Raw genomic sequence first — 57,671 nt, forward strand, 5'->3', positions numbered from 1 at the left:
GGATTATGGGGTGGGGGTGTGGAGGGAGTGTGTGGGAGCGCAGAGGAGGCTGCAATCGACCTGTTGGTGCTGCTGATCTGCGGCATGCGGCCGGCGGCTATCTGCCGCTGCGCACAGCCAGGTGCGATTCATGCAGATCCCGCATTGGGTGGTCGGGTTCGGACGGCAATGCAGATTTCCTCCCACAGATTCTTGAGCTCGGCATCTGGCAACAGTTCGGGCTTTTTTTGTAGGCCAGTGCCTGTGCATCGGTTCGGAAATCCACCGCTAAGCCCGTGCAATACTCGCCTTCGTAGGGTTGAAACCCCAAGCCCTCGTTCGTAACACATGACCCAAGAAACCAACAACCTCGCCGCCGACCTGTGGGCGCTGGCCGACCTGCTGCGCGGCGACTTCAAGCAGAGCCAATATGGCCGCGTCATCCTGCCTTTTGCGCTGCTGCGCCGCCTGGAGTGCGTGCTGGAGGGCAGCAAGCCCGCTGTGCTGGCTGAAAGCACCAAGGTCGAGAAAATGGCCATTGCCGAAGAGGCCAAAGAAAAGCTGATCCTGCGCGCAGCCGGTGGCCTGAGCTTCTTCAACACCTCGCCCATGGACCTCAGCACCCTGGGCGAGTCGGGCATCAAGGCCAATCTGGAGCGCTACATCCAGTGCTTCTCCAAAGACGCCCGCGAGATTTTTGACCACTTCAAGTTCGCTGAATTCATTGGTTTGCTCAACGATGCCAACCTGCTCTACAAGGTGGTGCAAAAGGTCCGCACCATGGACCTGCACCCCAAGGTCGTTTCCAACCACGACATGGGTCTGGTGTTTGAAGAGCTGATCCGCAAGTTTGCGGAAAGCTCCAACGAGACGGCAGGCGAACACTTCACCCCGCGTGACATCGTGCGCCTCACCACCTCGCTGGTATTCATGGAAGACGATGAAGCCCTCACCAAGCCCGGCATCATCCGCACCATTTACGACCCCACAGCGGGCACGGGCGGCTTTCTCTCGGCGGGCATGGAATATGTGCACGAGCTGAACCCCCAGGCCGTGATGCGCGCCTTTGGCCAGGAGCTCAACCCAGAGAGCTACGCCATCTGCAAGGCCGACATGCTCATCAAGGGGCAAGAGGTCGGCAACATCAAGCTCGGCAACACGCTGTCCAACGACCACCTCTACGCCAGCAAGTTTGACTACATGCTCTCCAACCCACCCTTTGGCGTGGACTGGAAAAAGATCGAAGGCGACATTACCGACGAACACACCCTCAAAGGCTTTGACGGCCGCTTTGGCCCCGGCCTGCCGCGTGTGTCGGATGGCTCGCTGCTGTTTTTGCTGCATCTCATCAGCAAGCTCCGCGATGTGAAAGACGGCGGCTCACGCATCGGCATCATCCTCAATGGCTCGCCGCTGTTCACTGGTGGCGCAGGCTCGGGCGAATCGGAAATCCGCCGCCATATTCTGGAAAGCGACCTGCTCGAAGCCATCGTCGCCCTGCCCACCGACATGTTCTACAACACCGGCATTGCCACCTATGTGTGGGTGCTGTCGAACAAAAAGCGTGCTGAGCGCAAAAGCAAGGTGCAGCTCATCAATGGCACCAACCTCTGCGGCAAGATGCGCAAATCGCTGGGCAGCAAGCGCAATGTGATGGACGAGGCCGACATTGCCACCATCACCCGTTGCTTTGGCCAATTTGAGGTGGTCGAAGCGCAGGCGCTCAACAAACCGGCGGAAGCCAAAAGCAACCGGGGGCGCCCAGCCGCCAACCCCAAGCCCGAAGCCGTCAAAACCTTTGCCAGCAAAATTTTTTCCACGCACGAGTTTGGCTACCGCCGCATCACCATCGAGCGCCCCCTGCGCCTGTCGTGGCAGTTCAGCGATGAACGCATTTCCAGCCTGCGCTTTGAGTCAGGCAACCTGAATGCGGCCATGCAGTGGGTCTACGCCGAGTACGGCCAGCCCTACTGGCAAGACGCTGCCGACTGTGACCTCTATGGCCAGCTGGACGACTACACCGACGAGATACGCGCCCACCTCAAGCGCCACTTTGCCGACCTCAAGGAAAAGCAGATCAAAGACCTGCTCGACACCAAAACCTGGCTGGCGCAAAAGGCTGTGCTGCTCAAAGCCCGCGCCTTGCAAAGTGAAATCGGCAGCGCCCAGCACGACGACTTCAATGCCTATGACGAAGCCATCAAGGCGGCGAGCAAGCGGGCCGGCATCACGCTCGATGCCAAAGAGAAAAAGCAGATCGCCGATGCCGTGAGCTGGAAGAACCCCGCCGCTGAAAAGGTGGTCAAGAAGGTGCACAAAGGCAAAGCCCATCCGCTCTACGGCCTGTTCGCTGTGAACCAGGAGGTCATCGAATACCAGGCCGATGGCGAGCTGCGCGACTTTGAAAACATCGCCCTGGACCCCAGCCGCACGGTGAGTGAAGTCAACGAAGCCTACTTCATCGCCGAAGTGCAGCCCCATGTGACCGATGCGTGGATAGACGCCAGCAAACGCGACGCCAAAGATGGCGAGATCGGCATTGTTGGCTTTGAGATTCCGTTCAACCGCCACTTCTACCAGTACCAGCCGCCACGGCCATTGGAGGAAATTGATGCCGATCTGGATGCCGTGAGCGCCGAGATCATGGCGCTGCTGCGTGAGGTGCATTCGTGAGTCGGTATCAGGCTTATCCAGAGTACAAGGAGTCTGGGGTGAAGTGGCTTGGAGATATACCCGCTCACTGGGATTGCATTCGCCTCAAATTTGTCGCTGATCTGGTTGGTAGGAAGGTGGAGTCGCAGACTACGGAAAAGTATGTTGGCCTTGAGAATGTTCAATCAAACAACGGCAAGTTCATCGCCAAAGAAGACGTAACTCCTGAAGGACTTTCGAGTTCGTTCTCTTGTGGCGATGTCTTATTTGGGAAATTGAGGCCTTATCTTGCCAAATCATGGTTAGCCGATATTTCTGGAATTTGTTCGTCTGAGTTTTTGGTTCTCAAAAGCAAAAAAGTAGATGCTCGATTTTTGAATTACTTCACGCTAACCGAAGAGTTCATCACGCAAGTTGATTCATCGACCTATGGCTCAAAAATGCCGAGAGCGAGTTGGGATTTTATTGGCCTTTTGAGGGTTCCCGTTCCTCAAACAGAGTCGAAAAAAATCGCTGCCTTCCTCGACCACGAAACGGCGAAGATTGATGCCTTGATCGAAAAGCAGCAGCGGCTGATTGAGTTGCTCAAGGAAAAGCGCCAAGCCGTCATCAGCCACGCCGTCACCAAAGGTCTCAACCCCAATGCCCCGATGAAAGACTCCGGCGTGGAGTGGCTAGGCGACGTACCTGCGCATTGGGTCGTTGCAAAACTTTCTTTTAGATATGAAGTGCTTCTTGGGAAGATGCTTGATGACAAGAAAATAACTGGAAACTTCCTTGGCTCTTACTTAAGAAATACGGATGTTCAATGGGACCAAATCAATACTGAAGACCTCCCCCAAATGGATTTCTATCCAAATGAGCAGGATAGGTATTCCGTGAAAAAGCTAGATCTGATTGTTTGTGAAGGCGGTGAGATTGGTCGGTGTGCAATTTGGGGAAATGATGATCCTTGTTTTTATCAAAAGGCCTTACATAGACTTCGCCCACTGAACACTAATTGCGATATGACGAGGTTTATGTTTTATCACCTCTTCAATGCTGTTCACCAAGAGCGATTCATTAGCGGCGCGGGAAAATCAACAATCGCGCACCTTCCCGCAGAATCTTTTAGGCAATTTAGGTTTGCATATCCACCCCTCACTGAGCAAGTCGAGATATCAAACTTTCTCGATGAGCAAAAACTGAAATTTGATGCTTTGGAAATAAAGGCACTGTCCCAAATTTCTTTACTCAAAGAACGCCGCACCGCTCTGATCTCCGCAGCCGTCACCGGCAAGATCGACGTGTGCGACTGGCAAGCTGCCGCCTCACTGATTTAACCCACACAGCCCAATCTCCACCCGACCATGAGCGACCAAGCCACTGAACGCATCTTTCAAGACGACATCATTTGCCAGTTGCTGGCAAATGGCTGGTTGCTAGGCTCACCGGAAAAGTACAACCGCGAACTGGCCTTGTACCCCGAGGATGCGCTGGGCTTTGTGCAAGAGACGCAAGACGCGCAGTGGCAAAGGTTTTGCGCCAACCACCCTAAGGATGCGGAGCAGAAGTTCTTGCAACTGATCGCCGCGCAACTGGGCAAGGCCGACCCCAACGCCACGCACAAAGACAGCCGCACTTTTGGCACGCTGGGGGTGCTGCGCCACGAGCTGCGCGACCGCAATGCGCGCCTGTCGCTGTGCCAGTTCAAGCCCGAGCACGGCCTGAACCCGGACACGCTGGCCCGCTACGCCAAAAACCGCCTGCGCGTGGTGCCGGAGCTGGTGTACAGCCCGTGGTGTACCGAGGCCTGCTTTGCGGAGACAGGTGCCAAGGCCAAGGCGTGGCGCATTGACCTAGTGTTGTTCGTCAACGGCCTGCCGGTGGCCACGCTGGAGCTAAAGAGCGAGTTCAAGCAGGCGGTGGACCGCGCTGTGCGGCAGTACAAAACCACGCGCCTGCCCGTGGACCCGGTGGCCAAGAAGCCGGAGCCGCTGCTAACCTTTAAGCGCGGTGCGCTGGTGCACTTTGCGGTGAGCCAGTACGAGGTGCACATGGCCACCAAGCTGGAGGGGCAGGGCACCTACTTTTTGCCCTTTAACAAAGGCACTGCAGACGGCGGCGCGGGCAACGATGTGCCGCAGGACGTGCACCGCTACGCCACCGATTACCTGTGGAACGAGGTACTGCTGCCAGACAACCTGCTCAACATCCTGGCCCGCTTTGTGCACTTGCAGATTGAAGACAAAGAAGACTGGGAAGGCCGCAAGTACAAGAAGGAAAGCCTGATCTTCCCGCGCTACCACCAGTGGGACGTGGTGGGTAAGCTGTTGGCGGCGGCGCGCACTGAGGGGCCGGGGCAGAAGTACCTGGTTCAGCACAGCGCGGGCTCGGGCAAGTCCAACTCCATCGCCTGGGTGGCGCATCAGCTTTCGTCGCTGTACAAGGCCGACGGCAAAAAGCAGTTTGACTCGGTGATTGTGGTGACCGACCGCACGGTGCTGGACGCGCAGTTGCAAGACACCATCTACCAGTTTGAGCACACCGATGGCGTGGTGGGACGCATCAACAACAAGGAGGGCGATGGTTCCAAGTCTGAAAAGCTGGCCGCAGCCCTGGAGTCTGCCCAGCCCATCATCATCGTCACCATCCAGACCTTTCCGTTTGTATTGAAGGCGATTGAAAACAGCGTGAGCCTGAAGGAGCGCTGCTACGCCATCATTGCGGACGAGGCGCATTCGTCGCAAAGCGGCTCCACGGCGCGGCAGCTCAAAGAGGTGCTGATGAAAGACGCTGGGCAAGAGGATGACGAGCTGGATAGCGACGACATCATTGCCGCCACGGTGGCGTCGCGCCGCGCATCGGGCAACCTGAGCTACTTTGCTTTTACCGCCACGCCCAAGGCCAAGACGCTGGAGCTGTTTGGCCGCGTGCCGCGCCCGGACGAGGTGCCTTCCGCCACCAACAAGCCAGCGGCGTTCCACGTGTACAGCATGCGGCAGGCGATTGAGGAGGGCTTCATCCTCGACGTGTTGAAGAACTACACCAACTACAAGGTGGCTTACAAGCTGGCCCTGAAGGTGCAGGATGCCGATGTCGAGGTGGAAAGCAAGCGCGCCAAGGTGAAGCTGAACCAATGGGTGCGCCTGCATGACCACAACATTGCCCAGAAGGTGATGGTGATCGTGGAGCACTTCAAAGACAACGTGATGGGCTTGCTGGGCGGGCAGGCCAAGGCCATGGTGGTGACCAGCTCGCGCAAGGAGGCGGTGCGCTACAAGCAGTGTTTCGATAAGTACATAACGGAGAAGGGCTACCAGAAGATTCACGCCATGGTGGCGTTTTCGGGTGAGGTGGAGTTCACCGACAAAGACCCGGCTGCGGCGGGCCAGATGGGCGAGAAGTTCACCGAGACGAATATGAACCCGAACCTCAAGGGCCGCGACATGCGCAAGGCTTTCGATTCGGACGACTACCAGGTGATGATCGTCGCCAACAAGTTCCAGACTGGGTTTGACCAGCCCAAGCTGTGCGCCATGTATGTGGACAAGAAGCTGGTCGGGGTGGAGTGCGTGCAGACGCTGTCGCGCCTGAACCGCACCTACCCCAACAAGGCCGAGACGGGCACCTATGTGTTGGACTTCTTCAATGAGTCGAATGAGATTCTGGAGGCGTTTCAGCCGTACTACCAGACGGCGGAGCTGCTGGATGTGTCGGACCCGAACCTGATCTTTGCGCTGCAGGACAAGCTGCGGGCAGGGGGCATTTTTACGTGGCAGGAAGTGGAGCAGTTCTGCGCGGCGTTTTATGTGAAGAACAAGAGCAACGCGGCCATTGCCAACATTTGCAAGCCGGCGGTGCAACGCTGGCAGCTGCGCTACAAATCAGCGGTGGAGGCGTTCAAGATCGCCAAGGACATGTTTGAACGCACCCAGAAGACGGGCGATGCCGTACTGATTGCGAACGCCGAGAAAAGCCTGAAGGAATGCCAGAAGGAAAAGGACGCGCTCGAAATCTTCAAGAAAGACCTGGGCACCTTTGTGCGGTTTTACGAGTTCATGTCGCAGATCGTGGATTACGACGATACCGACTTGGAAAAGCTGAGCCTGTACGCGCGCAGCCTGCGGCCCATGCTGCGCGAAACCTTGCTGGACGAAGACGACATTGACCTGGGCAACGTGGTGCTCAGCCACTACCGCGTGGCCAAGATCCGCCAACAGGATCTGGTGCTGAAAGAAAACAGCGCAGAGTACAAGCTGGTGCCCGGCGAAGGCCTGGGCACGGCTAAGCCGCAGGACAAGAAGGAAGAGTTCCTGTCGCAGATCATCGACCGCCTGAACGAGGTGTTTGTGACCGACCAGCTCACCGACAAGGACATGGTGAACTACGCCTATACGATCCGCGACAAGGTGGGCGAGAACATTAAGGTGATGAAGCAGATCGAGAACAACTCGCCCGAACAGGCCATGCTAGGCGACTTCTCCAAGGCGATAGACGATGCCATCATGGACAGCAGTGAAGCCCATCAGAACCAGATGATGCAGTTGCTGGCCGATCCAGGCAAAGCGGCCAACTTTGCGCGGGTTGTGTTTGATCTGCTGGTGCAGGGTAATCCCCCCAATTTCCACCGTTACGAGAAGTAGAGCGGTTACGCGTGCAGGTCCAATCGCTGATTTTGGGTAGTGCCGCCCAAGGTTATGTGGGGGCGGTCGTGATGTGTTTTCACATTGATCTAGCACGCCCGCTGCATGGCAACGACATTCGTCACGCTGCCATCAGCCATACCTTGCTGTAGCGCCAAGCGGGTGGCCGCCTAGAGCCGCTCAATAGATCGAGCCCCCACCTCGGCAGGAAACGCAGAGAAATGCCCACATCCTCCGAGCTTTTCATCAGAACCAAGCAAAGTGCCAAGTACCGTCACTCGCTTTCCGTGCCATCGCTGAAGCTGCACATCGTTGAACTGAAGGTCGCCTGGACCGGCGCTCAGCCACACACTTGACGGTTCGCGTGGGCCCCCATCTTTCGCTACGCGGCGTTCCGACAGTGGGAAGTGGTCCAGAGTCGTCCCCTCGAACTCGAATCGCAAGATGCCCACCAAGCAGATGTCTTTGCCGACCAAGTTTTCCAGTTGATCAAGCACGGCATTTACGGAAAGCACAGATTTCATACAAGTTGGAAGCTGGGTTGAAGGTCTGATGGTCGGCATGTGCTACCCCGCTCCACCTTGCCCATGTGCGAACGCTCGATATCAGCAAGGTTAGCCAGCGGTGGCTAGCTGCTGAAGCTTGCGCTGATCGATTGCGCCGCAGCCATGAGTTAAAGAAAACGTGGTCCCGTTCTCCCCGCGAATCAAGAATTGTGAGCCATGACTCACGCACACCCAGGTTCATTTGAGCAACGAACCTTCGCCACCACTCCCCAACCCAACCTCGAAGACCTGGCCATCGACGCCGTCTTGCACCTTGGCGCCGCGCTGGACGTTCTGGATCTGCACGCCCGCCACAACATCACGGCCATCAACTGCGTGTGCCGCGACCTGCTGCGCATCTACTACGCCAAGGCCGATCAGGCGCAGTCGCTGGAGCCGCAGGACAAGGAACTGCTGGGCCTGCTGCACGACACAGCGGTGGATTTAGGCTATGCCGTCGATGTGGTGGACCATCTGAATGGCGACGAGGCCGACGACCCCATCCTCTATGCCGTGAGCTATCTGCTCAAGGCGGCCAAGCGGTTTGCGGATGAGGGCGTTGCTGTGGGGCTTGCTGTGAAGGGGTAGGGCGCAGGGCTGCCGCCTGCGTTGCAGGGGCGGGGCTTCAAGGGCAGGGTTTGAGGTGCACCGCCGTGGCTTGCTCGGTGAGCGGGTCTTCGGCCAGGGCCTGCAGCAGCGCGTCCAGCAGGCCGGGAAAGCGTGCGTCCAGGTCTTCGCGGCGCAGGGAGAGCAGGTTCTCGCGACCATCGGGGCGCTGCCAGATCACGCCGCTGTCGCGCAGCACGCGCCAGTGGTGGGTCATGGTGGATTTGGACTGGCCCTGCAAGAGCGAGCCGCAGGCGCGCTCATGGCCTGCGGCCAGCGCGCGCACCACGGCCAGGCGCAGGGGGTTGCCCAGGGCGTTGAGCAGGTTTTCCAGGCGTATCTGTTCGCGGTCGGGGTGGTTGGCAAGCATGAATCGTCCAGTCGATGGGGCGCCACTGTGCCATGGAAGCAATGCCGCACGTCGCTGATGCGGCGTGGCGCGGGCAGTTATCTGGCAGACAGGGGCATGGCGTGGTGAAAACATGAATCGTTCTGCAAGAAGTTGCGGAAGATAGTACGATTGTCTTCGTACATTCCAATTGTCATCAACCCTCATTCAACCCCCGCGAGAATCCGACCCTTCGAACCGGCAGATCACGCACTTACGCTTTCGCAGCACCCAGGAGTCCTTTCATGGCCCGCCACACCCCCATAGAACGCTATCGCAACATTGGTATCTCCGCGCACATCGATGCCGGCAAGACCACCACGACCGAGCGCATCCTGTTCTACACCGGGGTGAGCCACAAGCTGGGCGAGGTGCACGAGGGCGCCGCCATCATGGACTGGATGGAGCAGGAGCAGGAGCGCGGCATCACCATCACCTCGGCGGCCACCACCTGCTTCTGGAAGGGCATGGACGGCCGCTTTGACCAGCACCGCATCAACATCATCGACACCCCGGGCCACGTGGATTTCACCATCGAGGTGGAGCGTTCCATGCGCGTGCTCGACGGCGCCGTCATGGTCTATGACGCCGTGGGCGGCGTGCAGCCGCAGTCCGAGACGGTCTGGCGCCAGGCCAACAAGTACAAGGTGCCGCGCCTGGCCTTCGTCAACAAGATGGACCGCACGGGCGCGGATTTTCTGCGCGTGCGGCAGATGATGATCGACCGCCTTAAGGCCAACCCGGTGCCCATCGTGCTGCCCATTGGCGCGGAGCAGCAGTTCACCGGAGTGGTGGACCTGCTCAAGATGAAGGCCATCATCTGGGACGAGGCCACGCAGGGCATGAAGTTCGAGTACCAGGAGATTCCCGCAGCCATGGTGGCAGACGCCAAGAAGTGGCGCGAGTCCATGGTGGAGGCGGCTGCCGAGGCCAGCGAAGACCTGATGAACCGCTACCTGGAAGAGGGCGACCTGCCCGAGGCCGACATCCTGCGCGGCCTGCGCCTGCGCACCATTGCGGGCGAGATCCAGCCCATGCTGTGCGGCTCGGCCTTCAAGAACAAGGGTGTGCAGCGCCTGCTGGACGCCGTGGTCGAACTCATGCCTTCCCCGCTGGAAGTGCCGCCCGTGGAAGGCCATGCGGAAGACGGCTCCATCATCGTGCGCCATGCCGATGACAGCGAGAAGTTCTCTGCCCTGGCCTTCAAGCTGATGACCGACCCCTTCGTGGGCCAGCTCACCTTTGTGCGCGTGTACTCGGGCGTGCTCAACAAGGGCGACAGCGTGCTCAACTCCGTCAAGGACAAGAAGGAGCGCATTGGCCGCATCGTGCAGATGCATGCCAATGAACGCCTGGAGGTCGATGAAATCCACGCCGGCGACATTGCCGCCTGCGTGGGCCTGAAGGACGTGACCACGGGCGAGACCCTGTGCGACCCGTCCGCGCCCATCGTGCTGGAGAAGATGGTCTTCCCCGAGCCCGTGATCGCCCAGGCCGTGGAGCCCAAGTCCAAGGCCGACCAGGAAAAGATGGGCATTGCCCTGTCGCGCCTGGCGGCCGAAGACCCGTCCTTCCGCGTGCGCACCGATGAGGAATCGGGCCAGACCATCATCGCCGGCATGGGCGAGCTGCACCTGGAAATCATCGTGGACCGCATGAAGCGCGAGTTCAACGTGGAAGCCAATGTGGGCAAGCCCCAGGTGGCCTACCGCGAGACCATCCGCAAGAAAGTCACCGACGTGGACGGCAAGTTCGTGCGCCAGTCCGGCGGCAAGGGTCAGTACGGCCATGTGGTCTTCACGGTGGAGCCCCAGGAACCCGGCAAGGGTTTCGAGTTCGTCGACGCCATCAAGGGCGGCGTGGTGCCGCGCGAGTACATCCCTGCGGTGGAAAAGGGCGTGGTAGAGGCATTGACCAGCGGCGTGCTGGCCGGCTACCCCGTGGTGGACGTCAAGGTCACGCTGACCTTCGGCTCGTACCACGATGTGGACTCCAACGAAATGGCCTTCAAGATGGCGGCCATCTTCGGCTTCAAGGAAGCTGCCAGGAAGGCCAGCCCCGTCATCCTGGAACCCATGATGGCCGTGGAAGTCGAGACGCCCGAAGACTACGCCGGCACCGTCATGGGCGACCTGTCCTCGCGGCGCGGCATGGTGCAGGGCATGGACGACATGGCCGGCGGCGGCAAATCCATCAAGGCCGAAGTGCCCCTGTCCGAAATGTTCGGCTACGCCACCTCCCTGCGCTCGCAAACGCAAGGCCGTGCCACCTACTCCATGGAGTTCAAGCACTACGCCGAAGCACCGCGCAACGTGGCCGAGGCCGTGATCAACGCACGCGCGAGGTAAAAGAGGCGGCAAACGTGCAGTGGGCAGCATGCTGCCCCTGACCCTGGCCCTGACCCCCTCTCACCCCTCCCGTATGTCCACGCCTGCGTCGGGCCGCCTGCGGGGTTGCAGTCCTGCCGAAGGACAGGACTGCTTCGTCAACTGACTCGCCGTGATGTTTGAGTGAAGCGCGCAGCGCGCAACGAGTTTCACGGCGAACCCCGCAGGCGGCCCGGCGCAGGTTGCCCGCAGCGAAGCGAAGGGACGTGGGCATTCGGGTCGCCTTTTCTTGGCCTACGTTCTTTTGGCGAAGCAAAAGAAGGTAGGTCGGCCGCCGGGCCGAGACCCGGCCTCGAAAAGCAACCCCCCGCAGGGTCAAAAACAAAGTACCCAAATCCACGCCCAATGAAAAACAGCCCCTAGAAGGAGCTGTTTTAAAGAGAGACAGGAGAAGCCGAAATCAGGCCTCAGGCTGCTGCTCAGATTCAGCAGCCTCAGCCTCAGCAGCCGGAGCCGCCTCACCCGAATCCGCCAAAGCCTGCCGCACACCAGCCTTCTCACCAGCCGAAGCAAACTTGCTGTACTTGCCAACGATGCCGACCAGCGCGCCATAAATGCGCGGATTGCCCGCCAGGCATTCCTTCTGCTCCAGGAAATCCGCCTCGCCCGTGAAGTTGCCGACCAGGCCACCGGCCTCGGTCACCAGCAGGCTGCCAGCGGCCACGTCCCAGATCTGCAGGCCGCTTTCGAAGAAGCCATCGGCAAAGCCGGCTGCCACGTAGGCCAGGTCCAGCGCGGCGGCACCGGGGCGGCGCACGCCTGCGGTTTCCTGCATCACGTCGCCCAGCATGTTCATGTACTGCTTGAAGTTGTCGCCACGGCGGAAGGGGAAGCCGGTGGAGATCAGGCTGTCCTTGAGCTGGATGCGCTTGGACACGCGGATGCGGCGGTCATTCAGGTAGGCACCGCGGCCGCGCGTGGCCGTGAACAGGTCGTTGCGCGAGGGGTCGTACACCACGGCGTGCTCCACCTTGCCCTTGAAGGACAGGGCAATGCTCACGCAGTACACGGGGAAGCCGTGGATGAAGTTGGTGGTGCCGTCCAGCGGATCGATGATCCAGACGTAGTCGGAGTTCTTGGCGCCGAACTCGTTGCCCGATTCCTCGGCCAGGATGCCGTGGCCCGGGTAGGCGCCCAGCAAGGTTTCGATGATGGCCTGCTCGGCCGCCTTGTCCACCTCGGTCACAAAGTCGTTGACCTGCTTTTGTGCGACACGCACGGATTCCACGTCAAGAGCCGCGCGGTTGATGATGGCGCCGGCGGCGCGTGCGGCCTTGATGGCCACGTTGAGCATGGGATGCAGGTTGGTCGACATAGATTGTGAGGCGTTGGCGGAGCAGCGGCTGTGCAAGGAGAGGACGGTCCTCTCTGGCAAAAGCAGGCTGTTTGACGCGGGTAAGAACGGAAAAAGCCGCGTCCGGCGATGCGGGGCGGCGACAATAGCGCGCAATTTTACCCGCCTTGTCCGTTTTGTGCTGCGCAACCTGTCCCGTCTTGGGGGCTCTGCCGGCGCCGGCAGGCCAGCGACGCCATGAAAACCCGATTCGTACTGATAGAAACCAGCCACGCCGGCAATGTGGGCGCCGCCGCCCGCGCCCTGAAGACCATGGGCTTTGACGACCTGGTGCTGGTGCGCCCGCGCTGGCCCAACGTGCTGCGCAAGGAAGAGACCATCCAGCGGGCCAGCGGCGCGCTGGACGTGCTGGGCAATGCGCGCGTGGTCGAGACGCTGGAGGAGGCGCTGGACGGCATCAGCCACCTGTGCGCCACGGCCATGACGCCGCGCGACTTCGGCCCGCCCACGCGCACGCCGCGCCAGCATTTCGAGCTGCTGCTCAGCGGGGCGCTGGATGTGCTGGCGGCGCCCGATGAGGCGGCGCCGCCCGCCGATGCATCCGTGCCGTCACCGGCTCCCGCGCCGCGCTGCAACCAGTCCGGCGTGGCCTTCCTGTTCGGCTGCGAGCGCTTCGGCATGAGCAACGACGATGTCTACCGCAGCGATGTGGCGCTGTCGATTCCGTCCAATCCGCAGTTTGGCTCGCTGAACCTGGGGGCAGCCATCCAGGTGGTGGCCTACGAATGGCGCCAGGCGCTGGGCGGCTTTCCCGTGGTGGAGCACACGCCCGCGCCGCAGCGCGCCGACGCGGCCCAGGTGGCCGGCATGCTGGGCCATTGGGAGCAGGCGCTGGCGCATATCGGCTTTCTCGATCCGGCTGCGCCCAAGAAGCTGATGCCGCGCCTCAACCAGCTTTTCAACCGCTCGCAACTGACCGCCGAGGAAATCCACATCCTGCGCGGTGTTGCGAAGGCCATGCTGCAGAGCACCCCACCGAAACGCTAGACTGAGCGGTCTTGTCAACAATAACCAGCCCCTAGATGCTTGACCGCCTGCGCTCCGATATCCAGTGCATCCTCGACCGCGACCCTGCGGCACGCAGCACCTGGGAGGTCATCACCTGTTATCCGGGTCTTCATGCGATCTGGCTGCAGCGCCCGGCGCACTGGTGCTGGAACCATGGCCTCAAGTGGCTGGGGCGCTTCATCTCGCACATCGGCCGCTGGCTCACCGGCATCGAGATCCACCCCGGCGCCGTCATCGGCGAGCGCGTCTTCATCGACCACGGCATGGGCGTCGTCATCGGCGAGACGGCCGTGGTCGGCGACGGCTGCACCATCTACCACGGCGTGACCCTGGGCGGCACCTCGCTGTACAAGGGCGCCAAGCGCCATCCCACGCTGGGCCGCGACGTGGTGGTCAGCGCGGGCGCCAAGGTGCTGGGCGGCTTCGAGGTGGGCGACGGCGCCAAGATCGGCAGCAATGCCGTGGTCATCAAGCCCGTGCCCGCAGGCGCCACGGCCGTGGGCATTCCGGCGCGCATCATCGCCAGCAAGAACGGCCACAGCGCCGATGTGACCGAGCACGACCTGGCATCGGCCAAGGCCGAGTCCATCAAGGTCCCGTCGGCCGCCGCACCCCAGCCGTTCACGGCCTACGGCATCACCCAGGAAATGGACCCCGTGGCCCAGGCCATGCGCGGCCTGAGCGACGGCGCGGCCGCGCATGAGCAGCAGATCGCGCTGCTGTGGGAGGCCATTGCCAAGCTCTCGGCCGGCAGCAAGGTGGGCGACTGCGTGCCCTGCGAGTCCGAGCGCCCGCAGGCCTTCCAGAAGGACAAGATCGACCAGATCATGGGCAAGTAGGCCTGCACAAGATCACCAAAGATCCCCCAAGATCCCCCAAGAAGACCGGAGACCCCGACCAGCATGAACGTTGAACAGGCCTTGCATGCGCGCCGCTCCGTGCGCGCCTTCCTGCCCCAGTCGCCCGATGCGGCGCTGGTGCGCTCCCTGATGGAACAGTCGGCACAAGCGGCCTCGGGCGGCAACCTGCAGCCCTGGCGCGTGCTGGCGCTGACGGGCGAGCCGCTGCAGCAGCTGCTCACCGCCGTTGCCGAAGCCGAGCCCCAGGACGCCCAGCCCGGCCTGTCCTACCCGCCCAATCTCTGGGAGCCCTACCGCAGTCGGCGCTTTGCCAATGGTGAGGAGCTGTACCAGTCGCTGGGCATTCCGCGCGACGACAAGCCCGCGCGGCTGGAGCAGCTGGCGCGCAATGGCCAGTTCTTCGGCGCGCCCGTGGGCCTGATCGTGGCCGTGGACGAACGCATGGGCCTGCCGCAGTGGGTGGACCTGGGCATCTACCTGCAGTCCTTCATGCTGCTGGCCTGTGCCAATGGCCTGGCGACCTGCGCCCAGGGCTTCTGGCGCCGCTACAACGACGCCGTGACTCAGGCGCTGGCGCTGCCCGAGGGCTACCACGTGGCCTTCGGCATTGCGCTGGGCTACGAGGACAAGGACGCCCCCATCAACGGCTGGCGCGCCACGCGCGCACCGGTGGCCGAATGGGCGCAGATGCGCGGCTTCGACTGAGCAGGGCTTTCAGGCCCCTGGGCAAACCCGCAGGGCAAGGGCGCCTTGCCATCCCCTATACTGCGCTCTGCTCCGGGGTGTGCTGATGCACTGAGATGCCAACCGGTCCATGCGCTGCATGGGCCAGGCGGCGAACCCGACGAACTTGATCCGGTTGATACCGGCGGAAGAAGAGCGGGACCCTGAAGCGGGGCCGAAGTCAGAGGATGGAAGTCCGCCACGGCGGATACACGCAGGGCCGCAACGGCCAGGCAGGCCACCATCCAACGCACATCGGCCCTTGCCAACCAAGGCTGCTCGTGCGCCTTGGCGTGCGTGGCAACCAGGGGCCAAGGCCATACGGCCCTGGCAGGCCCACACTGGCATAGCCCGGTGCGCGGCCTTTGGCACAGCCCAAGGAGTGTCCGGTTCCCGGAGCGTTGTTGATCGACGCTTTGAACGCAAGGAACCCGACATGAACGCTCCCGATTCCATCTTCACCCCCGCAGCCGGCGAAGCTCCAGACGCACAGCGTTTTTCCGACCTGCTGGCGCAGTCGCGCAAGCCGTTCCCGGCCTCCACCAAAAGCTATCTACAAGGCAGCCTGCACAGCGGTCTCAACGTGCCCGTGCGCGATATCCAGCTGACCAATGGCGAGCAGGTCAGCGTCTATGACACCTCGGGCCCCTACACCGATCCGGCCGTGGCCATCGACGTGCGCAGCGGCCTGCCGGGCGTGCGCAATGCCTGGATCGAGTCGCGCGGCGACAGCGAGTACTACGCCGGCCGCCTGCGCCAGGCCCTGGACGACGGCGGCAAGCGCGGCGAGGAAGACGAGCGCGTGGCCCGCCTGCGGGCCGAGGCCGCTTCGCTGCAGCGCCAGCCGCGCCGCGCCAAGAGCGGTGGCAACGTCACCCAGATGCACTACGCGCGCAAGGGCATCATCACGCCCGAGATGGAATACGTGGCCCTGCGCGAGAACGGCCGCCGCGAATGGATGGCCGAGTACCAGCAGGACGCCGCGCGCGAGGCGCGCCTGGCCGGCAACGGCCTGGGCGCCGCCATCCCCAAGATCATCACGCCCGAATTCGTGCGCGACGAAGTGGCGCGCGGCCGCGCCATCATCCCGGCCAACATCAACCACCCCGAGATCGAGCCCATGGCCATCGGGCGCAACTTCAAGGTCAAGATCAACGCCAACATCGGCAACTCGGCCGTGACCTCCAGCATCGAGGAAGAGGTCGAGAAGCTGGTCTGGGCCATCCGCTGGGGTGCGGACAACGTGATGGACCTGTCCACGGGCAAGAACATCCACACCACGCGCGACTGGATCATCCGCAACTCGCCCGTGCCCATCGGCACCGTGCCCATCTACCAGGCGCTGGAAAAAGTGGGCGGCATCGCCGAGGACCTGACCTGGCCCATCTTCCGCGACACCCTGATCGAGCAGGCCGAGCAGGGCGTGGACTACTTCACCATCCACGCCGGCGTGCGCCTGGCCTACATCCACCTCACGGCCCAGCGCCGCACGGGCATCGTCTCGCGCGGCGGCTCCATCATGGCCAAGTGGTGCATGGCCCACCACCGCGAGAGCTTCCTGTACGAGCACTTCGAGGATATCTGCGACATCATGAAGCAGTACGACGTCAGCTTCTCGCTGGGCGACGGCCTGCGCCCCGGCAGCGCCTCGGACGCCAATGACGAAGCCCAGTTTGCCGAACTCAAGACCCTGGGCGAGCTGACCCAGCTGGCCTGGAAGCACGACGTGCAGACCATGATCGAAGGCCCCGGCCACGTGCCCATGCACATGATCCAGGCCAACATGACCGAGCAGCTCAAGCACTGCCACGAGGCGCCGTTCTACACCCTGGGCCCGCTGACCATCGACATCGCGCCCGGCTACGACCACATCGCCAGCGCCATCGGCGCGGCCATGATCGGCTGGTTCGGCACCGCCATGCTGTGCTACGTCACGCCCAAGGAACACCTGGGCCTGCCCGACCGCGACGACGTCAAGCAGGGCATCATCGCGTACAAGATCGCCGCCCACGCCGCCGACGTCGCCAAGGGCCACCCCGGCGCCCGCGCCCGCGACGACGCGCTGAGCCAGGCCCGCTTCGACTTCCGCTGGCAGGACCAGTTCAACCTGGGCCTGGACCCCGACACCGCCCAGGCCTACCACGACGAAACCCTGCCCAAGGACAGCGCCAAGGTGGCGCACTTCTGCTCCATGTGCGGCCCCAAGTTCTGCTCCATGAAGATCACCCAGGAAGTGCGCGAATTCGCCGCTGCCAAGGGCGTGGCCGAGCAGGAAGGCATTGCCGCCGGAATGCAGGCCAAGGCCGAGGAATTCAACCGCGCGGGCGGGGAGTTCTATATCCCCATCGTGGCGGCCAGCAGCGATACGACGGCGCGTTGATCGCGCGGCATTGAGCCGATCCGGGCTGCGTGCAATGCGCGGCCCGGTGGCCGCCGTGGATGGCGCGGCGGCCTTTCCTTGGGAAAACACCTAGCGGTCCGTGATGGCTGAGGATCAGTCCGTCGCCGAATCGTTTATCTCCAGCCACCTTCTCCCACCGAGAATTCCATGGCCAGCCGTTACCGGCGTTGCCCCGCAGGCTTCGCAGGCACAAGAACAAGAACGCGCTGACTGCACGGCCGCAGTTTTCACGCGTGGCCGGCAAGGATTTCAGTACGCCCTGGCCCTCGTGGCGAGGGCTTTCGCCAACTGGCAATCGGGAGGAGGAGACGACATGGCTAGAAGAACCATTCAATGGCTGGGCACGGCGCTTGCATTTGGCACGGCCCTGGCGGCCCAGGCCCAGAGTTCGGTCACGCTCTATGGGCGTGTGGTCGCGGGGGTGGACTACCAGAGCAATGTGTACGACCCGGCCACGGGGGGCTCTGGCAATCTGTGGCGGGCCGTGGGCAACCAGTGGGGCACGAGCATGCTGGGTTTCAAGGGGGAGGAGGACCTGGGCGGCGGGCTGCACGCGCTGTTCACGCTGGAGTCGGGCTTCAGCATCGACGATGCCAGGTTCAACGGCGCAGGTTTCTTCAACCGCCGCACCTTCGTGGGCCTGCGCAGCGGCTGGGGCACGCTGAAGCTGGGCAAGGACCTGTCGATCTCGGATGCGCACTGGGCGCTGGACCCAACGGGCCAGCAGTTCATCGGCTCGGCCACGCTGGTTCGGGGGCGCAACTGGGGCGGGCATGACAACATGATCTCGTACGAAACGCCCAGCTGGGGCGGCCTGCGCGTGCTGGCGCTGACCGGCCTGGGCGAGCAGCCGCAGGGCGCATCGCGGCTGCGCAAGGATGCGCTGTCCGTGTCCTATACCGCGCCCACGTTCGAGTTGCGCGCCATCTACGACGTGGCCCGCGATGCCAATGGCCGCTTCAGCGATCTCTACACCACCTCCCGCAACCTGACGCTGGGCGGCACGGTGACGCTGTCCGCGCTCAAGCTGTTCGCGGGCTATGAGCAGCTGTCCGCGCCCGACAGCGCGGCCGGCGTGCCCAACAAGGCGCGGCAGTACTGGATGGGCGCGCGCTACAAGGTGTCAGGCCCGCTGACGCTGATCGGGGCGGGCTACCGCACCACGGTCAACAACGGCGGCGGCAGCGCCAACCTGTTCATGGCGGGCGCCGACTACGCGCTGTCCAAGCGCACGCTGCTGTACGCCAGCGTGGGCAATGTGCGCAATGGCGGCAATGCGAACTTCTCGGTGGAGACCACCAACAACAACCCGGCGCCGGGCGGCAGCCAGACCGGCTTCTACGTAGGCATGGCGCATTCGTTCTGACTCTGGCGGACCCTGGGTGGTGGCTTCAGGAAGCCGGCCACCCTCCGCCTAGCGCCTTGTGCAGCGTGAGCTGGTTCTGCAGGCGTGCCAGGTGCAGCGCGGACAGGGCCAGCTGCGCTGCGCGGCGGCGCTCCTGGGCGTCCAGCCAGGTGCGCAGCGGCACCTGGCCGGCGCGGTAGCGCGCCTCGTACAGCCGCGTGATTTCCACGGATTCCTGCGTGGCGCGCTGCTGGGCCTCTTCCTGGCGGGCCAGTTCGGTGCGGGCGGACAGGGATTTTTCCGTTTCGGCCAACGCGGCGTAAAGCGTTTTGCGGAAGTTGACCACCGCCTCTTCGTACTGGCTGCGTGCAATGGCGGTGTTCAGCCGCATCTCGCGCACATTGAGAAACGGCAGGGCCAGGTTGGCGCCCAGGGCCGCCACGGGATTGGCCAGCACATCAAGCAGGGTGCTGCTGGAGGTGCCCAGGCTGCCGGTGAGCGATAGCCGGGGGTAGTAGCTGGTGGCCGTGGCATCGCTGCCGGCCAGGGCGCCGCGCAGCCGCAGTTCGGCGGCGCGCAGGTCGGGGCGGCGCCCCAGCAGATCGGCGGGCAGGCCCGCCTGCACGGCGGGCAGGTCGGCCACGGGCAGCGCCAGGGGCTCGCCACCGGGCGGCTCGGCGCCCTGCAGCAGTTCGGCCAATGCCTGGCGCAGTTCGGCGCGGGCCTGGGTGTATTGGCTCAGCAGGGCCTGCTGCTCGGCCAGGGCCTGCCGGGCCTCGCGCAGCTCCAGGCCGGACACTGCGCCGCTGCGGTACTGGGCCTGCACCAGGTCGATGGTGCGGCGCACGTACTCCAGGCTTTGGCGTGACATGTCCAGGCGCTCGTTGGCCAGCGCCAGCTGCCAGTACAGGCTGGCCGTGGTGGTGGTCAGCGACAGCGCCACGGCATCCCTGTCCTGCACGCTGGCCTGTGCTTCGAAGACGGCGGCATCGCGCTGCGCGCCCAGCCGGTCGAACAGGTCCAGCTCCCAGGCCACGCCCAGTGTGGCGCTGGCGTTCTCCAGGGTGCTGCGCTGGCTGCCCGACAGCGGGCGGCTGGCGCCCGTGCCTACGCTGCCGCTGGGCTGGGGCAGCAGCGCATGGCCTGCCAGTTGCGCCTGCAGCGCGGCACGCCGCACGCGGATGCCGGCCGTGGCCATGTCAGGATTGCGCGCCAGCGCCAGGTCAATCCAGGCATCGAGCCGTGGATCGGCGAAGCCGCGCCACCAGGCATCGGTCATGGGCGTGGGCGTGGCTGTCGGGGACGATGCCTGCGCATGTTCGAACTGCGCGGGCAGCGCCACCTGTGGCGCTTCGTAGGGGGTGCGCGTGATGGCGCCGCAGCCCGCAAGGGCCACGGCGCATGCCAGCGCGCTGGTCTTGAGCATATGCATGTCAATCTCTGGAGAGGGCCTGGACGGGGTCCAGGCGCGCCGCGCTGCGCGCGGGCAGGAAGCCGAAGGTGATGCCTATGAGCGAGGAGCAGGCGACGGCCAGCACGATGGAGGCGGCCGAGAACGACAGCTGGAAGCTGGAGCCCGACAGGCTCACTGCCAGGCCCAGGCCCAGCGCCAGAGAGACACCCAGGATGCCGCCCACGATGCAGACCAGCACGGCCTCGATCAGGAACTGCTGAAGGATGTCCGACTGGCGCGCGCCGATGGCCATGCGCACGCCGATCTCGCGCGTGCGCTCGGTCACCGACACCAGCATGATGTTCATCACGCCGATGCCGCCCACCAGCAGCGCGATCATGGCGATGGCCGAGACCAGCAGCGTCAGCGTGGTGCTGGTGCGCGTGATGGCCTGGCGGATCTGGTCGGAGTTCCAGACGAAGAAGTCCTTGGTGCCGTGGCGTTCCGTGAGCAGGCTGGTGGCCGCCTTCAGCGCGATCTCGGCCGGCACCTCGTCCTTGATGCGCAGCGTGATGCTGTCCAGGTGGTACTTGCCGACCAGGCGCGTGGCGGCTGCCGTGTAGGGCACGAAGAAGGTGGGCGTGGAGCCGCCGAAGCTGTTTTGCGCGGGGCGCAGCACGCCCACGATCTCCACGGGCATCTCGCCCAGCATCACCACCTCGCCCAACGGGCTGGGGTTGCCGGGGAAGAGCGCGGTGGCGGCCTTCTGGTCGATGACCGCGACCTGGGCGTGCAGGTCCACGTCGCGCTGGTCGAAGAACCGCCCTGACGCCAGGCGCAGGCCCTTCACGCGGAAGTGCTCGAAGCCCACGCCCGTCACCTGGGCCATGGCCGCGTTCTCGCGGTACAGCGCCGTGACGCTGACCGATACGTTGGGCGTGGCGCTGTCCACGTAGGGCTGCTCGGCCAGGGCCTGGGCATCGGCGGCGACCAGGGTCTCGATGGCGGCGGCGCGCGTGTCTCCGAAGTCCTTGCCCGGGAAGATGTCCAGCGTGTTCGTGCCCAGCTCGCTGATCTGGTTCATCACCTGCTGCTGCGCGCCGCGCCCCAGCGCCACCACCGAGACCACGGCAGAGATGCCGATGATGATGCCCAGCATGGTCAGGAAGGTGCGCAGGCGGTGCGCGTTCATGGCCCGCAGCGCCATGCGCAGCGCTTCGCCGAAGCGGTCGCCGAACATGCGCCAGGAGGCGGCGCGCGGGGCGGCTGTGGCCTCCAGCGGGGGCTTGCTTTCATGCGGGGCGCTGCGCCGGTCCGCGATGATGGCGCCGTCGCTGATCTCGATCACGCGCGAGGCGTGGGCCGCCACGGCCATGTCGTGCGTGACCAGGATGATGGTGTGGCCGTCGGCATGCAGCTCCTGCAGGATGCGCATGACCTGCTCGCCGCTGGCCTTGTCCAGCGCGCCCGTGGGCTCGTCGGCCAGGATGACGGCGCCGCCGTTCATCAGCGCGCGGGCAATGGACACGCGCTGCTGCTGCCCGCCCGACAGCTGGCCCGGCCGGTGCTGCATGCGGTCGGCCAGGCCCAGGCGTTCGAGCAGGGCGGCCGAGCGCGCATGGCGGTCCGTGGGCGCCGTGCCGGCGTAGACCGATGGCAGCTCCACATTGCCCTGGGCCGTGAGGTCGGCCAGCAGGTGGTAGCGCTGGAAGATGAAGCCGAAATGCTCGCGCCGCAGCGCGGCCAGCGCATCGGGGCCCAGCTCGCCGGTCTCGCGGCCGGCGATGCGGTAGCTGCCCGAGGTCGGATGGTCCAGGCAGCCGAGGATGTTCATCAGCGTGGACTTGCCCGAGCCCGAGGCGCCGACGATGGCCACCATCTCGCCGGCCTCGATGGTCAGGTCGATGTCCTTGAGCACGGCGACCGTGGTGTCACCGGCGGGGAACTCCCTGCGCAGTCCCCGCATCTGCAGCAATGGCTGGTCCATGCTCACATTCCCATGGGGTCTGCGGCGGGGGCGTTGTTCGGGCCCGCCTCGCCGATCACCACCTGCTCGCCCGCCTCCAGGCCCGACAGCACCTGGGCCTGGGCATTGGTGCGCAGGCCGATGCGCACCTTGCGCTCGGCGACCTTGCCTTCGCCGTCACGCACGCGCACGGTGTAGCTGTCGTCCTCTGCCCGGCTGCCCAGTGCGGCGGCCGGCACCAGCACGGCCTTGTCGGCCTGGGCCACGCGCACGGTGACCTGGGCGGTCATGGAAGGGCGCAGCTTGCCGTCTGGGTTGGGCACGTCGAACTGGGCGTTGTAGTAGATGGCCTTGGCGGCGGGCGTGGCCGCAGCGGGCGAGGCACCGCCGCCCGCGTCATTGACGATGGAGGTGGGTGCGGGCTCGATGCGCTCAATCTTCGCCATGTGTTTTTGGCGGTTGCTGCCCAGCGTGGTGAACCATGCGGTCTGGCCGAGCTGGATCTTGTCCACGTCGGCCTCGGCAATCTCGGCACGCACGGTCATCACGTCGAGCTTGGCCAGCATGACGATGGTGGGCGTGGTCTGGAAGGAGTTCAGTGTCTGGCCCTGCTTGGTGACCACGGCCACGATCACGCCGTCCATGGGCGCGACGATGCGGGTGTAGCCCAGGTTGATGCGCTCGGTCTCCACCTGGGTGCGTGCCTGCTCGATCTGGGCCTGCAGGGCGCCGACCTCGGCCTGGGCCGTGTCCAGCGCCGCTTTGGCGGCCTCATGGTCGGCGCGCGAGGTGGCGTCGGCCTGCAGCAGTTCCTGCTGGCGCTGGAAGGTGAGCCGGGCCTGGACGAGGGCCGCGCGCCGCGCGGCCAGCTGGGCCTGCAGCGCGGTGACCGAGGCCTCGGCATTGCGCAGCTTGATGCGCTGCGGCTGGGCATCGACTTCGGCGATCAGGTCGCCGGCCTTGACCTGCTGGCCCAGTTCCACATGCAGGCGCTTGACCTGTCCGGAGACCTGGGCGCCCACGGCAACCAGCTCCTTGGCATGCAGCCGGCCCACGGCCAGCACGGTCTGCTCCAGGTTGCCCACGGTGACGGCGGCCGTCGCGTACCGGGTGGCGGGCTTGGCGCTGGCCTTCCACAGTGCGCCCCCGGCGATGATGCAGGCACCCACCACGGCGCCAATGGTCCACTTGCGATTGAACTTCATTCTTCCCCTGCCGCGCGGTCGGCCGCAGGGGAAGAAGTTCCTGCCCGGCGCCGCGCCCAATGCTCGAACTTACCAGTCTGGCGCGGTTCGATGTCCCGGCATTGACCAAGGCATGGAGATTCAGTGGAGAAAAGCGAGGGGCGGGAGCGGCCGGGCTGCCCCCCGGCTCACCGCAAGTTCAGCGCCAGTATTGGCACTTGCTCTCTGCCTTCGTCGTCCAGACCTGCTCGGCCGGCAGCTTCTTGACCAGCTTGTAGTAGTCCCAGGTGCCCTTGGATTCGGCGGGGGATTTCACTTCCATCAGGTACATGTCGTGCACGTAGCGGCCGTCCTCGCGCAGGTAGCCGCTGCCGAAGAAGTCATCCATCTTCATGCCGCGCCAGGTGGCCATGACCTTGTCGGCGTCCAGCGTGCCGGCCTTCTCCACGGCCTTGAGCCAGTTCATGGTGGCCGAGTAGTCGGCCGCCTGGATCTCGCTGGGGCGGCGCTGGGTCTTGGCCATGAAGGCATCGGCGAACTTGCGCGAGGCATCGTTCATGTCCCAGTACCAGCTGGTGGTGAACTGCATGCCCTGGGTGTTCTTCAGGCCCAGGCTGTGCACGTCGGTGAAGAACACCAGCAGGCCGGCCAGCTTCATGTCCTTGGTCACGCCGAACTCGCGCGCGGCCTTGATGGAGTTGATGGTGTCGCCACCCGCGTTGGCCAGGCCCAGGATCTGGGCCTTGGAGTTCTGCGCCTGCAGCATGAAGCTGGAGAAGTCGCTGGCGTTCAGCGGCGTCTTGACCGAGCCCAGCACCTTGCCGCCGCGCGCCTCGATGATCTTGGTGGTGTCCGCCTCCAGCGCATGGCCGAAGGCATAGTCGGCCGTCACGAAGTACCAGCTCTTGCCGCCGGCCTCCACCACGGCCGCGCCCGTGCCCTTGGCCAGGGCCACGGTGTCGAAGGCGTAGTGCACGGTGTAGGGGCTGCACTGCTCGTTGGTCAGCGCCGAGCTGCCCGCGCCGTTGTCGATGAAGACCCGCTTTTTCTCCTGCGCCACCTTGGCCATGGACAGGGCCGTGGCCGAGTTGGTGCCGCCAAACACCAGGCTGATGCCCTGCGTGTCAATCCACTCGCGCGCCTTGCTGGCGGCAATGTCGGCCTTGTTCTGGTGGTCGGCCGTCAGCAGCTCGATGGGCTTGCCCAGCAGCTTGCCGCCGTAGTCGTCGATGGCCATCTGTATCGCCACGGCGCCGTTCTTGCCCTCGACATCGGCATAGAGACTGGACATGTCGGTGATGAAGCCGATCCGAACCTTGTCCTGCTGCGCCAGGGCCGGCGTTGCCAGTGCGGCGGCGCACAGTGCCAGGGCCAGCGGTGTCATCAGCGATGTCTTGGGGCGTTGCTGCATGAAGTCTCCTTGCTTTGGATGGAAAAAGCCCGCTGCTGTTGCGCAGGGGCCGGGGTGATTCCATGCTGGCAGGGACAGGGGCCTGCCGCATTGGGGCAAGCACGGGCTTGGTGGCCCCGGTGCGACAGTCAGGCCGTGCGGCCGCAAAAAAGGCAGCCCTGAGGCTGCCTTGTTGGATGCACCGTGAGGGGCCTCCTGGCCTGGAACTCAGTCAGCAGTGCGCGGCGCGCGCACGGCATTCTTGGGCCGGAAGGCCTTGCACACGCTGTCATCCGTTTCCAGATAGGGCCCGCCGATCAGGTCCACGCAATAGGGCACGGCCGCAAAGATGCCGTTGACCGTTTGCGTGCCATCAGGGTTTTGCAGGCCTTGCAGAGTCTCGGCGATGGCCTTGGGCTGGCCCGGCAGGTTGATGATCAGGCTCTTGCCGCGGATCACCGCCACCTGGCGCGACAGAATCGCCGTGGGCACAAAGGCCAGGCTGATCTGGCGCATCTGCTCGCCAAAGCCCGGCATTTCCTTGTCGGCCACGGCCAGGGTGGCTTCGGGCGTGACATCGCGCAGAGCGGGGCCGGTGCCGCCCGTGGTCAGCACCAGGGAGCAGCCTGCATCGACCAGTTCGATCAGCGTGGCGCTGATGCCGGCCTGCTCGTCGGGGATCAGGCGCGGCTCGAACGTGATGGGGTTCCTGAGCGCGCGGGTGAGCCAGTCCTGCAGGGCCGGCAGGCCCTTGTCCTCATAGACGCCGCTGCTGGCACGGTCGCTGATCGAGACGATGCCGATGCGCACAGCGTCATGGACGGGTTCACTCATCGTCAGCTTCCTCGCCAGCGCCATCACCGTCCTCGGCAGTCTCGCGGCCCGTGCCGCCCAACTGCTGGCGAACCAGCTGGAACAGGTCGCGGTAGGCGCGGCCCTTGCGCTGGGCCAGGCCGGTGGATTCCTGCACATTGGCCTCATGGGCGCCCGGCATGTCCTTGCGGGCCTGGCGGATCAGGGCGCGCAGTTGCTGGGTGTCGGTGTCGGGGAAATAGTCCAGCCAGATGGACAGGGCCGATTCCTCGGCAATCAGGCGGTCGCGCCATTGCTCGGCGGCGTGCAGGGCCATCTTCTCGGCGGCCGAGCCGTTGTGCTGCTCGTCCAGTGCCGCGCGCACGGCGGCGATCTCGGTATCGTCCAGCTTGCGCATGAGCTTGCCGACGAATTGCATCTGGCGGCGCTTGCCTTCGAAATTGGTGATGCGCTTGGCCTCGGCCAGGGCATCGGCCAGCTGGTCGGGCAATTGCAGGCGCTTGAACAGGTCGGAGCGCAGCGTCAGCAAATCCTTGCCGAGGTCCTGCAGGGCGTCGGACTCGCGCTTGAGATCCGTCTTGCTGGAGTCGGGGGTGCCTTTGAGTTCGGCCTTGAGCTGCAGGTCGAGTTCGCTGCCTTCGGCAACGAAGTGACCTTTGACGTAGTAGCCTTTTTTGGGTTTGCGTGACATGGGGTAGGGGACAAATGCAGTGGCGGCGCGGAGAGCGCTGCAGTGGCGGCTATCATAGCCGCCGCTATGAAAAAACCCCGTCCCCGCTCGGCAAGCACCGCCAAACCGCAGGCTGATTCCGGCTTCAGCTACAGCCAACCGTTTTTTGAAGACTTGGTGGACCGTGCCCTGGTCCACGCCAAGAAGCTCGGCGCCACCAACGCCGGGGCCGAGGCTTCCGAGGGCTGCGGCCTGAGCGTGAGCGTGCGCAAGGGGGCTTTGGAGACCGTGGAGCGCAACCGCGACAAGTCGCTGGGCGTGACCGTCTACCTGGGCAACCGCCGTGGCAACGCCAGCACCTCGGACTTCTCGGATGCAGCCATCCAGCAGACCGTGCAGGCCGCCTACGACATCGCACGCTTCACGGCCGAAGATCCCATGGCCGGCCTGCCCGATGCGGCCGACATCGCCCAGCCCGGCACCCACCGCGACCTGCAGCTGTTCCACCCCTGGGACCTCACCAGCGAGGCAGCGGCCGAACTGGCGCTGCAATGCGAGGAAGCCGCGCTGCGCACGCACAAGCGCATCACCAACAGCGAAGGCGCGGGCGTCTCGGCCCAGCAAAGCCATTTCTTCAGTGCCCACACCAATGGTTTCCGTGGCGGCTACGCCAGCTCGCGCCACAGCCTGTCGGTGGCGCCCATCGCCTCGCTGCCCGGGCGCAATGGCGAGATGCAGCGCGATGCCTGGTACAGCTCCATGCGCAACGCGGCCGACCTGGCCTCGCCCGAAGCCGTGGGCCGCTACGCCGCCCAGCGCGCCCTGAGCCGCCTGGGCAGCCGCAAGATCCCGACCACCGAATGCCCGGTGCTGTTCGAGTCCACGCTGGCCGCAGGCCTGCTGGGCAGCTTCGTGCAGGCCGTCAGCGGCGGCGCGCTGTACCGCCGCAGCACCTTCCTGCTCGACTCGCTGGGCAAGCCCGTCTTCCCCAAGCACATCGACATCACGGAAGACCCCTTCATCCTCGGCGGCAAGGGCAGCTCGCCCTTCGACGAGGAAGGCGTGCGCGTGCAGGCCCGCAAGGTGGTGGATGCCGGCCGCGTCGAGGGCTACTTCCTGTCCAGCTACTCGGCACGCAAGCTGGGCATGAAGACCACCGGCAATGCCGGCGGATCGCACAACCTGGTCATGACCTCGCGCCGCACCAAGGCCGGCGACGACCTGCCCGCCATGCTCAAGAAGCTGGGCACGGGCCTGTTCGTGATCGAGCTCATGGGCCAGGGCGTGAACTACGTGACCGGCGACTACTCGCGCGGTGTCAGCGGTTTCTGGGTGGAAAACGGCGAAATCGCCTTCCCCGTGCATGAGATCACCATCGCCGGCAACCTCAAGGACATGCTCAAGGGCATCGAGGCCGTGGGCGCAGATGCCTACAACTACGGCGCCAAGACCGTGGGCTCGATCCTGATCAACCGGATGAAGGTGGCGGGCAGCTGAGCGCTGGTTCAGCTCAAGAATAAAGCGGCTTTTTGAAGCCGCTTTTTTGTGGATCTACACCACTCGCTGCCTCTGCACCCCCAGCCCCTCGATCCCCAGCTCCATCACATCGCCAGCCTTCAGATAGCGCGGCGGCTTCATGCCCATCCCGACTCCCGGGGGCGTGCCGGTGATGATGAGGTCGCCGGGCTCCAGCGTCATCACGCGGCTGCAGTGGCTGATGAGTTCGGCGCAGCCAAAGATCATGGTGCGCGTGCTGCCGCTCTGGCGGCGCTCCCCGTTCACATCCAGCCATAGCTGCAGGGCCTGCGGGTCGGGCACTTCGTCGCGCGTGACCAGCCAGGGGCCGATGGGGCCGAAGCGGTCGAAGCCCTTGCCCTTGCTCCACTGGCCACCGCTGCGGTCGATCTGGTATTCGCGCTCGGACACATCGTTGGCAAGGCAGTAGCCGGCCACATGCTCCAGCGCATCGGCCACGGACACATTGCGCGCGCGCTCGCCGATGACGATGCCCAGTTCCACCTCCCAGTCCATGCGTGTGCTGCCCTCGGGCAGGGGGATGTCGTCGTCGGGGCCGCAGGCGCAGCTGGGCCATTTGGCGAAGAGGATGGGCTCCTTGGGAATGGGCATGCCGGCTTCCTCGGCATGGTCGCGGTAGTTCAGGCCGATGGCGACGAACTTGGACATGCCGCTCCACGGCATGCCGATGCGCACCGGGCCTTGCACCAGGGGCAGCCTGGCGGGGTCGATGGCGGCCAGGGCCCGCAGCGCCTCGCGGCCCAGCAGGCGGGGCGTGTAGTCGTCCAACAGGGCGGACAGGTCGCGGATCCGGCCTTCGGCATCCAGCAGGCCGGGCTTTTCCTGGCCCTCGGGGCCGAATCTCAGCAGTTTCATGGAGTCTCCTTGGAATGCTCTGGAATGTCTTGAAATGGGCCGTCTGCTTAGTCCACCTGGATGCCTGCCTGCCGGATCAACTGGCTCCAGCGTGCCAGGTCGGCTGCCGTCTGCAGCCGCAGTTCTGCAGCGGTGGGGGCGTAGACGCTGGCGCCCATTTTGCGGAATTTCTCGCGCAGTCCGGGTGATGCCTGGGCCTTGTCCACGGCCTGGCGCATGCGCTGCACTTCCTGCGAGGGTGTGTCCTTGGGCGCGTACAGCGCAATCCACAGGTCGCCAACCAGGCCGGCAACGGTGTCGCGGGCCAGGGGCAGGTCGGGCAGGAACTCGCTGCGCTGGTCGGAGAAAACGGCCAGGGCTTTGACGTCGCGGCTTTGCAGGTAGGGCATGGCCGAAGGCAGGGTGCTGATCAGCATCTGTATGCGCCCGGCCATCAGTTCGGTCATGGCCGGGGCCACGCCACGGAAGGGGACATGGGAGGCATCCACCTTTTCGGCGCGCTTGAGGAATTCCATGAGGATGTGCGAGTAGGTGCCGTTACCGGCAGAGCCGAAGAAGTACCTGCCCGGCTCCCTGCGCAGCAAGGCCAGCAGCTCGGGCAGGGTGGACGGCGCAAAGTCCTTGTTGACCAACAGCACATGGGGCACGCTGGCAATGCCGGCCACGGGCACGAAGTCGCGCAGCGTGTCGAAGCCGGGGTTGGCGAACAAGCCGGGGTTCATGGTGACGATGCTGGCTGATGTCAGCAGCCAGATGTTGCTGCCGGCTTCGGCGCGTGCCACGTAGGCTGCGCCGACATTGCCCCCGCCGCCGCCCCGGTTCTCGACCACCACGGGCCGGTCGAGTGCGCCGCGTAGCAGCGGCTCCATGACGCGCGCCACGATGTCGTTGGAGCCGCCCGGCGCGGCAGGCACCACCAGGGTGACCAGTTGCGCAGGGGCCGCGTGGGCTGGCAAAGAGAGCAGGGCGGCGTGGCCCAGGGCCGCCGCCGTGGCGACCCTGGTGAGCAAATTCCTGAGAAAGGCCATGGTATGTCTCCTTCGTTGTATGGGCTGAGGGTTCATTCGGTCGGGGCAGGGTGATCGCTCCAGGCGCCCGGTGGCACCAGGTGCTGGTGCTCTCCCAGCGCAGGGCCCAGGCTGCGGATGGACCCGGGTGTGCGCGACAGGCGCGGAAAGACGTTGTGCATGGGCAGGGGCTGGCCGTCGGCATCGGGGATGCAGGTGATGCAGGCCCTGGCGCGCACATGCTCGTCGGCCAGCAACTGCTCCACGTCAAGCACCGGCCCCACGGTCACCTCCCATTGGCCGAAGTGCAGCAGGTTGTCCTGCAGGCTGCGCTGTGCCACAAAGCCGGCGATCAGCGCGTCCAGCGCATCGACATGTCGCAGCCGTGCCGCGTTGGTGGCGAAGCGGGGATCGCTGCACAGGTCCTTGCGGCCCATGGCCTCGAAAATCCGTTCGGCCATGCGCTGGGTGGAGCCCGACATCACCAGCCAGCGCCCGTCTGCGCACTGGTAGGCATTGCGCGGTGCGGCGATGTCGGCACGGTTGCCCATGCGCCGTGGCCGCTGGCCGGTGCGCTGGAAGATGGCAGGGTCGGGGCCGAGCACGGCCAACATGGGTTCCAGCAGCGACAGGTCCACCACCTGGCCGCGGCCACCATTGGTTTCCACTTCGCGCAGTGCGAACATGGTGGCGCCCACGCCCGCCAGGCCCGCGATCATGTCGGCCAGGCCGAGGTTGGGCAGGGCGGGCGGCTTGTCGGGAAAGCCATTCTTCTGGGCAAAGCCCGAGAAGGCTTCGACCAGGGTGCCAAAGCCGGGCCGTTGCGCATAGGGACCGGTCTGGCCCCAGCCTGAGATGCGCACGATCACCAGGCGGGGATTGCGCTGCAGCAGGACATCGGGTCCCAGTCCGAACTTTTCCAGTGCGCCGTGGCGAAAGCTCTCCACCAGGACCTGTGCCGATTCGGCCAGCTGCAGAAGACTTTGCACATCGGCCCCGTCATGCAGGTCCAGGCAGATGCTTTTCTTGTTGCGCGCGTAGATCTGCCACCACAGCGGCTGGCCGTCGTTCTTCCAGTCGCGCAGGGTGTCGCCGCTTGGCGCCTCGACCTTGATCACTTCGGCGCCGAAGTCGGCCAATTGCAGCGTGAGCATGTTGCCTGCAGCCAGGCGCGACAGGTCTAGCACGCGGATGCCGCGCAGGGGCAGGGCGCCTGTGTTGTCCGTGGCGTTCATGCGGCTTCCCCGGTGCTGCGCAGCAACTGGCGTGCGCGCTGTGCAATGGGTGCATCGACCATGCGGCCGTCAACGGCCGCGGCGCCCTGTCCCTGCGCCAGCGCCTGTTCATAGGCCAGCACGGTGTCGCGCGCCTGGCGCAGATCCTCTTGGCTGGCTCCGAAGGCTGCGTGCACGGCCGCCAACTGGGCCGGGTGGATGCAGGCGGCACCTTGCATGCCCAGTGCGCGGGAGATCCGGGCCAGTTCGCCGAACTGCGCAAGATCCGCATAGCCGCCGATGCTGCCTGCCAGCCCCACGGGATGCAGCCCGGCTGACACGGCTGCGATGACCACGGCCTGTGCCGGCATGGCAAGGGCCTGGGGCGTGGGCGCCACGCCCAATGCAGTGGCGAAGTCCTCGCCGCCAAAGGCCAGCGACACCAGCCGGGGTGAGGCCCGGGCAATGTCCTGCAGGCGCATCAGCCCGGTGGGCGTCTCCACGATGGCCTGCAGCAGCACCGGCGGGCTGCCGTGGATATCGGCCAGGGCTGCGATGCGCTGCACATCGGCGGCAGATTCCACCTTGGGGATGACCAGGCCATCGCAACCAGCCTGCAAGGCGGCCTCGGTATCGGCCTGTGCCAATGCCCTGTCCGCGTTGATGCGCACCAGCACCGGGCACTGCCCGCGCAGGCTGGCGATGGCCGGTTGCAGCATGGCGCGGGCCTGCTCCTTCTGCGCGGGGGCAATGGCGTCTTCCAGGTCCAGCACGAGGGCATCGGCACCGCGCCGCCCTGCGCTGGCCAGCATGCGTGCGGAGGTTGCAGGAACATATAGCAGGGATCGGGGGTGGAACGGCATGGGGCTTGGGTAGCGGAGTGGCGGTAAGCACAATGTAGGCAGCACCTCGCAGCGCATGGCTGAGGAATTCAGAACCGGCCTTCGTGCAAATCGAACCCCTCTTCGGACCTGACATGGAATTGCGCCAGCTCAGATACCTGATTGCCGTGATCGATGCCCAGAGCATCACCCGCGCCTGTGATGTGCTGCACGTGGTGCCATCCGCCGTGAGCCACCAGCTCAAGCTGCTGGAGCAGGAACTGCAAAGCACGCTGCTGGTGCGTGGCGCGCTGGGCGTGCAACCCACGGCCACGGGCCGGCTGCTGTACGGCCAGGCGCAGGCCATCCTGCGGCAGGTGGCCGATGCGCGGGCCTGCGTTCAGGTCGAGGAATCGCAGGTGGCCGGTTCTGTATCGGTGGCCATTGCGGGCAGCATCGCCCAGGTGCTGGCCGTTCCCCTGCTGGCCGCCTGCCGTGAGCGCTGGCCGGCCGTCATCCTGTCCATCCACGAAGGGCTGAGCGGCCATCTGGTGGAGGGCGTGCACAGTGGCCGCTTCGACATGGGCGTGCTCTATGCCTCGGAGGCCACGGCCAAGCTGGAGACGCGGCCCGTGGTACGCGAGCCTTTCTTCTTCGGCTGCGCCCGCGCCCTGGCGCCCGAGGCGGATGGCAAGCCCATGTCGCTGCAGGATCTGGCACGGCATCCACTGCTGCTGCCCAGCCTGCCCAATGCCACGCGCGGTGCGCTGGACCGGGCCTTTGCGGCGCTGGACACCGGCTACCAGGTGGCAGGCGAGGTGAACTCCACTGCCACCCAGATCGGTGCGGTGCGCGCAGGGCTGGGCGCCAGTGTGCTGCCGTGGATCAGCCTGCGCATGCTGCGGCCACGGCGCTCCACGGTGATCCGCCCCCTCGACGTCGAGCACCTCTACCGCGACGTGCTCACGGCCACGAAGCCGCAGGCCGTCCGCAGCCGGGCCAGTGCCATGGTGCTGGCGCAGCTGGAGCACCTGCTGCGGGATATCTACGCGCCCCTGGCTTCCCATCGCTGACTGCGGACCGCTGGCAGCGCCATGCCTGCATGTCGGCAAGGCGCTGTCCTACCGGATGTGCAGGGTTTGGGAAGGCGATTCAGTTGATTCAAATTGTCAAATTTGTTCCTGAATGTGTTTCTTCCGTGCCAGCAGTCTGGCCGGTTTGCGTAGGTGGTTCGAGGGAGAGCGACGTGGGTTTTTTGAGGCGTATGAAGTTGGGAACCATGCTGGGCATGGGTTTTTTCGCGGTGATCGTGGTTTGCGTATGCGTGGCGGCCTTCGGCTGGATGAAGTTGCATGACCAGGGCGAGCAGCTGCGCGTGCTGGCCGAGGACCGCATGGGCAATCTGGCCCGGCTGCAATCGCTCAAGGACAACGCCAATGCGTCGGCACGGGTGGTGCGCAATCTGGCGCTGATCACCGATCCGGCGCAGATGGCCGAGGAGAGCCGCCGGCTGGATGAGGTGGTTGCCAGGAACGGCCTGGTCATGAAGGAGTTGGACCAGCGCCTGCAGACCGAGCAGGCGCGCCGGCTCTTTGCCGACATACGTCAGGCGCGCCAGCCTTTCGTGGAGACCATGCGCCAGGCCGGTGACCTGGGCCTGGCCAACCAGGGCGATGCCGCCAGGGATCTGATCATGGGGCGCCTGCGCTCCTTGCAGACGACCTATTTCGATGCGGTCGAGGCACTGGTCGATTACCAGAAGGCACAGACGCAGGCCACGGTGGACGGCTCGCTGCGCCGCGTGGCCGAAGACGGCGTGGCCATGCTGGTGCTGACGTTGCTGGCCGCCGCGCTGGGCGGACTGGTGGCCTGGATGATCACCAGGACGGTCAAGCAGCAACTGGGCGGAGAGCCCTCCTATGCCGCCGGGGTGGCGCGCCAGATCGCGCAGGGCGATTTGTCCGTGCGGGTGCAATTGGCGCCCGGCGACACCTCCAGCCTGCTGCGCGCCATGGAGGACATGCGGGCCGGCCTGGCGCGCGTGGTCGCCGATGTACGGCAAAGCAGCGAATCGATTGCGACCGGCGCCAGCCAGATTGCCTCGGGCAATGCGGACCTGAGCCAGCGCACGGAAGAGCAGGCCAGCAATCTGGAGCAGACCGCCGCCTCCATGGAGGAGATGAACGCCACCGTCAAGCTCAATGCCGATACGGTGCGTACCGCCACCCAGCTGGCCGCTTCGTCGAGCCAGGCCGCCACTGGCGGCGGCAAGATCGTGGACCGCGTTGTGGCGACCATGGAGCAGATCACCGCCAGTTCCCGGAAGATCGAGGACATCATCGGCGTGATCGACTCCATTGCCTTCCAGACCAACATCCTGGCGCTCAATGCCGCCGTGGAGGCGGCGCGGGCGGGCGAGCAGGGGCGAGGCTTTGCGGTGGTGGCATCCGAAGTGCGCAGCCTGGCCCAGCGCAGCGCGGGGGCAGCCAAGGAGATCAAGGCCCTGATAGGCGAGAGCGTGTCCAAGGTGGACGAGGGCTCGGGCCTGGTGAGCGAGACGGGTTCCGCGATGAAGGACATCGTCCAGCAGGCGCAGCGCGTTGCCGACCTGATCGGCGAAATAGGCGCGGCCACGGCCGAGCAGGCCGACGGTGTGGCGCAGGTGGGCGATGCCGTCGTACAGCTTGACCAGGTCACGCAGCAGAATGCGGCCCTGGTCGAGGAATCGGCGGCTGCTGCCGCAAGCTTGAACGCGCAGGCTGCCAGGCTGGTCGATCTGGTCAGCCTGTTCAAGCTGGACGGGGTGTCCTCGTCCGTGTCCCTGCCCGCGTCCTCACCGGCCCAGGCGCCAGCGCCGGCCGCCGCAGGCAGCAAGGGCGGCCATCGGACGATGGCGTCCGCAGCGGCACCCAGGGTTGCTGCAGCGCCTGCCAAGGTCACCCCGCTGCGCAATGCGGGCGAGCGTGTGGACGAGAACTGGGAAGTGTTCTGACCGCGAGCGCGGCAATGCCGCGCTGTGCGCGTGGAACCGGGGGACTTGCCGGCCTCATGCCGTCGGATGGGGTGGGGTCTGCCCAGGTGCTTGCCCCGGTGCATGGGCCGGCATGTTGCGCACATGCAGGTCCAGCTGCGGGAAGGCCACGGCAATGCCAGCGTCCTTGAGCCGGTCGTTGACGCGGCGGTTGAGGTCGTGGCGCACGGGCAGGCGGTCTTCGACCTTGCCCACGTAGGCGCGCAGCTCGAAGCGCTGGCCGTTGCCTTCCAGCGCCATGAACCAGCAGTTGGGCTCGGGTTCGCGCAGCACCTGGGGGTGTTCCCTGGCAATGGCCAGCAGCATGTCGCGCACTCGCTCGGGGTCATTGCCGTGGGCCACGGGCACGTCGATCACCAGGCGGGTCACGTCGTCGCTCAAGGTCCAGTTCGTCACCTGGCCGGTGATGAAGGTCTTGTTGGGGATGACGATTTCCTTGTTGTCGAAGTCCAGCACCGTGGTGGCCCGCGTGCGGATGCGCGTGACAGTGCCGGTGAGGGTGTCGATGGTGATGACATCGCCCACGCGGAAGGGCCGCTCCACCAGCAGGATCAGGCCCGAGACGAAGTTGGCGAAGATCTCCTGCAGGCCAAAGCCCAGGCCCACGGTGAGCGCGGCGACCATCCACTGCAGCTGGCCCCAGCGCAGGCCCAGCAGCGTGAAGGCGCTGACCGTGCCCGCGATGGTGATGGCGTAGCGTGCCAGCGTGGCCAGGGTGTAGCGCGCGGAGCTGCTGATGCGGTTGGAGGCCGACAGCGTCACTTCCAGCAGGCCCGGCAGGTTGCGTGCAAAGCTGAAGGTGAGCAGCAGGATCATCACGCCCAGCAGCGCGTCCATCAGGCTCACGGGGGCGGCATGCGCGATGCCGTCGGCGCCGGTGTTGGTGGTGTACCAGAGCACCACGCCTTCAGAGCGCAGCAGCGCAGGCAGCACGGGCAGCCAGGCGTAGACCAGGGTCAGCACGACCAGCACCTGCTGCAGCAGGCCCAGCAGCCTGTGCGCCTGGGCGCCCACCGTGACCAGGGCCATCTGGGTGGCTTCGTCGGTGGGTGCCTTGCCGGTGTCCACGCCCGAGCCGCTCTGGGCCAGCCTGGCGGCTTCGCGCAGCCGGTTCAGCGCCAGGCGTCGCTCGCCCAGCAGCAGCCAGCGCCGCAGCAGGTTGACCACGACCTCGACCGCGCCCAGGAACACAAAGCTGGCCATCAGGGCCTGGATGAATTCGGTGGCCGTGTAGACATAGCCGAGCACGATGCCCACGGCCAGCGCGCTGAGCATGAGCATCAGCACCACGCTGACGATCTGCCCCCAGTGGATGCCGGGCCGCTTTTGCTGCATGACACGGCGAAAGTACAGCCAGGCCATCCAGGCCAGGCCCAGCGACAGCATGAGGATGGAGATGCGCCCCCAGGTGCTGATGGCGTGGTTGTCATGGCTGTAGAAGGCCAGGCCGCCCAGCAGTTCGGCAGGCACGATGAGCCAGGCGGCGCGGCGCACCATCTGGCGCAGCATCTGCACGCGAGCGGCCGGCCATCCGAAGTGGGCCAGTGCCAGCCCGCCCGGGCAGAACAGGGCGTTGAGCAAGGTGGCCACGAAGATGAAATCGCTGAGCTGGACCAGGGTGGCGCCCAGCGGCTCCAGCGCCGTGCCCACGGTTTCCGGGCCTTGCAGCAGGCTGCCCAGCGCCGCGGCCGCAAAGCTCCAGGGCAGGGTGTAGAGCAGGCTCCAGCCCAGCGCGAGCAGGCTCAGCCCGAAGTTGTCGCGCATGAAGTCGCCCACGCGCACGGCGATGGACTGCAACTGGCGCAGCGCGTAGCGGCGCAGGCCCAGCAGCAGGGCCACGATCAGGCCGACGGCGCCAAAGGCCCAGGGATCGTTCCAGATGCTGGCGGCCAGGGCGCGCGCGGTTTTCCAGGGGGAGCTGCTGCCTTCGATGTCCTGCTCCAGCGCCTGCCACTCGCTGAGCCAGGTGCGGTCCATGGGGCGGTGGCTGGGGAACCACAGCAGTTCCTTGTCCAGCACCTGGCGCAGTTCGTTGCCGCTGCGCAGGGCGGCGCGCAGGGCTTCATCGGTCTGCTCCAGCACGGCAATGCGGCGCAGCAAAACGGGCTGCAATTGATCGGTGAGCGCCACCTGCCGGGCCAGCAGGGCGGTCTGCTGTGCCGAGGTGGATGCATTGATGGCCGTGGTGGCGCTGGCGGCAGGTTCAGGTGCCGCCACGCCGCCTGCATCCGCAGCGTCGGCCGGGGCCTGTGCCGCCGTGTCCGCGCCGGGGTTCTGGCGCCATTTGCTGGAGTTGAACAGCATCAGCCGCAGCTCGGCCAGCTGGCGCTGCACGGCGCGGTGCCTGGACTGCAAGGTGTTGCCGGAGGATAGCTCCACGCGCTGCTGCCACAGCCACTGGCCCACGGCCGCGCTGCCACCGCCCAGCCGCAGGCGTGCCTGGGTGTCGCGCAGCGTGGCGCTCAATTGGTCGCGGACATATTCGTCATTGGCCAGGGTCTTGCGCTCCTGCGCCAGTTCATTGGAGTTCTTGAGGATCTGCGCGGCCAGCGCCGCATTGCGCTGGGCCAGGTCGCGTATGGCGGGATCGGCGGCGGAAGCGTGCTGGGCGGCCAGCTCCATCTCCTGCACCTGCTGCTCCAGTTGCTGGCGGCTGCGCTCGGCAATGCGCTGGGTCAGCCAGGCGGCGCGCGGCATGCGCTCCAGCAGCTCGCGGCGCTGGGCCTGCAGCTGGGCGGCCAGCAGGCGCTGGCGGGCTTCGATGGTGGACTGCTCTTCCTGGCGCAGCGCCAGCTCCAGCAGGGCGCGGCGGTGCTCTGCGCTGCGCCGTGCCTGGCGGGCCTGGGTGAGGTCGGGGGCTTCGCCGGGCTCGGCGGTCACGGGCTCGGCGTTTTCCTGCGCGCGTTGCTGGAGGATGGACAGATCGATCCGCCCCGGGCCGGGCTGCGAGACCAGGTTGGCCTGGTCGGCCGCGGATTTTTCGATGCCCACCTTGAGTGCGGCGATGGCATCGCGCTCATCGGCCAGCAGCCGCTCCAGAACTTCCTGGCTGGCGTTGGCGGGAACGCGTTCCTTCCAGCGATCGAACAGGCTGCCCAGCTGCTCGTCGCTCAGCGGCGCGGGCAGGGCAGGCACGGGCGTGCGTGCCCTGGCGCGCAGGCGGTCCAGTTCCTGCGCCAGCGCATCGGCTTCCTTTGTGGCCGATGCGGCGGCATCCAGTTGGGCCTGAATGGCGTTGCTTCGTTCCTTGTCGGACGCGGAGCCACCGCCCAGCGTGCCCTGCAAGGCACCCAAAGGGCCTGCTGCCGGTGCGGCCTTGGCCAGGCCCGGTGCCAGCAGGGCGAGCAGCAGGCCGAGCACCAGGCACATGGCCCGCAGCAGGTGCATCGGCGTCACGGCAGCCAGTTTGCGCGATGGGCGACCGGCGGCAAGTAGGGGGTTGTCGGCAGGAGACATCGGTTCTGAATTCGGGCCTGTGCCGCTGTGTGAGTGCGGACTATCATTTGTCAAAAGTGGGAGCGTCAGGCGCTGTATTCACGGGCCTTGCTGCAGGCCCGGCTGGCTCAAGCCCCTGTCCCGGCGCCGCAAAAAGCGGGGTAGTCCAGGAACCTGACATTGTGACCTCGCGCGCAATGCAGACATGTGGGACGTATGAGCTATTCAAAGCCGATGCAAGGTGCTACAACAGTTCCACACGGTAGCGAATGCCTTGCAACTTCGCGGCACTGTTCGCCCTCGGGTGCCGCCGGGAGAGGTCGTATGGATGTCATCAGCAACTCGGCTGCACGTTACGTTCGCCTTCGCGAAGAAGAGATGTCGCTGGACGAATTTCTCGCCCTGTGCCAGCGCGATCCCATGGCTTACGAAGGTGCTGCCCAGCGCATGCTGGCAGCCATCGGCGAACCTGAAATGGTGGACACGCGCAATGATCCACGCCAGTCGCGGCTGTTTGCCAACAAGGTCATCCGGCGCTATCCGGCCTTCGCCGAGTTCTACGGCATGGAAGACTCCATCGAGCAGGTGGTGAGCTTCTTCCGCCATGCGGCCCAGGGCCTGGAAGAGCGCAAGCAGATCCTCTATCTGCTGGGCCCCGTGGGCGGTGGCAAGAGCTCCATCGCCGAGCGCCTCAAATACCTAATGCAGAAGGTGCCGTTCTACGCGCTCAAGGGCTCGCCCGTGAACGAGTCGCCGCTGGGCCTGTTCGATCCGGTGGAGGACGGGCCGCTGCTGGAGGAGCAGTTCGGCATTCCCCGGCGCTGCCTCAACCATGTGCTGTCGCCCTGGGCCGTCAAGCGCCTGGAGGAGCTCGGCGGCGATATCCGCCAGTTCCGCGTGGTCAAGCGCTATCCCAGCATCTCCAGGCAGGTGGGCATTGCCAAGACCGAGCCCGGTGACGAGAACAACCAGGACATCTCCAGCCTGGTGGGCAAGGTGGACATCCGCAAGCTGGAGAACTTTGCCCAGGACGACACCGACGCCTACAGCTACTCGGGCGGCCTGTGCCTGGCCAACCAGGGCCTGCTGGAGTTCGTGGAAATGTTCAAGGCGCCCATCAAGGTGCTGCACCCGCTGCTGACGGCCACGCAGGAGAGCAACTACAAGGGAACGGAAGGCTTTGGCGCCATTCCCTTCGACGGCATGGTGCTGGCCCACAGCAACGAGAGCGAGTGGAAGGCCTTCCGCAACAACCGCAACAACGAGGCCTTCCTGGACCGCGTCTACATCGTCAAGGTGCCGTACTGCCTGCGCGTGTCGGAGGAGGTGCGCATCTACGAGAAGCTGATCCGCGAGTCGTCCCTGGCAAGCGCCGTGTGCGCGCCCGGCACGCTCAAGATGATGGCCCAGTTCGCCGTGCTCACGCGGCTGAAGGAGCCCGAGAACTCCAGCATCTTCAGCAAGATGCAGGTGTATGACGGCGAGAGCCTCAAGGACACGGACCCGCGCGCCAAGAGCTTCCAGGAGTACCGCGACTATGCGGGCGTGGACGAGGGCATGTCAGGCATCTCCACGCGCTTCGCGTTCAAGATCCTGTCCAAGGTCTTCAACTACGACAGCACCGAGGTGGCGGCCAACCCGGTGCATCTGATGTATGTGCTGGAGCAGCAGATCGAGCGCGAGCAGTTCCCTGCCGAGCTGGAGACCAAGTACACCAGCTACATCAAGGAATACCTGTCGCCGCACTATGCCGAGTTCATCGGCAAGGAAATCCAGACCGCCTATCTGGAGAGCTACAGCGAATACGGCCAGAACATCTTCGACCGCTACGTCACCTACGCCGACTACTGGATACAGGACAGCGAGTACCGCGACAACGATACCGGCGAGGCCTTCGACCGCAACGCGCTCAACGCCGAGATGGAGAAGGTCGAGAAGCCCGCGGGCATTGCCAATGCCAAGGACTTCCGCAACGAGATCGTCAACTTCGTGCTGCGCGCGCGGGCCAACAACCAGGGCAAGAACCCCAGCTGGACCAGCTACGAGAAGCTGCGCGTGGTGATCGAGAAGAAGATGTTCTCCAATACCGAGGAGCTGCTGCCCGTGATCAGCTTCAACGCCAAGGCCAGTGCCGAGGACGCGCGCAAGCACGAGGACTTCGTCACCCGGATGGAGGCCAAGGGCTATACGTCCAAGCAGGTGCGCCTGCTGTGCGAGTGGTACCTGCGCGTTCGCAAGAGCAACTGACGGGTGGGTGCGCCGCCCTTCGGCGCGCCCGGGCTGGGGGGAACAGATGGCATTGCAAATCATCGATCGCAGGCTGGCCGGCAAGAACAAGTCGGTGGGCAACCGCGAGCGCTTCGTGCGCCGCTACAAGGCGCAGATCGCCGAGGCGGTGCGCCGCGCGGTGGACAAGCGCGGCATCCGCCACATGGAGGAGTCCGAGAGCGTCTCCATCCCGCGCAAGGACATCCGCGAGCCCGTGTTCCACCACGGGCAGGGCGGCGTCCATGACACGGTGCACCCGGGCAACACCGAGCATGTGCGCGGCGACCGCATTGCCCGGCCGCAGGGCGGCGCAGGCGGCGGCGGCTCCCAGGCCAGCGACAGCGGCGAGGGCGAGGACGACTTCACCTTCACCCTGACCAAGGAAGAGTTCATGGAACTGTTCTTTGAAGACCTGGCCCTGCCGCGCCTGCTGCGCACCCACATCGGCAACACCATGCAGTACAAGACGCGCCGCGCCGGCTACAGCCACGACGGCACGCCGCACAACCTGGCCCTGCTGCGCACCATGCGCGGCGCCCTGGGCCGGCGCATTGCGCTGACCAAGGCGCCGCACCGCGAACTCAAGGCACTGGAGGAGCAGCTGCAAGCGCTGCTGGCGCAGGACGATGGCACCAGCGAGGCGGCGGCCGAGCTGCAGCAGCGCATCGATGCGCTGAAGCTGCGCATGGGCACGGTGGCCTTTCTCGACCCCATCGACCTGCGGTTTCGCAACCGCACGCGCGTGCCTGCTCCCATCAGCCAGGCCGTGATGTTCTGCGTGATGGATGTGTCCGGCTCCATGGACCAGGACCGCAAGGACCTGGCCAAGCGCTTCTTCATCCTGCTGTACCTGTTCCTGACGCGGCACTACGAGAAGATCGACATCGTCTTCATCCGCCACCACACGCAGGCGGCCGAGGTCAGCGAGGACGAGTTCTTCCACTCCCAGGAAAGCGGCGGCACGGTGGTCAGCAGTGCGCTGGTGCTGCTGGACCAGATCATCCGCGCGCGCTATCCGTCCGGGGACTGGAACATCTACGTGGCCCAGGCCAGCGATGGCGACAACTTCGGCGACGACGGCTCCAACTGCCGCAACCTGCTGGTCGAGAAAATCCTGCCGCTGGTGCGCTACTTCGCCTATGTGCAGGTGGTGCAGGAAGAGCAGAGCCTGTGGCAGGAGTACAGCCAGGTGCTGCCGCTGTTCTCGCACTTCGCCATGCGCAAGGTGTCGGACGCCAGCGAGATCTATCCCGTGTTCCGCGACCTGTTCAAGAAAGAGGGGGTATCGGTATGAACCTCTCTCACTATCCCGTGCTGGCGCCCCGCCATGCCACGCCGCAGTGGAAATCCCATCTGGCCAGCGACCGGGCCCAGCGCATCGTGCCCTCCGCTCCGCTGCCGGCGGGGGCGCGGCCAGCCGAGCCTCTGCCCGATCCCAGCGACTGGACCTTCGAGCTCATCGAACGCTATCACGCAGCGATTGCGGCCGCCGCCGAACGCTACGGCCTGGACACCTATCCCAACCAGCTGGAAGTGATCTCGGCCGAGCAGATGATGGACGCCTACGCCAGCGTGGGCATGCCCGTGGGCTACCGCCACTGGAGCTATGGCAAGGAATACATGGCGACGGAGAGGCGCTACCGGCGCGGCCACATGGGCCTGGCCTACGAGATCGTCATCAACTCCAATCCCTGCATCAGCTATCTGATGGAGGAGAACACCACCGCCATGCAGGCCCTGGTGATCGCGCATGCGGCGTACGGCCACAACAGCTTCTTCAAGAACAACTACCTGTTCGGCATGTGGACGGATGCGGGCAGCATCATCGACTACCTGGTCTATGCGCGCGACTTCATCTCCCAGTGCGAGGAGCGCCATGGCCTGACGACGGTGGAGCAATGGCTGGACTCCTGCCACGCCCTGTCCAACCTGGGCGTGGACCGTTACCGCCGCCCCTCCAAGAAAAGCCTGGCGCGCGAGCGGGCCGAGCGCGAGCAGCGCGAGGCCTATGCCCAGCAGCAGGTCAACGAGCTGTGGCGCACCCTGCCGGCGCGCCCCGGCAAGGACAGCGCGGCGCAGCACAGCGAGCGCTTTCCCAAGGAGCCCGAGGAAAACCTGCTGTACTTCATCGAGAAGAACGCCCCGCTGCTGGAGCCCTGGCAGCGCGAGATCGTGCGCATCGTGCGCAAGATCGCCCAGTACTTCTACCCGCAGCGCCAGACCCAGGTGATGAACGAGGGCTGGGCCACGTTCTGGCACTACACCCTGCTCAACACCCTGTACGACGAAGGCTGGCTGACCGACGGCGTGATGATCGAATGGCTGTCCTCCCACACCAACGTGATCTACCAGCCGCCCGCCGGACACCGCGCCTACAGCGGCATCAATCCCTATGCGCTGGGCTTTGCCATGTACCGCGACATCCGCCGCATCTGCCAGGACCCGACCGAGGAAGACCGCCGCTGGTTCCCCGACCTGGCCGGCACGCCCTGGCTGCCGGCGCTGCACCACGCCATGCAGAACTTCAAGGACGAGAGCTTTGTCGGCCAGTACCTGAGCCCGCAGCTGATGCGCGACATGCGCCTGTTCTCCATCCATGACGATGCCAGCGAACGCGAGCTGCTGGTCAGCGCCATCCACGACGACGACGGCTACCGCACCCTGCGCCAGACCCTGTCGCAGCAGTACGACCTGGGTGCGCGCGAGCCCAATATCCAGGTCTGGAACGTAAACCTGCGCGGCGACCGCTGCCTGACACTGCGCCACACGCGCTATCAGGGCCGGCCCCTGTCCGACGATGCGCTGGAAGTGCTCAAGCACGCAGCGCGCCTGTGGGGTTTTGGCGTGCAGATGGAAAGCGTCAACGGCGATGGCGACGCGCCCGTGCTGCTGCACTCCGTGCCCGCTCCACCGGCCTGATCAGGCAAGACGCTAGCGCAGCGTGCCCACGTACTTGCGGTTTTCCGCGCGCTGGCGCATCAGCTCGCCGGCGCGCTGCATGAGCGGCGAGCGCTCGGCGGGCCCGGCCAGCGCGGCATTCCAGGCGGCTTCGAAGCGATGGGTCCAATCCACCAGTTCGGGCGTGCTGCGCGCTCCTTCCTGCTCTCGGGCGAAGCGGATGATTTCGGCGGCGTATTCGGCATTGGCTGCCAGCCATTCGGTATCGGTCACGCGGCCGCAGCTTCTGCGCAGCAGCACATGCAGGTGCGCGGCAATGGCCAGGAGTTCGCTTTCGGGCATGTAGTGGGCACTCCTTCGGTTTGACGATCATCGGGCGCCGGGCCGCTTTGCGGCTCGGCCGTTCATCCACTCAGGCGTTCGCGGTGCAGCGCCAGGTCCAGGCCCTGCAGCTCGCTTTCCTCGTCCACGCGCAGGCCGATCAGCATGTCCAGCAGCCACAGCAGAACCGCCGTGGCCACCAGCGTGAACAAGGCCACGGCCAGCACGCTCACGGCCTGGGTGAGCACGCTGCCCTGCACGCCGCCGATCTGCGGGCTGGCAAACACGCCGGTCAGCAGCGAGCCCACGATGCCGCCCACGCCATGCACGCCAAACACATCCAGCGAATCGTCCGCGCCCAGCAGCTGCTTGAGGCCTGTGGCGCCCCAGTAGCAGGCGACACCGGCGATCAGGCCGATGCACAGCGCCGACAGCGGCGTCACGAAACCCGCTGCCGGCGTGATCGCCACCAGCCCGCCGACCAGCCCCGAGCACAGCCCCAGCAGCGTGGCCTTGCCGCGCACCACATACTCGGCCAGCGACCAGGCCAGCGCGCCCGCGCTGGCGGCAATGTGGGTGACGGCCAGCGCCAGCGCCGCGCGGCTGTCCCCGGCCAGCGATGAGCCGGCGTTGAAGCCGAACCAGCCCATCCACAGCAGGGCTGCGCCCATCATGGTCAGGGCCAGGTTGTAGGGCTCGAAGGGCTCGTGCCCGTAGCCGCGGCGCGGCCGCAGGAACCAGGCGCAGACCAGGCCGGCCACGCCCGCGTTCACATGCACCACGGTGCCCCCGGCAAAGTCCAGCGCGCCCATGCGCGCCAGCCAGCCGCCCGGCTCCCACACCCAGTGCGCTACCGGCGCATACACCAGCAGGCTCCACAGGCCCACGAAGATCAGCATGGCACCGAAGCGCATGCGCTCCACCCAGGCGCCCACCAGCAAGGCGGCGGTGATCACGGCAAAGGCCAGCTGGAACATGGCATAGGCTGCTTCGGGCACATGCGGCGCCAGGTGGCTCACGGCCACCAGGCCCTTGGCGGCGTTGAAATCCAGCCCCGCGAACCAGGCGCGCGAATCACCGCCTATCCACGCATTGCCGGGCGTGAAGGCCAGCGAATAGCCGAGTGCAAACCACAGAATGCTCACCAGGCAGGCAATCGCCACCACGCTGGCCATGGTGTTGAGCACGTTCTTGCGGCGCACCATGCCCGCATAGAACAGCGCAATGCCGGGCAGCGTCATCAGCAGCACCAGCACCGTGGCCGTCATCAGCCAGACCGTGTCCACGGCGCTGATGGATTCCACCGCCACCAGCGACGGCCGCGTGATCGCCTGCTCGGCCGCCTGCGCCGTCTGCGCCGCACCCAGGACCGCGACCCATCCTCCCCCCACCAATGTTCTCAATGCCCGTGCGCACCTGTGCATGCAATGACTCCCTTGTTTGTTGTGGTCATGGGGCCGTCTGCCTTTGCCGCCATGGCTGCATTGGCCGGCCTGCAGCGGCCTTGCACAAGTCGTGCCAGCGCACACGGGGCCCTTGGGGCCCGCGCGATGCAGCCGGAACACCAAAACGGGAAAACAGCGAGTCAAAACAGGGCAGCCGGGCGGGCGGTGCACCATCGCCGTGCGGTGGTGCAGCTCTTAAACTGCCTGCATGAATCGAAGAAATCTGATGTGCGCCGCGCTGCTCGCCTGTCTGTCACAGGCGGCGCTGGCGGCTGCCGAACTGCAGGACAAGCCCGAGTGGGACCGCTTCTTTGCCGATGCCAAGGTCGATGGCAGCATCGTCGTGGTCGATGCCAGAGGCCAGGCCGAAGCCGTCTACGTCCACAACCGTGACCGCGCGGCGCGGCGCTACTCGCCCGCTTCCACCTTCAAGATCCCGCACAGCCTGTTCGCGCTGGACGCCGGGCTGCTGCGCGATGAATTCCAGCGCATTCCCTGGGATGGCGTGAAGCGCCAGCTGCCGGCCTGGAATGCCGATCAGGACCTGCGCTCGGCCATGCGCAACTCCACCCTGTGGGTGTACGAAGGCTTTGCCAGGGAGCTTGGCAGCGCGCGCGAGGCTGCCTACATGCGCAAGATCGACTACGGCAATGCGCTGGCCACGGGCGAGGCGCCTTTCTGGGTGGAAGGCGACCTGGCCATCTCGGCACTGGAGCAGGTGGCCTTCCTGCAGCGGCTGTACCGCAATCGGCTGCCATTGCCGGTGGAGCACCAGCGGCTGGTGAAGGACGTGATGATCAACGAGGCGGGCCCGGACTGGATACTGCGCGCCAAAACCGGCTGGACGGGCCGTATCGGCTGGTGGGTGGGCTGGGTGGAATGGCCGGCCGGCCCCGTGTTCTTCGCCATGAACATGGACACGCCCCACCGGCTGGCCGACCTGCCCAAGCGCCAGGGCATCACGCGCGACATCCTGCGCTCCATCAACGCGTTGCCCAAGGCGCCTTAGCGCGCGGGACAAGGCCCATCAGCCCATCAGGCCTGGAGGCCGCTTGTCGGCCTTGCGCTCCACCGGATTGGCGGTGAGCCAGTTGGACGGGTACTGGCGCATGAACTCGCGCGCCTTTTCCACGCGCGCGTTGAGCCAGGCGTCGTAGGCACCCTCGTTGAGAATCGCCGGCATGCGCTTTTCCGCGCCGGGCTGCTGGTAGCGGTGCAGCAGCGCATGGCTGTTGGCGTTGACCGTGAGCAGGGCGTAGCTCAGCAGCACCTCGCCGTCCGGACCCGTCCACTGCGCCCACACGCCGGCCACGCCCATGGGCTTGCCGTCGATGCGCGAGATGCGCGTGGGCAGGGCCTTGCCGTTGCGGTAGTCATCCTCGAAAAAGGCGGCCATGGGCACGATGCAGCGCTGGCCATTGAGCCAGGCATCGCGGAAGGCCTGGGCCGTGGACACCGTTTCGGAGCGCGCATTCACCAGCTTGAGCGCGCGCAGCCGGCCGTCGGAGGCCGACTTCACCCAGTGCGGCACCAGGCCCCATTGGGCGGCAACCAGCTCGCGTGCGGGAGTGGTGGGCGCTGCAGGCGGTGTGTCGGGAGCTGCAGGTTCTGCCTGTTCGGCGGCTGCCTCTGCAGCCACGGCGACGCTGCGGATGAAAAAGCCGGACTTGCGCGGCGTCATGTTGCGCTCGCTGGCCGCGGGCGCTTCCACGTCGAAGGCGTCGCGGTAGGCGTCGGCTTGCGACAGGGATTCGTAGTGGGTACTCATGCGCGGATGGTACCTGCGTGTCTCGGGGGTATCGGCAAGGCGAGAGACTATTCCCTGCGCATTGCGAGCCCGGCGCCGCGGCCGGGTCGATACACTGCCGCGGATTCCATGGCCTCTGGAAAGGAAGCGTGAATGCGGATATGGGTACTGGGTCTTGCAGGCCTGTTGAGCGGCTGCGCAATCTCTGCAGGCATGTGCGATGCCTTGGGCCCAGGCACAACCGCGTCGCTGGTCCTGCCCCAAGGCGCCTCGGTCGAGCAGGCCTTTGCCTGCCTTGACGAAACCATGGGCGACGAAGAGGGGGCCTACCACCTTGGCAACGGCCATGCCATCCGCGACGCCCGGGCGGGCGTGCTGCAGACGGCCGACTACGGCGCGCCCAACGTGGCAGGCTTTCGGCTGAGGGCCGAGGTGTCCAGGAGCAAGCCTGCCACTCTGGATCTGTCACTGCGCGGGGCGGGTGCCTATTGCGCCGACCTGGGCGTGGACAGGGAAATGGCCCGGCTCATCGATGGCGCCGGTCGCTGCCTGCGGCGCTGATGCGCCTTCCGCGTCGGCTCCATCGGGACGAGCCCGCAGTCAGACGGTGATCGTCCCGGTCAGGTAGCGCGCGCAGTGGCCAGCCACCTCGACGCTGGCATCCGTCACTTCGCAAAACAGCGTGCCCGTGCGGCGAGAGGCCTGGTGGCCGATCAGACGGTTCTTGCCCAGCCTGCCCGCCCAGTAAGGCGCAAGCGCCGCATGGATGGAGCCCGTGACGGGATCTTCCTCGCCGCCATTGGCGGGCCAGAAGTAGCGGCTGACGAAGTCATACGATGCGCCCGCATCCGCAGGCGCCGTCACCACCACGTCCAGCGGCCCCAGCGATTTGAGGCGTTCCAGATCCGGCTTGACGGCCAGCACGTCGGCCTCGGCGGCGTAGACCGCCACGTAGGCCTGCTGGTTCACAAGATAGGCCGTGGGCGCAGGCTTCAGGCCTTCGCGCAGCGCGGCAGGCGCCTCATCCACAGGCTTGGCATCGCGGCGCGGGAAGGTCATGACGATGCGTCCGCCATCCTCCTGCATGGCGGTGACCTTGCCCACGGCAGCGGCCCAGAACGTGATGCTGCGCAGCGCGGGGTCGGCCTCGAACAGCACGAAGGCGCTTGCCAGCGTGGCATGGCCGCAGAACGCGATCTCCGTGAGCGGGGAGAACCAGCGGATCTCGAAGGCGGCGCGCTCGGCACTCCAGACCAGGAACGAGGTTTCCGAGAGATTGTTCTCTGCGGCAATGGCCTGCAGCGTGGAATCGGCAAGCCATGCATCCAGGGGAATGACGGCGGCCTGATTGCCCTTGAATCGTTCCGATGTGAATGCGTCGATGACGTGAATGGGGAGTTGCATTTGCAAAAGGCCTTTGGGTCGGATTCGTGTGCAGCCGGTCATTCTTGTCTCTGTCTCCAATGGCTGCGCGCGGATTCTACGGTCCCGCAGGACAGAGCTGAGGCACGCATGCCCGGCATGCCGTCCCGCGCGGCTGCAGGGCGCCGCGTGGGATGCCTCGCCCCATCCCTTGCTTGAAATGCCCGCTCCCGGCTGCAAGGCTCACTCAATGCCCAGAACCGTTTTCATGGCGGTCCAGGCCACGCCGTTCAGGCGGGTGGAATAGCTGAGCGCCTGGTCTTCGCTGGCAATGGCGGCAGGCATGCGATAGCCGAATACGCTGCCGTCGAATTCCGTATAGCCCCGCGTCACGCCTTGCATGAAGGTCTTGCCAGGGAAGTCGGCAAAGCTCAGCAGGCGCACGCCCTGGGAGGTGGAGAGGGTGTAGGCGCTTTGCGAATGCGCGGTGCAGGCGCCCAGATCGCTGTAGGCCGGAGGGGTGGACTCACAGCTGTAGAACTGGGCGTTGGCCGCGTCGATGAAGGCCACGCGCAACACATGGTTGGCATCGACCGGCCCCGCCGCCCCGACTGTCGAGGCGCGCACGGTGGCTGGAGTCGACAGGTTCACCGCGCTGGCCGGGCGGCCGGCAATCATGGCTTCCAGCGTGGCGAAGCCGAAGCGGTCCGCGGCCGTGTTGTTGATGAAAGCTGGTGACCGGTTCAACTGCACCGACAGTGCAGTGCGTATCTGTGCGCCCTGCGGGAAGACGGCCGAGCCCAGCGTGGCGGGGTTCATTTCGATGGAGCGGTCATGGCGGATGCCCTCAGCCTGCAGCGTTGTGTCTCCGGCACGCAATTGCGTGATGACTTCGGCCATGGGCTTGCCGCTGACGTCCTGCGAAGCGGTGGTAAAGCCCAGGTAGGCGGTGGACTGGTTGCACAGTAGTGTGCGCGAGGGAACCCCCTGTGTCGTCAGGCGCGCAACGGAACTGTCGCAGCGCGTCCATCCGGTGCTGGTGAGCGTGACGGACGGGAACAGCGCTTCCTGCGTACTGGGCGCACCGTTGGTTTTTCCGCTGCGTGTCTCGAACTGGTGGGCAAAGCCGTCTGCCTGGACGACGCCATCGGACCTGCGTTCACGCACGGAGTAGTTCTGCGCGTTGCCGTAGTTCAGGAACGCCAGTTGGTTCGATGCCACGGCCGCTGCGCCAGGTGCCGTCACCTGGATAGGCACGCCCAACTCAAGCGCGTAGGCGGTGACCTTGGCGGCTGTGCGCGCGGTATCCGCAAGCACGGCGGCACTGGAGGCCGCGTCGCTCTGGTAGTCGTAGATCCTGGCGGCGTCGATGCCGAGCTGGCGGGCCACTGCAGCCTCGGCCACTTCCCTGGCCGTGCCGGCCGCGATGGCCTTTTGCACCAGGCTGGTCAGTGGATTGATCTGCGCGGATTTGCCAGCCGGTGCAGACAGCACGAACGCCTTGGCTGTGGCGGTGCTGGTGGGGTCCGCAGCGTCCACGGATTCGGGTGTGATGCGAGCCAGCACGGGAGCCTGGTTGAAGGCAGCGGTGGCTGCCGCATCGCCGGGTTGATAGGTCAGGCTGAACTTGCCGTCGCTGCCGGTGGCCGCTGCGCTGGGTTCGCCCGTGTCGCAGGCTGCATTGGCGTTCAGATCCACGCAGACTGCAGCGTTGCGCACGGCCTGGTCGATGGCGACGGTGCCTGACAGCGTGATGGCCGGCTGTGTCACGGTGCCGCCGCCGGTGCCCCCGCCGCTGTCGGTACCGCCGCTGCCTCCTCCACAGGCATAGAGGCTTGCAACAAGGCCGCACAGCAGCAAAGGGCGCACGGCGGGAAGGGAAGTGGATGCACGGGATTGAATTTGCATGGTGTCGGTACAGGAATGTGTGTGGCAAGCCAACTCTATTTGTGACACGCAACAAACAAAATGATGCAATTGCACTATCCTGAAGCGCTGCCGGGGTGGGACAAGAGGGCACGGCACGCGCAACACCCGCCCGTGCAGTTGTTCTCAACGTATCGAAGAGAGGCAGGCAAGCCGCCATGGACGCTGCGTACAACCACCTGCTGCTGAACCTCTACCGGCTATCGCACGAGCAGCCTGTCGAGCATTTCCAGGACCAGGCGCTGGACCTGCTCAAACCCGTGCTGCCCTTCGACTCGGCCATGTGGGGCTCGGCCACCATGACGACGGCCGGCATCGATATCCACACCATCCATCTTCACCTGCAGCCGCCCGAAATGCTGCAGGCCTATGAAGAGGTCAAGCACCTGGACACGGCGGCGCAGGCCATCGCCAGGCACCCCAGCGAGACGCTGGCCTTTGAAGCGAGGACCTGGTTCGGTGGCAGGCACCAGGGGGCGCTGCGCGACTACGGCAGGCGCTTCGAGCAGTCGCACTTCTTCATCGGCGGGATGGTGGACCCGGCCACTCTTTACACGCGCTGGCTCACGCTGTTTCGCGCCCGCACGGATGCGCATTGCACCGAGGGCGAGCGCCAACTGCTGGCCGCGCTGCTGCCCCATGTGCAGCAGGCGCTGGAACTCAACCGCCTCACGCATCTGGGGCAGCTTCGACAGGGCCTGGCCCGTGATCCGTTGGGCTCGGCACTGGCAGACCCGCGCGGCATCATCCACCACATGGACGTCGTCTTCGAGCACGCCTTGCGCGCCGAATGGCCGGGCTGGCAAGGTCCTCGCCTGCCTGCGGCCGTGCAGACTGCGGCACAGGGTGGCGTCCATCGTCTGGTGGCCCACACCCTGGTCATCACGCTGTTCACGCAGCACGGCCTGCTGTGGTTGCGAGCGCGCCCCCGGTGCGCAGCCGACGGGCTGTCCCCCCGCGAAGCCACGGTTGCCCGGCTTGTGGTCCGGGGCCTGACGCACAAGCAGATTGCGGTCCAGCTCCAGCGTGCTCCTGCCACGGTGCGCAACCAGATCCGCTCCATCTACGAAAAGCTGGGCATTGCCAACGTGGCGTCGCTTGCCGAGGCACTCCGGCTGATGGATTAAGGCCAAGGTCCAGGAAAACCCTGGTGTAGTTTGCAAGTGCTTGTGAAAAATAGAATGAAGATTCGTTCTACTATCGGTTCTCATGCAAGACGAGGCCTGGACCTTCTTTCCGCACGCGGGATCGCGCCATGTGCAGACGCTGCGCGTGGCGCTCAGGCTGTTTGTGGAGCGGGGCTTCTTCAATACCTCGATACAGGACCTGTGCGCCGAGGCCGGCGTGTCCATCGGTTTCTTCTACAACCACTTTGCCGACAAGGAAGGCATTGCGCGCGAGCTGTACCGGCATTTGCTGGCGCGCATGAATGTGCTGCTCGACGATATCGAGGAGCGGCACGCGGGCAGCGCCCAGCGCTGCCGCGAGGTGCTGCGCATGCTGTTCGGGCTGGCCGAGGCCGAGCCCGAGGCCATGGGCTTCGTGGTCAATGCGCGCCACCGCGAGTTTCTGCCCGACGAGCAGGCCATCTGCTCGGCCTCGGCCTTCGTGCGCATGCGCGGCTTCGTGTTCGCCGGCATGACCGATGGCGAGATCCGCCAGATGGAGCCCATGGTGGCGGCCAGCCTGATGTACGGCAGCGCGATCCGCATGATCTGCCTGCGGCTGGACGGCATCATCGACACGCCCATAGAGCCCCTGTTCGACGCGCTCTGGGACGGGGTGTGGCGATCGCTCAAGCCTGACTGAGCGGCGCATTTTCCGGCGCTGGCGCCGTGCGGCGCCAGCGGTTGTTCCACTGAGGCGAAAGCACAAGGAGTAGCAGGGATGGCGCATCACATCTTGATCATCGGAGGGGGCATTGGCGGCACCATGACCGCCAACCACCTGGTCAGCAAGCTGTATCCGGAGGTGGTCACGGGCAAGGTGCGCATCACCATGCTGTCGAACTCGCCCTGGCATTACTACAAGCCGGCCTTCATGTACGTGGCCTTCAATGCCTTCTTCCGCGACGAGTTGCGGCGCAGGCAGCGCGGCCTGCTGCGGCCCGAGATCGACTTCCAGGTGGAAGAGGTCGAGCGTTTCGACTTTGCGCTGCAGGCCGTGCACTGCAAGAGCGGCAAGCGCTTCGGCTACGACCATCTGGTGATCTCCACGGGCTGCTTGCCCTCGCCCGAGCGCATCGAAGGCCTGGCCGAGGCCGGCGACCACTTCTACCAGCACGCGCCCGCGCGGCAGCTGGCCGACAAGCTGGCGCGCATCGAAAAGGGCCGCATCTTCGTCACCGTCACCTTTCCCAAGACGCCCAATGTGCCGCACCAGTGCGGCATCGCGCCCATAGAGACCACGCTGATGCTGGACGACCTGCTGCGCCGGCGCGGCGTGCGCGACAAGGTGGAGATCGTCTACACCTATCCCACGGTCTCGCAGCTGCTGCGCAACTGCCTGTTCCTGCAGAAGGACACCTGCGAGATCCTGCCCACGGTGTTCGAGCAGCGCGGCATTCGCCACCAGCGCGGCTTCACGCTGGCGCGCGTGGACCCCGAGGCCAAGGTGGCCCACTCGGAAGAGGGTCAGGCCGAGGACTTCGACATCCTCATGGCCACGCCGCCCATACGCGCCGTGCAGGCCGTGCGCGACTGCGGCCTGTCGCAGGCGCAGGACGGCGAGGGCTGGCTGCCCACCGACCACGAGACCATGCAGGTGCTGGGCCAGAGCCATGTCTATGTGCTGGGCGATACGGTGGACCTGCCGGTGAGCAAGGCCGGCGGCACCTGCCACAACCAGTCGCCCGTGGTGGTGAACAACATCGCCTCGCAGATCCGCTTCGGCCGCACCAGCGATGCCTACGACGGGCGCGTGGTGGCCATCGCCCAGATGGGCCTGGACGGCGGCATGCCGCTTTGGTACGACTACCAGGTCGACGTCAAGCCCACGCCGCCGACCAAGGTCGGCTCCATGATGCGCAAGGGCTTCAACCGCGGCATGTACTGGGCCGTGGCCCGCGCCCTGGTCTGAGGCCAGGGCCTTTGCATTGTCATTCCAAGCACGAAGACAAGGAGCACCGAGATGAACATCGCTTCCGACATTCCCGTGGCGCAGCCCGCCGCTGGCGGCCTGCTGCAGGACGACGCCGCGCTGCAGGGGCTGGCCGAACTGATGGGCAAGCTGGAGCCGCTGCTGGCGGGCCGGCGCCTGAACCGCGTGGTCGATCTGCTGTCGGCCACGGCGGACCTGGTGGACATGGCAGACGACTACATGGTCGAGAAGGTCGCCAAGGCCTTCGAGGATGGCGTGGGCGGGGCCTGGGCCGCGGGCAATGCCGCGCGCATGGCGGCGGCCCAGGTGCACGCCATGGAGGAAACGCCCACCCTGATCGGCCTGATGCGCATGGCACGCGAGCCCGATGTGCGGCGCGGCCTGGCCTTCATGCTGGCCATGGCCGGCGCGCTGGGGCGCCAGCATGCCCACGATCCCATCGACTACGCGGCGGACTGAAACGCAGGGCCGAGCCACGGCCGCCCGGCAGCGCACGGGCTGCGGTGGTACAAACGCCGGGGGCGGATGTGATCCGCCCCTTTTCTTTTTGCCCATTGCCCGCCATGCCTTCTTCCTGTTCCTTGCCGGTGCTGCCGGCCGCTGTCCCTGACCATTGCAGGCCCCGCTGCACCGAGGGCAGGGCATGACCGCGCAGCACCTGAGCCGTGGCGACTGGGCACGTGCGCTGCTGGTCATCCTGATCTGGGGCACCAACTTCGTGGCCATGAAGTTCGGCCTGCTGACGCTGTCGCCCATGCTGCTGAGCGCGCTGCGCTTCGTGGTGGCGTCGCTGCCCTTTTTGCTGTTCGTGCGCCCGCCCAAGTCGGTGGGCTGGCGCTATCTGGCCGCCTATGGTCTGGTGCAGGGCGTGGGCCAGTTCGGCATGCTGTTTCTGGGCCTGAAGCTGGGCATGCCGGCCGGCATGGCCTCGGTGGTGCTGCAGACGCAGGCCTTCGTCACGCTGCTGCTGGCCGCCTTCCTGCTGGGCGAGCCCGCGCGCCTGTGGCATTGGCTGGGTCTGGTGGTATCGCTGGGTGGGCTGGTTGCCATTGGCAGCGCCCATGGCGAAGGCGACAACGCCATGACGCTGGCCGGCTTTTTGCTGACCGTGGGCGCAGCCTGCATGTGGGCCGTGTCCAACATGATCACGCGCTATGCGGCGCGCAGCGGCCCCTACGAGCCCTTCCCCTTCATCGTCTGGAGCAGCATCTTTCCCATCGCGCCGCTGATGGCCCTGGCCGTCTGGACCGATGGCGCGGATACGGTCGTGCAGCAACTGGCGGGGATCGACCTGACCGCCGTGGCCTCCATCCTGTACCTGGCGCTGCTGGCCACGCTGCTGGGCTACGGCCTGTGGACGCGCCTGCTGCAGCGCTATGCGGCCGGCACGGTGGCGCCGCTGTCTCTGATGGTGCCCGTGGTGGGCCTGGTCTCGGCCATGCTGCTGCTGGGCGAGCGGCCCACCCTGATGCAGTGGATGGGCACGCTGGCCGTGCTGGCGGGCATGGTGATCAACCAGTTCGGCGGGCGCTGGCTGGCGGGGCGGGCGCGATAGGGGAACAAGCGCCAGGGAGATGGTCGGGGCCGGTGGCAGGAGGCCGGCTTTGCATTTCTTTAAATGACTCGGGTAATAAAAATCATTATCATTCCCGATCTTTGAAAGGCGGCGTGCTTCAGGCGCGCGGCCAACGCCCGGCGCCGCACAGACCTTGGACTGTTGTGGCGCCTTTGTCCGTCCGGGCCTGCGCTGCGGCCGCGGCGTCCATGACGGGCAACGATCCGCAAGAAAGGTCATCCCCATGCAAGCCTCGACCCCGGGAGGGTCCTCTCCATCCTTGCTGCGCTACCGCGTGGCCGTGGCCTCGCGCACCTTGGCGGCGATCGGCGGCGGCTATCTGCTGTCGGCCGCCTGCGCCGCCACGGGCGCGCGCGCCATGGTCTGGCTGGGCGTGGAACGGGCCGATGCGGCGCTGGGCTCGACGATGCTGGCCTTCATCATCTACGCCGTGGCGGCCATGTGGGCCTTCGGCTGCGCCAGCGCCTGGCGCGCCTGGGCCGTGATCGGCCTGCCTGGCGCGGGCCTGGGACTTCTGGCCTGGATGCTGTCGAACGGAGCCGCCGCATGAGGGCAGACGGCAAACCCGAGGGACTGCGCCAGTCCATGTCCTGGCTGCACACCTGGAGCGGCCTGCTGCTGGGCTGGCTGCTCTACGCTGTGTTCTTCACGGGCACCCTGAGCTATTTCCGCGACGAGATCAACGACTGGATGCGGCCCGAGCTGCACGGCTCGGTGCAGGACGCCGACACCGCGCAGCGCGCGCTGAACGCCATGCAGCGCATCGCGCCGGAAGCCACGACCTGGACGCTGAGCCTGCCCGGCCCGCGCCAGGTGGCGGTGGCCGCATCCTGGCGCGAGCCCGGCGCCGCCACGGGCCGCGCAGGCACCAAGCGCGCCGAGATCGACGCCGCCACGGGCGAGAAGCTGGAGCCGCGCGAGACACGCGCCGGCAACTTCTTCTACCGCTTCCACTTCGAGCTGCACGCCATGCCGCGCATCTGGGGCCGCTGGATCGTGGGCTTCGCCACCATGCTGATGTTCGTGGCCATCATCACGGGCGTGATCACGCACAAGAAGATCTTCACGGACTTCTTCACCTTCCGCCCGCGCAAGGGCCAGCGCTCCTGGCTGGATGCGCACAACGCCACGGCCGTGCTGGCATTGCCGTTTCACATCGTCATCACCTTCAGCGGCCTGGTGCTGCTGATGTTCATGCTCATGCCCTGGGGCATACAGGCGGCCTACAACGGCGACACCAATGCCTACTTCGCCGATGTGCGGGGTGCGCGCGGTCAGGCGGCCAACCAGGGCCCGGGCGCGCGCGGTGGCAAACAGGAGCGCCAGGCCGCCGCGCTGGCCGATATCGCGCCCATGATGGCCGAGGGCGCGCGCCGCTGGCCCGAGCACGGCGTGGGCAGCATCACCGTCAACGCGCCCGGCACCTCGCGCGCGGTGGTCGAGCTGCGCGAAGGCGGGGGCATGAGCCTCATCAACCGGGGCCAGGCCGAGACGCTGCGCTTCGACGGCGTGACCGGCCAGTTGCAGGCCAGCCCCGAGGCGCCCGCCATCTCCTGGGTGCGCGCCACCGGCAACGTGATCACCGGCGTGCACCTGGGCCGCTTTGCCGAGCCGGCCACGCGCTGGCTGCTGCTGCTCAGCGGCGTGGTCGGCACCTTCATGGCCGCGTCCGGCATGGTGCTGTGGGTGGTCAAGCGCATGCCCGAGCGCCGCAAGCTGGGCCGCACGCCCTTCGGTCACCGTCTGGTGGAGGTGCTCAACGTGGGCTCCATCGCGGGCCTGTCGGTGGCCGTGGCCGGCTTCTTCTGGCTCAACCGCCTGCTGCCCGTGCCCATGCAGGGGCGTGCCGACTGGGAAATCAACGGCTTCTTCCTGATCTGGCTGCTGTGCCTGCTGCATCCGCTGCTGGTCTCGCACCGCAATGCCTGGCTGCAGCAGATGGCGCTGGCCGCCGTGCTGTACGCGCTGCTGCCCCTGCTCAACCTGCTGACGGGCGGCGCATCGCTGGTGCAGACCCTGGCCAACGGGCAGTGGAGCATCGCCAGTTTCGAGCTGCTGATGCTGGGCCTGGCCGCCATCCACGGCGTGGTGGCCTGGTGGCTGCTGCGCGGCAAGCCGGCAGCGGCTGCAGTGCCCCGCACGCAAGCCCGCGCCGCCAGCCATGCCCCCACGCTGGAGCGCGCGTCATGATGATTCTTGCCGCCTTTTTTCTGGCCTTTGCAGGCTTTGCCGTCATCGCCGCTTCCATGGACCGGCACCAGGACCAGCTGGGCACCGAAGGCCTGGCGCCCGCGCGCCTGAAGGCCTGGCGGCTGGCCGGCCACGCGCTGCTGGCCGTGTCGCTGGCGCCTTGCCTGCTGCGCTGGAATGCCTCGGTGGCCGTGGCCGCCTGGCTGGGCCTGCTGACCTTTGCGGCCCTGGCCCTGGGCCTGCTGCTGACCTATGCGCCGCAGTTCGCGCGGCGTGTGGCGATTGTGGCTGCTGCCGCAGGATTGGGGACTTGGCTGCTGCTGGGCTGAGCGGGCAGGTCTTTCCCTTCGCTTTTTCCTGTTTTCCTTTGAGTGAATCACACGGCGGGGCCCCTTGCGGGCCCCGCCCCATTGCTGAGCATGCAAATGGTGCGGACCTCCTATTAATTGTGATTTATCAATAACAATCACATATTTGTGCGCAGAGATCGCTGCGTGATTGAATATCAATAGTCAGCATCTGATTTCAATCCATCAGTCAGAAACAAGTTCGATTCGTGTTGTCAAACTGTGGTTCTTTGGCAGGAGAATGCGTATGACTGTTCCGGCATTTTATTTCCCTCTGGTTTTGACTGGCGGCTTGATGCTTGCC

Annotated in this window: 45 protein-coding genes, 1 pseudogene and 1 riboswitch; of the genes and pseudogenes, 27 read left to right on the plus strand and 19 right to left on the minus strand. The window is 65.6% G+C overall.

Annotation, left to right across the window (positions count from 1 at the left end; genetic code table 11):
* Positions 1-327: 327 nt before the first annotated feature.
* From BW39_RS15685 to BW39_RS32165, 4 genes are all read left to right on the plus strand, one after another.
* Positions 328-2,652: a type I restriction-modification system subunit M gene (locus tag BW39_RS15685; RefSeq protein WP_043822863.1), complete on the plus strand. Its 2,325-nt coding sequence runs from the start codon at positions 328-330 to the stop codon at positions 2,650-2,652.
* Positions 2,653-2,690: 38 nt separating this feature from the next.
* Positions 2,691-3,953, plus strand: coding sequence for a restriction endonuclease subunit S (locus BW39_RS30405; protein ID WP_200871521.1), 1,263 nt, complete (start codon positions 2,691-2,693; stop codon positions 3,951-3,953).
* Positions 3,954-3,980: 27 nt separating this feature from the next.
* Positions 3,981-7,256 (plus strand): type I restriction endonuclease subunit R, encoded by a 3,276-nt coding sequence (locus tag BW39_RS15690; RefSeq protein ID WP_043822865.1) that lies wholly within the window; start codon positions 3,981-3,983, stop codon positions 7,254-7,256.
* 221 nt (positions 7,257-7,477) lie between these two features.
* On the plus strand, positions 7,478-7,612 hold the full coding sequence (locus BW39_RS32165) for a hypothetical protein (protein WP_268749024.1): 135 nt from the start codon (positions 7,478-7,480) through the stop codon (positions 7,610-7,612).
* A gap of 195 nt (positions 7,613-7,807) precedes the next feature.
* Here the strand turns inward: BW39_RS32165 and BW39_RS32245 are convergent.
* Positions 7,808-7,878 (minus strand): annotated as a pseudogene (locus BW39_RS32245) (helix-turn-helix domain-containing protein); the annotation flags it as partial.
* 100 nt (positions 7,879-7,978) lie between these two features.
* On the opposite strand from BW39_RS32245, the gene BW39_RS15695 reads away from it, so the two are divergent.
* On the plus strand, positions 7,979-8,389 hold the full coding sequence (locus BW39_RS15695; protein ID WP_043822867.1) for a hypothetical protein: 411 nt from the start codon (positions 7,979-7,981) through the stop codon (positions 8,387-8,389).
* Between the two features lie 37 nt (positions 8,390-8,426).
* Here the strand turns inward: BW39_RS15695 and BW39_RS15700 are convergent, their stop codons facing one another.
* A complete protein-coding gene (locus BW39_RS15700; protein ID WP_043822869.1) occupies positions 8,427-8,777 on the minus strand; it encodes an ArsR/SmtB family transcription factor in 351 nt (116 codons plus the stop codon).
* A gap of 263 nt (positions 8,778-9,040) precedes the next feature.
* Here BW39_RS15700 and fusA point away from each other — a divergent pair, with 263 nt between their 5' ends.
* Entirely contained in the window at positions 9,041-11,143 is a 2,103-nt protein-coding gene (fusA, locus tag BW39_RS15705) for an elongation factor G (protein WP_013803524.1), read from the plus strand.
* 439 nt (positions 11,144-11,582) lie between these two features.
* Here the strand turns inward: fusA and BW39_RS15710 are convergent, their stop codons facing one another.
* The gene (locus BW39_RS15710; RefSeq protein WP_016453855.1) at positions 11,583-12,497 is read right to left on the minus strand and encodes an inositol monophosphatase family protein; all 915 of its coding nucleotides are present in this window, start codon (positions 12,495-12,497) and stop codon (positions 11,583-11,585) included.
* 216 nt (positions 12,498-12,713) lie between these two features.
* On the opposite strand from BW39_RS15710, the gene BW39_RS15715 reads away from it, so the two are divergent.
* From BW39_RS15715 to BW39_RS15735, 5 genes are all read left to right on the plus strand, one after another.
* Positions 12,714-13,523, plus strand: coding sequence for an RNA methyltransferase (locus BW39_RS15715; RefSeq protein WP_043822870.1), 810 nt, complete (start codon positions 12,714-12,716; stop codon positions 13,521-13,523).
* Between the two features lie 35 nt (positions 13,524-13,558).
* The gene (gene cysE, locus BW39_RS15720; protein ID WP_017407425.1) at positions 13,559-14,383 is read left to right on the plus strand and encodes a serine O-acetyltransferase; all 825 of its coding nucleotides are present in this window, start codon (positions 13,559-13,561) and stop codon (positions 14,381-14,383) included.
* 63 nt (positions 14,384-14,446) lie between these two features.
* A complete protein-coding gene (locus tag BW39_RS15725) occupies positions 14,447-15,109 on the plus strand; it encodes a nitroreductase (protein WP_012204232.1) in 663 nt (220 codons plus the stop codon).
* 63 nt (positions 15,110-15,172) lie between these two features.
* A riboswitch (TPP riboswitch) is annotated at positions 15,173-15,298 on the plus strand.
* Positions 15,299-15,563: 265 nt separating this feature from the next.
* Positions 15,564-17,507 (plus strand): phosphomethylpyrimidine synthase ThiC, encoded by a 1,944-nt coding sequence (gene thiC, locus BW39_RS15730; RefSeq protein ID WP_012204233.1) that lies wholly within the window; start codon positions 15,564-15,566, stop codon positions 17,505-17,507.
* Between the two features lie 334 nt (positions 17,508-17,841).
* Entirely contained in the window at positions 17,842-18,894 is a 1,053-nt protein-coding gene (locus BW39_RS15735; protein WP_043822872.1) for a porin, read from the plus strand.
* A gap of 25 nt (positions 18,895-18,919) precedes the next feature.
* On the opposite strand, the gene BW39_RS15740 is transcribed toward BW39_RS15735, so the two are convergent.
* The 6 genes from BW39_RS15740 to yjgA form a co-directional block, all read right to left on the minus strand.
* Positions 18,920-20,305 (minus strand): efflux transporter outer membrane subunit, encoded by a 1,386-nt coding sequence (locus BW39_RS15740; RefSeq protein ID WP_043822873.1) that lies wholly within the window; start codon positions 20,303-20,305, stop codon positions 18,920-18,922.
* Position 20,306: 1 nt separating this feature from the next.
* Positions 20,307-22,253 carry a MacB family efflux pump subunit gene (locus BW39_RS15745; protein WP_043822875.1) on the minus strand — a complete coding sequence of 649 codons (1,947 nt, stop codon included), beginning with the start codon at positions 22,251-22,253 and terminating at the stop codon, positions 20,307-20,309.
* Positions 22,254-22,255: 2 nt separating this feature from the next.
* Positions 22,256-23,437, minus strand: a complete 1,182-nt coding sequence (locus BW39_RS15750) for an efflux RND transporter periplasmic adaptor subunit (protein ID WP_013803516.1) — start codon at positions 23,435-23,437, stop codon at positions 22,256-22,258.
* A 178-nt stretch (positions 23,438-23,615) separates the two neighbouring features.
* The gene (locus tag BW39_RS15755; RefSeq protein ID WP_012204238.1) at positions 23,616-24,827 is read right to left on the minus strand and encodes an ABC transporter substrate-binding protein; all 1,212 of its coding nucleotides are present in this window, start codon (positions 24,825-24,827) and stop codon (positions 23,616-23,618) included.
* 207 nt (positions 24,828-25,034) lie between these two features.
* Entirely contained in the window at positions 25,035-25,640 is a 606-nt protein-coding gene (gene mog / locus BW39_RS15760) for a molybdopterin adenylyltransferase (protein ID WP_013803515.1), read from the minus strand.
* Positions 25,633-26,310 (minus strand): ribosome biogenesis factor YjgA, encoded by a 678-nt coding sequence (yjgA, locus tag BW39_RS15765; protein ID WP_043822877.1) that lies wholly within the window; start codon positions 26,308-26,310, stop codon positions 25,633-25,635. The genes mog and yjgA overlap by 8 nt, the downstream gene beginning before the upstream one ends.
* 66 nt (positions 26,311-26,376) lie before the next feature.
* Here yjgA and pmbA point away from each other — a divergent pair, with 66 nt between their 5' ends.
* Positions 26,377-27,786, plus strand: a complete 1,410-nt coding sequence (pmbA, locus tag BW39_RS15770) for a metalloprotease PmbA (RefSeq protein WP_012204243.1) — start codon at positions 26,377-26,379, stop codon at positions 27,784-27,786.
* Between the two features lie 54 nt (positions 27,787-27,840).
* On the opposite strand, the gene BW39_RS15775 is transcribed toward pmbA, so the two are convergent.
* The 4 genes from BW39_RS15775 to BW39_RS15790 are packed head-to-tail and all read right to left on the minus strand — an operon-like array spanning position 27,841 to position 31,821.
* Entirely contained in the window at positions 27,841-28,680 is an 840-nt protein-coding gene (locus tag BW39_RS15775; protein WP_043822879.1) for a fumarylacetoacetate hydrolase family protein, read from the minus strand.
* Between the two features lie 47 nt (positions 28,681-28,727).
* A complete protein-coding gene (locus BW39_RS15780) occupies positions 28,728-29,708 on the minus strand; it encodes a Bug family tripartite tricarboxylate transporter substrate binding protein (protein WP_043822881.1) in 981 nt (326 codons plus the stop codon).
* 32 nt (positions 29,709-29,740) lie between these two features.
* On the minus strand, positions 29,741-30,922 hold the full coding sequence (locus tag BW39_RS15785) for a CaiB/BaiF CoA transferase family protein (RefSeq protein WP_052155355.1): 1,182 nt from the start codon (positions 30,920-30,922) through the stop codon (positions 29,741-29,743).
* The gene (locus BW39_RS15790; RefSeq protein ID WP_043822883.1) at positions 30,919-31,821 is read right to left on the minus strand and encodes an HpcH/HpaI aldolase/citrate lyase family protein; all 903 of its coding nucleotides are present in this window, start codon (positions 31,819-31,821) and stop codon (positions 30,919-30,921) included. The genes BW39_RS15785 and BW39_RS15790 overlap by 4 nt, the downstream gene beginning before the upstream one ends.
* A 56-nt stretch (positions 31,822-31,877) precedes the next feature.
* Between BW39_RS15790 and BW39_RS15795 the strand changes: the two genes are divergently transcribed.
* Together BW39_RS15795 and BW39_RS15800 are read left to right on the plus strand one after the other, a co-directional pair.
* A complete protein-coding gene (locus BW39_RS15795) occupies positions 31,878-32,795 on the plus strand; it encodes a LysR substrate-binding domain-containing protein (RefSeq protein WP_052155357.1) in 918 nt (305 codons plus the stop codon).
* Positions 32,796-32,986: 191 nt separating this feature from the next.
* Complete coding sequence (locus BW39_RS15800; protein ID WP_043822884.1) at positions 32,987-34,714, plus strand: methyl-accepting chemotaxis protein; 1,728 nt, start codon at positions 32,987-32,989, stop codon at positions 34,712-34,714.
* A gap of 54 nt (positions 34,715-34,768) precedes the next feature.
* Here BW39_RS15800 and BW39_RS15805 read toward each other — a convergent pair whose 3' ends face one another.
* A complete protein-coding gene (locus BW39_RS15805; protein WP_043822886.1) occupies positions 34,769-38,140 on the minus strand; it encodes a mechanosensitive ion channel domain-containing protein in 3,372 nt (1,123 codons plus the stop codon).
* A 372-nt stretch (positions 38,141-38,512) separates the two neighbouring features.
* Here BW39_RS15805 and BW39_RS15810 point away from each other — a divergent pair, with 372 nt between their 5' ends.
* The 3 genes from BW39_RS15810 to BW39_RS15820 are packed head-to-tail and all read left to right on the plus strand — an operon-like array spanning position 38,513 to position 43,375.
* Positions 38,513-40,435 carry a PrkA family serine protein kinase gene (locus tag BW39_RS15810; protein WP_012204247.1) on the plus strand — a complete coding sequence of 641 codons (1,923 nt, stop codon included), beginning with the start codon at positions 38,513-38,515 and terminating at the stop codon, positions 40,433-40,435.
* A gap of 46 nt (positions 40,436-40,481) precedes the next feature.
* Positions 40,482-41,750, plus strand: coding sequence for a YeaH/YhbH family protein (locus BW39_RS15815; protein WP_012204248.1), 1,269 nt, complete (start codon positions 40,482-40,484; stop codon positions 41,748-41,750).
* Entirely contained in the window at positions 41,747-43,375 is a 1,629-nt protein-coding gene (locus tag BW39_RS15820; protein WP_013803510.1) for a SpoVR family protein, read from the plus strand. The genes BW39_RS15815 and BW39_RS15820 overlap by 4 nt, the downstream gene beginning before the upstream one ends.
* A 12-nt stretch (positions 43,376-43,387) precedes the next feature.
* On the opposite strand, the gene BW39_RS15825 is transcribed toward BW39_RS15820, so the two are convergent.
* The gene (locus tag BW39_RS15825; protein WP_013803509.1) at positions 43,388-43,696 is read right to left on the minus strand and encodes a hypothetical protein; all 309 of its coding nucleotides are present in this window, start codon (positions 43,694-43,696) and stop codon (positions 43,388-43,390) included.
* A gap of 62 nt (positions 43,697-43,758) precedes the next feature.
* Positions 43,759-45,099, minus strand: coding sequence for an ammonium transporter (locus BW39_RS15830; protein WP_043822888.1), 1,341 nt, complete (start codon positions 45,097-45,099; stop codon positions 43,759-43,761).
* A gap of 229 nt (positions 45,100-45,328) precedes the next feature.
* Between BW39_RS15830 and blaOXA the strand changes: the two genes are divergently transcribed.
* A complete protein-coding gene (blaOXA, locus tag BW39_RS15835; protein ID WP_267233144.1) occupies positions 45,329-46,129 on the plus strand; it encodes a class D beta-lactamase in 801 nt (266 codons plus the stop codon).
* Between the two features lie 18 nt (positions 46,130-46,147).
* Here the strand turns inward: blaOXA and BW39_RS15840 are convergent, their stop codons facing one another.
* Positions 46,148-46,888 carry an SOS response-associated peptidase gene (locus BW39_RS15840; RefSeq protein ID WP_013803506.1) on the minus strand — a complete coding sequence of 247 codons (741 nt, stop codon included), beginning with the start codon at positions 46,886-46,888 and terminating at the stop codon, positions 46,148-46,150.
* A gap of 204 nt (positions 46,889-47,092) precedes the next feature.
* Between BW39_RS15840 and BW39_RS15845 the strand changes: the two genes are divergently transcribed.
* The gene (locus tag BW39_RS15845; protein ID WP_235264216.1) at positions 47,093-47,428 is read left to right on the plus strand and encodes a hypothetical protein; all 336 of its coding nucleotides are present in this window, start codon (positions 47,093-47,095) and stop codon (positions 47,426-47,428) included.
* Positions 47,429-47,467: 39 nt separating this feature from the next.
* Here BW39_RS15845 and BW39_RS15850 read toward each other — a convergent pair whose 3' ends face one another.
* On the minus strand, positions 47,468-48,271 hold the full coding sequence (locus BW39_RS15850; RefSeq protein ID WP_043822892.1) for a PhzF family phenazine biosynthesis protein: 804 nt from the start codon (positions 48,269-48,271) through the stop codon (positions 47,468-47,470).
* Positions 48,272-48,472: 201 nt separating this feature from the next.
* On the minus strand, positions 48,473-50,137 hold the full coding sequence (locus BW39_RS15855) for a hypothetical protein (RefSeq protein ID WP_043822894.1): 1,665 nt from the start codon (positions 50,135-50,137) through the stop codon (positions 48,473-48,475).
* Positions 50,138-50,313: 176 nt separating this feature from the next.
* On the opposite strand from BW39_RS15855, the gene BW39_RS15860 reads away from it, so the two are divergent.
* From BW39_RS15860 to BW39_RS15895, 8 genes are all read left to right on the plus strand, one after another.
* Complete coding sequence (locus tag BW39_RS15860) at positions 50,314-51,282, plus strand: helix-turn-helix transcriptional regulator (protein ID WP_043822896.1); 969 nt, start codon at positions 50,314-50,316, stop codon at positions 51,280-51,282.
* 82 nt (positions 51,283-51,364) lie between these two features.
* Positions 51,365-51,964, plus strand: coding sequence for a TetR/AcrR family transcriptional regulator (locus BW39_RS15865; RefSeq protein WP_012204257.1), 600 nt, complete (start codon positions 51,365-51,367; stop codon positions 51,962-51,964).
* A 78-nt stretch (positions 51,965-52,042) separates the two neighbouring features.
* Positions 52,043-53,233, plus strand: coding sequence for an NAD(P)/FAD-dependent oxidoreductase (locus tag BW39_RS15870; protein ID WP_043822898.1), 1,191 nt, complete (start codon positions 52,043-52,045; stop codon positions 53,231-53,233).
* 51 nt (positions 53,234-53,284) lie between these two features.
* Positions 53,285-53,713: a DUF1641 domain-containing protein gene (locus tag BW39_RS15875; protein WP_043822901.1), complete on the plus strand. Its 429-nt coding sequence runs from the start codon at positions 53,285-53,287 to the stop codon at positions 53,711-53,713.
* A gap of 184 nt (positions 53,714-53,897) precedes the next feature.
* Complete coding sequence (locus BW39_RS15880; protein ID WP_012204260.1) at positions 53,898-54,809, plus strand: O-acetylserine/cysteine exporter; 912 nt, start codon at positions 53,898-53,900, stop codon at positions 54,807-54,809.
* A gap of 244 nt (positions 54,810-55,053) precedes the next feature.
* Positions 55,054-55,380 (plus strand): DUF3649 domain-containing protein, encoded by a 327-nt coding sequence (locus BW39_RS15885; RefSeq protein WP_043822903.1) that lies wholly within the window; start codon positions 55,054-55,056, stop codon positions 55,378-55,380.
* Positions 55,377-57,020, plus strand: coding sequence for a PepSY-associated TM helix domain-containing protein (locus BW39_RS15890; RefSeq protein ID WP_043822904.1), 1,644 nt, complete (start codon positions 55,377-55,379; stop codon positions 57,018-57,020). The genes BW39_RS15885 and BW39_RS15890 overlap by 4 nt, the downstream gene beginning before the upstream one ends.
* Complete coding sequence (locus tag BW39_RS15895; protein WP_043822906.1) at positions 57,017-57,349, plus strand: DUF3325 family protein; 333 nt, start codon at positions 57,017-57,019, stop codon at positions 57,347-57,349. Before BW39_RS15890 ends, BW39_RS15895 begins: the two co-directional genes overlap by 4 nt.
* Positions 57,350-57,671 lie beyond the last annotated feature (322 nt).

Origin of the sequence: Delftia sp. RIT313, assembly GCF_000632165.1 — a bacterium.
Taxonomy (GTDB): domain Bacteria; phylum Pseudomonadota; class Gammaproteobacteria; order Burkholderiales; family Burkholderiaceae_C; genus Comamonas; species Comamonas acidovorans.

What these genes read in the sequence shown, in the direction of transcription:
- BW39_RS15850 (WP_043822892.1), bottom strand. Translation starts at nt 48,271, where the DNA reads ATGCAACTCCCCATTCACGTCATCGACGCATTCACATCGGAACGATTC.
- fusA (WP_013803524.1), top strand. Translation starts at nt 9,041, where the DNA reads ATGGCCCGCCACACCCCCATAGAACGCTATCGCAACATTGGTATCTCC.
- BW39_RS15890 (WP_043822904.1), top strand. Translation starts at nt 55,377, where the DNA reads ATGAGGGCAGACGGCAAACCCGAGGGACTGCGCCAGTCCATGTCCTGG.
- thiC (WP_012204233.1), top strand. Translation starts at nt 15,564, where the DNA reads ATGAACGCTCCCGATTCCATCTTCACCCCCGCAGCCGGCGAAGCTCCA.
- BW39_RS15700 (WP_043822869.1), bottom strand. Translation starts at nt 8,777, where the DNA reads ATGCTTGCCAACCACCCCGACCGCGAACAGATACGCCTGGAAAACCTG.
- BW39_RS15800 (WP_043822884.1), top strand. Translation starts at nt 32,987, where the DNA reads ATGAAGTTGGGAACCATGCTGGGCATGGGTTTTTTCGCGGTGATCGTG.
- BW39_RS15855 (WP_043822894.1), bottom strand. Translation starts at nt 50,137, where the DNA reads ATGCAAATTCAATCCCGTGCATCCACTTCCCTTCCCGCCGTGCGCCCT.
- BW39_RS15775 (WP_043822879.1), bottom strand. Translation starts at nt 28,680, where the DNA reads ATGAAACTGCTGAGATTCGGCCCCGAGGGCCAGGAAAAGCCCGGCCTG.
- BW39_RS15880 (WP_012204260.1), top strand. Translation starts at nt 53,898, where the DNA reads ATGACCGCGCAGCACCTGAGCCGTGGCGACTGGGCACGTGCGCTGCTG.
- BW39_RS15740 (WP_043822873.1), bottom strand. Translation starts at nt 20,305, where the DNA reads ATGCATATGCTCAAGACCAGCGCGCTGGCATGCGCCGTGGCCCTTGCG.
- BW39_RS15865 (WP_012204257.1), top strand. Translation starts at nt 51,365, where the DNA reads ATGCAAGACGAGGCCTGGACCTTCTTTCCGCACGCGGGATCGCGCCAT.
- mog (WP_013803515.1), bottom strand. Translation starts at nt 25,640, where the DNA reads ATGAGTGAACCCGTCCATGACGCTGTGCGCATCGGCATCGTCTCGATC.
- BW39_RS15870 (WP_043822898.1), top strand. Translation starts at nt 52,043, where the DNA reads ATGGCGCATCACATCTTGATCATCGGAGGGGGCATTGGCGGCACCATG.
- BW39_RS15885 (WP_043822903.1), top strand. Translation starts at nt 55,054, where the DNA reads ATGCAAGCCTCGACCCCGGGAGGGTCCTCTCCATCCTTGCTGCGCTAC.
- yjgA (WP_043822877.1), bottom strand. Translation starts at nt 26,310, where the DNA reads ATGTCACGCAAACCCAAAAAAGGCTACTACGTCAAAGGTCACTTCGTT.
- BW39_RS15840 (WP_013803506.1), bottom strand. Translation starts at nt 46,888, where the DNA reads ATGAGTACCCACTACGAATCCCTGTCGCAAGCCGACGCCTACCGCGAC.
- BW39_RS15695 (WP_043822867.1), top strand. Translation starts at nt 7,979, where the DNA reads ATGACTCACGCACACCCAGGTTCATTTGAGCAACGAACCTTCGCCACC.
- BW39_RS15715 (WP_043822870.1), top strand. Translation starts at nt 12,714, where the DNA reads ATGAAAACCCGATTCGTACTGATAGAAACCAGCCACGCCGGCAATGTG.
- blaOXA (WP_267233144.1), top strand. Translation starts at nt 45,329, where the DNA reads ATGAATCGAAGAAATCTGATGTGCGCCGCGCTGCTCGCCTGTCTGTCA.
- BW39_RS15725 (WP_012204232.1), top strand. Translation starts at nt 14,447, where the DNA reads ATGAACGTTGAACAGGCCTTGCATGCGCGCCGCTCCGTGCGCGCCTTC.
- BW39_RS15745 (WP_043822875.1), bottom strand. Translation starts at nt 22,253, where the DNA reads ATGGACCAGCCATTGCTGCAGATGCGGGGACTGCGCAGGGAGTTCCCC.
- BW39_RS15875 (WP_043822901.1), top strand. Translation starts at nt 53,285, where the DNA reads ATGAACATCGCTTCCGACATTCCCGTGGCGCAGCCCGCCGCTGGCGGC.
- BW39_RS15750 (WP_013803516.1), bottom strand. Translation starts at nt 23,437, where the DNA reads ATGAAGTTCAATCGCAAGTGGACCATTGGCGCCGTGGTGGGTGCCTGC.
- BW39_RS15790 (WP_043822883.1), bottom strand. Translation starts at nt 31,821, where the DNA reads ATGCGCTGCGAGGTGCTGCCTACATTGTGCTTACCGCCACTCCGCTAC.
- BW39_RS15685 (WP_043822863.1), top strand. Translation starts at nt 328, where the DNA reads ATGACCCAAGAAACCAACAACCTCGCCGCCGACCTGTGGGCGCTGGCC.
- BW39_RS15825 (WP_013803509.1), bottom strand. Translation starts at nt 43,696, where the DNA reads ATGCCCGAAAGCGAACTCCTGGCCATTGCCGCGCACCTGCATGTGCTG.
- BW39_RS15785 (WP_052155355.1), bottom strand. Translation starts at nt 30,922, where the DNA reads ATGAACGCCACGGACAACACAGGCGCCCTGCCCCTGCGCGGCATCCGC.
- BW39_RS15815 (WP_012204248.1), top strand. Translation starts at nt 40,482, where the DNA reads ATGGCATTGCAAATCATCGATCGCAGGCTGGCCGGCAAGAACAAGTCG.
- BW39_RS15820 (WP_013803510.1), top strand. Translation starts at nt 41,747, where the DNA reads ATGAACCTCTCTCACTATCCCGTGCTGGCGCCCCGCCATGCCACGCCG.
- pmbA (WP_012204243.1), top strand. Translation starts at nt 26,377, where the DNA reads ATGAAAAAACCCCGTCCCCGCTCGGCAAGCACCGCCAAACCGCAGGCT.
- BW39_RS15780 (WP_043822881.1), bottom strand. Translation starts at nt 29,708, where the DNA reads ATGGCCTTTCTCAGGAATTTGCTCACCAGGGTCGCCACGGCGGCGGCC.
- BW39_RS15795 (WP_052155357.1), top strand. Translation starts at nt 31,878, where the DNA reads ATGGAATTGCGCCAGCTCAGATACCTGATTGCCGTGATCGATGCCCAG.
- BW39_RS15895 (WP_043822906.1), top strand. Translation starts at nt 57,017, where the DNA reads ATGATGATTCTTGCCGCCTTTTTTCTGGCCTTTGCAGGCTTTGCCGTC.
- BW39_RS32165 (WP_268749024.1), top strand. Translation starts at nt 7,478, where the DNA reads ATGCCCACATCCTCCGAGCTTTTCATCAGAACCAAGCAAAGTGCCAAG.
- BW39_RS15805 (WP_043822886.1), bottom strand. Translation starts at nt 38,140, where the DNA reads ATGCACCTGCTGCGGGCCATGTGCCTGGTGCTCGGCCTGCTGCTCGCC.
- BW39_RS15690 (WP_043822865.1), top strand. Translation starts at nt 3,981, where the DNA reads ATGAGCGACCAAGCCACTGAACGCATCTTTCAAGACGACATCATTTGC.
- BW39_RS15810 (WP_012204247.1), top strand. Translation starts at nt 38,513, where the DNA reads ATGGATGTCATCAGCAACTCGGCTGCACGTTACGTTCGCCTTCGCGAA.
- BW39_RS15830 (WP_043822888.1), bottom strand. Translation starts at nt 45,099, where the DNA reads ATGCACAGGTGCGCACGGGCATTGAGAACATTGGTGGGGGGAGGATGG.
- BW39_RS15735 (WP_043822872.1), top strand. Translation starts at nt 17,842, where the DNA reads ATGGCTAGAAGAACCATTCAATGGCTGGGCACGGCGCTTGCATTTGGC.
- BW39_RS15710 (WP_016453855.1), bottom strand. Translation starts at nt 12,497, where the DNA reads ATGTCGACCAACCTGCATCCCATGCTCAACGTGGCCATCAAGGCCGCA.
- cysE (WP_017407425.1), top strand. Translation starts at nt 13,559, where the DNA reads ATGCTTGACCGCCTGCGCTCCGATATCCAGTGCATCCTCGACCGCGAC.
- BW39_RS15755 (WP_012204238.1), bottom strand. Translation starts at nt 24,827, where the DNA reads ATGCAGCAACGCCCCAAGACATCGCTGATGACACCGCTGGCCCTGGCA.
- BW39_RS15860 (WP_043822896.1), top strand. Translation starts at nt 50,314, where the DNA reads ATGGACGCTGCGTACAACCACCTGCTGCTGAACCTCTACCGGCTATCG.